Annotated in this window: 34 protein-coding genes and 2 pseudogenes (1 of these 36 cut by a window edge); 18 read left to right on the forward strand and 18 right to left on the reverse strand. The window is 43.0% G+C overall.

The features are described from left to right. The 12 genes from KQP79_RS16685 to KQP79_RS16740 all read right to left on the reverse strand — a co-directional run. On the reverse strand, window positions 1–1,524 hold the 5' portion of the coding sequence (locus KQP79_RS16685; protein ID WP_138343122.1) for a DUF4132 domain-containing protein. The gene continues 3,537 nt to the left of window position 1, outside the view; 1,524 of the gene's 5,061 nt are visible here — the first part of the coding sequence; its start codon is at window positions 1,522–1,524; the stop codon falls past the left edge of the window. A gap of 38 nt (window positions 1,525–1,562) precedes the next feature. Further along, a complete protein-coding gene (locus tag KQP79_RS16690) occupies window positions 1,563–1,982 on the reverse strand; it encodes a hypothetical protein (RefSeq protein WP_004301032.1) in 420 nt (139 codons plus the stop codon). A gap of 7 nt (window positions 1,983–1,989) precedes the next feature. Next, a complete protein-coding gene (locus KQP79_RS16695) occupies window positions 1,990–3,744 on the reverse strand; it encodes a rhomboid family intramembrane serine protease (protein ID WP_117514598.1) in 1,755 nt (584 codons plus the stop codon). Between the two features lie 153 nt (window positions 3,745–3,897). Then, window positions 3,898–5,604 carry an acyl-CoA dehydrogenase family protein gene (locus KQP79_RS16700; RefSeq protein ID WP_004301030.1) on the reverse strand — a complete coding sequence of 569 codons (1,707 nt, stop codon included), beginning with the start codon at window positions 5,602–5,604 and terminating at the stop codon, window positions 3,898–3,900. Between the two features lie 6 nt (window positions 5,605–5,610). Continuing rightward, window positions 5,611–6,630 (reverse strand): electron transfer flavoprotein subunit alpha/FixB family protein, encoded by a 1,020-nt coding sequence (locus KQP79_RS16705; protein WP_004301029.1) that lies wholly within the window; start codon window positions 6,628–6,630, stop codon window positions 5,611–5,613. Window positions 6,631–6,632: 2 nt separating this feature from the next. Beyond that, on the reverse strand, window positions 6,633–7,505 hold the full coding sequence (locus KQP79_RS16710; protein WP_004321625.1) for an electron transfer flavoprotein subunit beta/FixA family protein: 873 nt from the start codon (window positions 7,503–7,505) through the stop codon (window positions 6,633–6,635). Window positions 7,506–7,767: 262 nt separating this feature from the next. Next, entirely contained in the window at window positions 7,768–8,298 is a 531-nt protein-coding gene (locus KQP79_RS16715) for a GNAT family N-acetyltransferase (protein WP_004301027.1), read from the reverse strand. An 8-nt stretch (window positions 8,299–8,306) separates the two neighbouring features. Then, entirely contained in the window at window positions 8,307–10,181 is a 1,875-nt protein-coding gene (locus KQP79_RS16720; RefSeq protein WP_008999740.1) for an alpha-L-fucosidase, read from the reverse strand. A 39-nt stretch (window positions 10,182–10,220) separates the two neighbouring features. Continuing rightward, on the reverse strand, window positions 10,221–10,901 hold the full coding sequence (locus KQP79_RS16725; RefSeq protein ID WP_004307137.1) for a hypothetical protein: 681 nt from the start codon (window positions 10,899–10,901) through the stop codon (window positions 10,221–10,223). Between the two features lie 136 nt (window positions 10,902–11,037). Beyond that, window positions 11,038–13,884 carry a TonB-dependent receptor gene (locus KQP79_RS16730; RefSeq protein WP_008999741.1) on the reverse strand — a complete coding sequence of 949 codons (2,847 nt, stop codon included), beginning with the start codon at window positions 13,882–13,884 and terminating at the stop codon, window positions 11,038–11,040. 11 nt (window positions 13,885–13,895) lie between these two features. Next, window positions 13,896–15,209, reverse strand: a complete 1,314-nt coding sequence (locus tag KQP79_RS16735; RefSeq protein WP_004311757.1) for a DUF4925 domain-containing protein — start codon at window positions 15,207–15,209, stop codon at window positions 13,896–13,898. A 30-nt stretch (window positions 15,210–15,239) separates the two neighbouring features. Continuing rightward, window positions 15,240–16,442, reverse strand: coding sequence for a DUF4925 domain-containing protein (locus KQP79_RS16740; protein ID WP_004311756.1), 1,203 nt, complete (start codon window positions 16,440–16,442; stop codon window positions 15,240–15,242). A gap of 1,054 nt (window positions 16,443–17,496) precedes the next feature. On the opposite strand from KQP79_RS16740, the pseudogene KQP79_RS16745 reads away from it, so the two are divergent. From KQP79_RS16745 to KQP79_RS16760, 4 genes and pseudogenes are all read left to right on the forward strand, one after another. Continuing rightward, window positions 17,497–17,826 (forward strand): annotated as a pseudogene (locus tag KQP79_RS16745) (VTC domain-containing protein); the annotation flags it as partial. Between the two features lie 168 nt (window positions 17,827–17,994). Further along, on the forward strand, window positions 17,995–19,989 hold the full coding sequence (locus tag KQP79_RS16750; RefSeq protein ID WP_008999743.1) for a carbohydrate-binding domain-containing protein: 1,995 nt from the start codon (window positions 17,995–17,997) through the stop codon (window positions 19,987–19,989). A gap of 98 nt (window positions 19,990–20,087) precedes the next feature. Beyond that, window positions 20,088–21,302, forward strand: coding sequence for a sensor histidine kinase (locus tag KQP79_RS16755; RefSeq protein ID WP_138343123.1), 1,215 nt, complete (start codon window positions 20,088–20,090; stop codon window positions 21,300–21,302). Next, window positions 21,299–22,027: a LytR/AlgR family response regulator transcription factor gene (locus KQP79_RS16760; RefSeq protein ID WP_004311752.1), complete on the forward strand. Its 729-nt coding sequence runs from the start codon at window positions 21,299–21,301 to the stop codon at window positions 22,025–22,027. The genes KQP79_RS16755 and KQP79_RS16760 overlap by 4 nt, the downstream gene beginning before the upstream one ends. Window positions 22,028–22,031: 4 nt before the next feature. Here KQP79_RS16760 and KQP79_RS16765 read toward each other — a convergent pair whose 3' ends face one another. The 3 genes from KQP79_RS16765 to KQP79_RS16775 form a co-directional block, all read right to left on the reverse strand. After that, window positions 22,032–23,216 (reverse strand): aminopeptidase C, encoded by a 1,185-nt coding sequence (locus KQP79_RS16765; RefSeq protein ID WP_004311751.1) that lies wholly within the window; start codon window positions 23,214–23,216, stop codon window positions 22,032–22,034. Between the two features lie 134 nt (window positions 23,217–23,350). After that, window positions 23,351–24,556 (reverse strand): hypothetical protein, encoded by a 1,206-nt coding sequence (locus KQP79_RS16770; protein ID WP_004307127.1) that lies wholly within the window; start codon window positions 24,554–24,556, stop codon window positions 23,351–23,353. Continuing rightward, window positions 24,553–25,878: a DUF4270 family protein gene (locus tag KQP79_RS16775; protein ID WP_004327062.1), complete on the reverse strand. Its 1,326-nt coding sequence runs from the start codon at window positions 25,876–25,878 to the stop codon at window positions 24,553–24,555. The genes KQP79_RS16770 and KQP79_RS16775 overlap by 4 nt, the downstream gene beginning before the upstream one ends. Before the next feature lie 192 nt (window positions 25,879–26,070). Between KQP79_RS16775 and KQP79_RS16780 the strand changes: the two genes are divergently transcribed. Beyond that, window positions 26,071–27,129: a Kelch repeat-containing protein gene (locus tag KQP79_RS16780; protein WP_004301004.1), complete on the forward strand. Its 1,059-nt coding sequence runs from the start codon at window positions 26,071–26,073 to the stop codon at window positions 27,127–27,129. Then, window positions 27,110–27,439 (forward strand): DUF4907 domain-containing protein, encoded by a 330-nt coding sequence (locus KQP79_RS16785; protein WP_004321609.1) that lies wholly within the window; start codon window positions 27,110–27,112, stop codon window positions 27,437–27,439. Before KQP79_RS16780 ends, KQP79_RS16785 begins: the two co-directional genes overlap by 20 nt. A 105-nt stretch (window positions 27,440–27,544) precedes the next feature. Here the strand turns inward: KQP79_RS16785 and KQP79_RS16790 are convergent, their stop codons facing one another. Next, entirely contained in the window at window positions 27,545–28,072 is a 528-nt protein-coding gene (locus tag KQP79_RS16790; protein ID WP_004307123.1) for a hypothetical protein, read from the reverse strand. Window positions 28,073–28,256: 184 nt separating this feature from the next. Between KQP79_RS16790 and KQP79_RS16795 the strand changes: the two genes are divergently transcribed. Together KQP79_RS16795 and KQP79_RS16800 are read left to right on the forward strand one after the other, a co-directional pair. After that, window positions 28,257–30,479: a cation:proton antiporter gene (locus tag KQP79_RS16795; protein WP_004311747.1), complete on the forward strand. Its 2,223-nt coding sequence runs from the start codon at window positions 28,257–28,259 to the stop codon at window positions 30,477–30,479. After that, window positions 30,460–31,305 (forward strand): patatin family protein, encoded by an 846-nt coding sequence (locus KQP79_RS16800; RefSeq protein ID WP_008774817.1) that lies wholly within the window; start codon window positions 30,460–30,462, stop codon window positions 31,303–31,305. Before KQP79_RS16795 ends, KQP79_RS16800 begins: the two co-directional genes overlap by 20 nt. Here the strand turns inward: KQP79_RS16800 and KQP79_RS16805 are convergent. Then, window positions 31,297–32,319 carry a helix-turn-helix transcriptional regulator gene (locus KQP79_RS16805; protein ID WP_022199806.1) on the reverse strand — a complete coding sequence of 341 codons (1,023 nt, stop codon included), beginning with the start codon at window positions 32,317–32,319 and terminating at the stop codon, window positions 31,297–31,299. The two genes, KQP79_RS16800 and KQP79_RS16805, sit on opposite strands and share 9 nt — an antisense overlap. 222 nt (window positions 32,320–32,541) lie before the next feature. Between KQP79_RS16805 and KQP79_RS16810 the strand changes: the two genes are divergently transcribed. Beyond that, on the forward strand, window positions 32,542–34,422 hold the full coding sequence (locus KQP79_RS16810; RefSeq protein WP_234120779.1) for a DUF4980 domain-containing protein: 1,881 nt from the start codon (window positions 32,542–32,544) through the stop codon (window positions 34,420–34,422). 189 nt (window positions 34,423–34,611) lie between these two features. Here KQP79_RS16810 and KQP79_RS16815 read toward each other — a convergent pair whose 3' ends face one another. Next, window positions 34,612–35,484: an aldose 1-epimerase family protein gene (locus tag KQP79_RS16815; protein WP_004311743.1), complete on the reverse strand. Its 873-nt coding sequence runs from the start codon at window positions 35,482–35,484 to the stop codon at window positions 34,612–34,614. A 305-nt stretch (window positions 35,485–35,789) separates the two neighbouring features. Between KQP79_RS16815 and KQP79_RS16820 the strand changes: the two genes are divergently transcribed. The 9 genes and pseudogenes from KQP79_RS16820 to KQP79_RS16860 form a co-directional block, all read left to right on the forward strand. Continuing rightward, a complete protein-coding gene (locus KQP79_RS16820; protein ID WP_004311742.1) occupies window positions 35,790–38,873 on the forward strand; it encodes a SusC/RagA family TonB-linked outer membrane protein in 3,084 nt (1,027 codons plus the stop codon). A gap of 24 nt (window positions 38,874–38,897) precedes the next feature. After that, window positions 38,898–40,655: a RagB/SusD family nutrient uptake outer membrane protein gene (locus tag KQP79_RS16825; RefSeq protein ID WP_004311741.1), complete on the forward strand. Its 1,758-nt coding sequence runs from the start codon at window positions 38,898–38,900 to the stop codon at window positions 40,653–40,655. 22 nt (window positions 40,656–40,677) lie between these two features. Beyond that, window positions 40,678–41,808 carry a glycosyl hydrolase family 28-related protein gene (locus KQP79_RS16830; RefSeq protein ID WP_032849301.1) on the forward strand — a complete coding sequence of 377 codons (1,131 nt, stop codon included), beginning with the start codon at window positions 40,678–40,680 and terminating at the stop codon, window positions 41,806–41,808. 37 nt (window positions 41,809–41,845) lie between these two features. Further along, on the forward strand, window positions 41,846–43,795 hold the full coding sequence (locus tag KQP79_RS16835) for a DUF4960 domain-containing protein (RefSeq protein WP_004311739.1): 1,950 nt from the start codon (window positions 41,846–41,848) through the stop codon (window positions 43,793–43,795). A 125-nt stretch (window positions 43,796–43,920) separates the two neighbouring features. Continuing rightward, window positions 43,921–45,747 (forward strand): DUF4980 domain-containing protein, encoded by a 1,827-nt coding sequence (locus tag KQP79_RS16840; protein WP_004311738.1) that lies wholly within the window; start codon window positions 43,921–43,923, stop codon window positions 45,745–45,747. Window positions 45,748–46,131: 384 nt separating this feature from the next. After that, a complete protein-coding gene (locus tag KQP79_RS16845; RefSeq protein ID WP_004311737.1) occupies window positions 46,132–47,301 on the forward strand; it encodes an MFS transporter in 1,170 nt (389 codons plus the stop codon). A 35-nt stretch (window positions 47,302–47,336) separates the two neighbouring features. Continuing rightward, the gene (locus tag KQP79_RS16850; protein WP_004311736.1) at window positions 47,337–48,224 is read left to right on the forward strand and encodes a carbohydrate kinase family protein; all 888 of its coding nucleotides are present in this window, start codon (window positions 47,337–47,339) and stop codon (window positions 48,222–48,224) included. A 391-nt stretch (window positions 48,225–48,615) separates the two neighbouring features. Next, window positions 48,616–54,198 (forward strand): carboxypeptidase-like regulatory domain-containing protein, encoded by a 5,583-nt coding sequence (locus tag KQP79_RS16855; protein ID WP_234120777.1) that lies wholly within the window; start codon window positions 48,616–48,618, stop codon window positions 54,196–54,198. A gap of 4 nt (window positions 54,199–54,202) precedes the next feature. Further along, window positions 54,203–56,623 (forward strand): annotated as a pseudogene (locus KQP79_RS16860) (substrate-binding domain-containing protein); the annotation flags it as partial. Between the last annotated feature and the right edge of the window lie 87 nt (window positions 56,624–56,710).

Consider the following 56,710-nt stretch of genomic DNA (forward strand, 5'->3'; position numbering starts at 1 on the left):
CAGTGATTGCAGTACATATTCTTCCTGTAGCAGACTGGTCGGTGGAGCTAATACAACACCGATATAGCCTGCCCGCATATAAGTATCCAGAGAGGGCAGATAGCTGCAAAGATCGTCTTTCAATGCAGAATTATTAGTCATCCAGGTGATATATGCCATTTTGAGAACGATTTCCGAACGGGTGAGTTCTGTGCTTTCCCAAGGGAATACATAAGGAGAATAAATCTCTTTGGCAGAGATGGACTGATAGATTTGCTTCAGATATTCATAATGGCGGACCGCCTCTTCTTTGCTATCAAAATAGTCGTGGAGTGACGGGGCGTCTTTGTGCCCTCCGTACCGGCTAAGATAGAGACCGGACAGATACAACGGTAAGATAGCCGCCACCACCGACGGTTCCTTATACCATCTTTCAAAGGCATTTTTACTGATGCGGTGGTTCATGCCGGAGTATTGCGTACGGCGTAAGAAATAAAGTAATGTCTGTACCTGGTATTTAGCACCTTTCTTGATAATTTCCGGTACGAGCGTCTGAATCTCTTCCGTATTATAGAATCCGATGCTCCATAAAGCCAGATAGAGTTCGACTGTATCTTTGCTTTGAAGAGCACTGTGTGCTTGTTTCCGGTCGTTCAGAAAACGATGGATCAGTTCTACATATTTATTGGTGATACGTTCGCTGCTGTCTTGTTCTCCGATACCCGTACTGACTGCAATACCGCGTTTCACGGAAGCAAATCGTTGCAGGCCGTTGTCGCAGATGACCGAGAAAAGATGGAGATAACTTTCGGGACAACCTTCGTCCATCGTTTCCACGATAGCTTGGCGGAGACCCTCCTGTAACTTGGCTGCCAGAAGTAACTTCCCTTCCAGTTCCAGCAAGGGGCGGTATCCACTTACTGCGATAGCCTGGAGATGTCCCTGGTTGAGGCGGTTGGCGTTATTCTCACTGGTCAGCACATTGTTGAGGTATTCAATGACAGTCTGGTTGCCTTCTGCTATTTGGGCGGCCATCCAGTTTTGGCAGTTCATCGAATCCTTGTATGCTTCTATTTCTTCCGGAGTGTTTCCTCCGTTCAGTATGGCTTGAACCGTAAATCCGGTGGCGCGCAGTTTCAGAAACTGGGTCAGTGCATCTATAACGTGGCCGATATGCAGAAGAGGATTTGCCGACCGTTGTGACCGGCGCGAGTATCCGTGAGTGTACGGGCACCGTGCTTTGAGCTTCAGATAGGTGTGGAACAGGTGGGCGTACTCGTCTCCCAATAGATAGCGGAGTAGCTTGTTCAATTTACCATCGAAAAGATTGGCAACGCTTTTAATCTTCTCTTCTTGGATAATATAGATGATGCAAGGCTCTAATTTATCGCTGTATGCACCATACCGGGTATCCATGTTGAAGTATTGCATAAATACATCCAACAGTGCCATTGTCTCTTTGTCTAAACTGGTTCTCTTTTTCGTTAACCTTTCCAGGTACGGAGCAATCCGTTTATTTAATGCGTCATTGTAAATCAGTCTCATGATTCTTTTCGTTTTAAATGTGTTTTATAGGATAATGATTACCATAATCTTCCCGACAGCATAGCGAGCCGGATGAAGGTTAAGGTAGATTCTTCTTTAAGTTGGATGGGAGAGGATAGGTCTCCGGTTTCCGTATCATCCATGAAGATACGGAAAATTCCGTCCTCATAGGATTGCAAAGCATTGGTGATGGCTTCGACTTCTGCGGCAGGTTTGCCATTATAGTTTACTGCAAACCCTACTTTGCCGGAAGCTGTTTTATTTTCCACTTCTTCCTGTGTGAGGTATTTCAGCACTTCGCTCTGTTGCAAGCGTTCATTGTATTCGCAGACTTGCCAACTGACGATGGCTTCGATCAACCCCTGTACATTGACAGGCGGAACAGGAAAATCGATAGGAATCTTTTCGATACTGCACTTTCGCTTTCCTAACTGTTTGATTTGGATATATACTCTCATATTCTCTTTATTGGGTGATCTGGATACTTGATGTAATGGCATTCAGATCGGTTTCAGCTTCTTCGTCATAGACAAGCATGACAATAGCAAAAGATCGTTTCTTGCTCTCTTGAAAGTAATGCAACGCTATTTGTTTTACATCCTCTCCCGGTTCATCAGGAGCCCCGATGTGCAGGGGATTCGTGATCTTTGTCATGGGGAGTCCGTTGATGTTGACATTGCTTAGTTGGTAATCTTCTGACGGTTCCCCTTGTGCATTTCTTGGGAGAGTGAGTGATAACTCTTTCATGTGTTCAAACTCCTTCTGCGTGTCGTAGGTGAGGGCGGTAATCGTTAATTGATTCCCTCCGTTGACCAGCATGAGTAATGGAGGTTCCGCACCGTCAATAATTCCTTTTGCTCCTGCTATTTTTATCCAGTTGGTAGGATACTGGCAACTGAATTTGGTGGCTGCATCATAATAAGATAGCCACGTATCGTCATTGCCGACAGGCGTATATGCCGGAACTTTCCTGCTGGAAAGATTGTCCGTAGCATTCACAGCGGAATGATTACTGTTCTCGTTTTCCTCTTCCAGTTCACCATTCAGATAGGCTTCCACAATGCCGCTTTCCCATTCATTGCGTATCTCCGGGTAAAGAGGAGGAACGTTTTTGCACAGGATCATGAAGCTGAACAGGAATATACAGAATATACCAAGCTCCCCGATGATGGAGACAGTCCGCTGTGCATCGGGTTTCTCGAACTTGTAGCCGACCACGTATATAATTCCCAGAACAAACCCGCTTAACAACCCGCCAATATGGGCGGCATTATCAATGCCGGCTTTCATCCCGTAAACCAGATTATACCCCACAAAAATGAGGATGCTGGTTAACAATGCCTTTCGTTGTTCTTTGGCGATGCGATGAAAGAGGAGGAATGCAAGGAATATACCGTAAAGTCCGAAGATAGATCCGGAAGCTCCGGCGCTGATTGTCTCACCGTGCATATACAGGCTGAATGCAGCCGAACATAATCCGGTTAGCAGGTATGAAACGAACATACGGCGTCCTCCTATCAGTTCTTCCAACAGAAGTCCTACATACATGAAAGCATACATGTTCATCAGGAGATGGAAAGCTCCGATATGTATGAAGTTGCAAGTCACTGTGCGCCACCAGTCACCGGTCAGAGTCAGCGGTCCGAAGTCGGCTCCCCATTTCAGTAGTGACAGAGTGGAAGGAGACATAATACCCACTCCGGAAGCAATCATTACAATGAATACAAGAATATTGATGTCTATCAGGATGGGAGTTGCTATAAATCCTTTGCGGGGAATGAAGAAAGACAGGAAAGAGTTCCTCTTCTTTTCTTCCTCTATGTAGGCTTTTTCTTCTTCTGTGAGCGGGCGGTTGAACTCTTCTTCGAAATCTTTGGCCCTTTGGGCTAGTTCTTCCGGAGTGAGTGAGGCTTTTATTTCTTCCATTGTTTCCCGTAACTTCTGGATATTTTTTCTGTTCTTTCCATAATCAACAAATTGTACGGAAGAAGACTGACTGCGAACGGATACTTCCCCGTCACTTCCCTTTTCTATGGTAAAGGTTATTGCCTCTCCATGGGAGCGTATACTGAACGGGACTTCAAACCGGATTCCTTCCGGAGTTACTTCCTCGATATTCCACTCAAGTTTTTGAGAGGCTTCGAGAGCCAATATAAGGATTTCCGTGTTTGATAAACCTGGCAAATACAGTTTGTCATTATATGAAGGTTTGAGTGCCATATTTCTATCTCTATCTACATTCATCAATTAAAAAATTACTTATCTCACTGACAAATGTATAGAATAATAATGGAAAATAATAGAATATGACAAATAAAAAAAGCATCCATTTCGTAAGAAAGGATGCTTTTATCAGATTTAGTCGATTATTTGTTACTTTTTGTAGAAAGCCAAATCTTCTTTGTCGAAGTTTTCGATGAAATTTGTATGCTTTTCTACTTCCGCTTCTGCATAGTTCAAATATACGTGTGCAGATTTGGAGAACAGTTCAGAAGACTTGCTGGCATCTTGAATCAGTAAGTGACACATGATAATATCAGCAGCCATTTCCACCAGTTTGCGAGCGGTGAAGTCAAGCAATTCCTGATCCTGTACTTCTTTCACAGCGTTGGTACTTGCTTCAAATTTGTCAGCCATCTTCTTCAGGCGAGACATCAGCGGTTCCATTTCCGGTGAACAAGGAATGGCCTCAAACTCGCGGATAGTAGCGATGTAAGAACCATTAGTCACGTAACGGATAGCGGCTACAGTCTGCAACTGGGTAGTTCCTTCGTAGATGCTGGTGATACGTGCGTCGCGATAGATGCGTTGGCAAGCATATTCCATCATGAATCCTGAACCACCGTGAATCTGGATACAGTCATAAGCGTTCTGGTTAGCATATTCAGAGTTCATACCCTTAGCCAGCGGAGTAAAGCTGTCTGCTAGTTTGGCGTATTTTTTCTGTTCCTGACGTTCTTCCGGAGTCAGTTTACGTTCGCGGGAAATATCATCCAATGCTTTGTAAATGTCTACGTAGCGAGCTGTTTGATACAGCAAAGCACGTCCGGCATCCAACTTACCTTTCATGATAGCCAGCATATCGTATACTGCCGGGAATTCGATGATTGCTTTACCGAATTGCTTACGGTCTTTAGCATAAGCCAATCCCTCATTGTAAGCAGCTTGGCTCAATCCTACAGACTGCGCAGCAATACCCAGACGGGCACCGTTCATTAAAGCCATAACGTATTTAATCAAACCGAGTTTGCGGTCACCGCAAAGTTCAGCTTTTGCATTCTTGTACACCAGTTCGCAAGTAGGAGAACCGTGGATACCGAGTTTGTTTTCGATACGACGTACGTTCACACCACCCTCATTCTTGTCATAGATGAACATAGAAAGACCACGACCGTCTCTTGTACCTTCTTCCGAACGAGCCAATACCAAGTGAAGATTAGCATCACCGTTTGTAATAAAACGTTTTACACCGTTCAGCAACCAGCAACCGTCTTTTTCGCTATAAGTTGCTTTCAGCATAACTGCCTGTAAGTCGGAACCTGCATCCGGTTCGGTCAAGTCCATAGACATCGTTTCACCTTGGCATACGCGAGGAATGAAACGGCTGTGTTGGTCAGCGTTACCGAATTCATACAGTGTTTCAATACAGTCCTGCAAAGACCAGATATTTCCGAAACCGGCGTCGGCAGCAGCCACGATTTCTGCACACATGGTGTACGGAGTGATCGGGAAGTTCAAACCGCCGAATCTGCGTGGCATGGTCATACCGTTCAGGCCGGCTTTCACCATAGCGTCTAGGTTCTGTTTGGTTCCGGAAGCATATTCTACGCGACCGTTAGCACAGTGAGGACCTTCTTCGTCTACACCTTCTGCGTTAGCAGCAATGATTTCTCCTGTGATTTCTCCTGTAATCTCCAATACTTTGTCGTAAGAGTCTACAGCATCTTCGAAGTCCAGCGGAGCGTAGTCGAATTCATCTTTATCTCTGTAATTGCGTTCTTTGAGTTCGCAAATACGTTTCATCATCGGATTGTTCAAGTGAAACTTGAGTTCCGGTATGTCTGTATAATAATTAGCCATCTTTCCTTACTTGCTATTTTGTTTATAATACTTAATCATCTTCGGCACAACTTCTTCGATACTTCCGTTGATTACGTAATCGGCAATCGTATTGATCGGAGCATCCGGATCGTTGTTAATGGAGATGATGATACCACTTTCCTGCATACCGGCGATATGCTGAATCTGTCCGGAGATACCGCAAGCGATGTAGAGTTTTGGACGAACCGTAACACCAGTCTGACCGATCTGACGATCATGGTCTGCGAAACCAGCGTCAACAGCAGCACGGCTGGCACCTACTTCTGCGTGAAGTTCTTTAGCGAGGTCGAACAATAGGTTGAAGTTTTCTTTCGAACCTACACCGTAACCACCGGCTATGATGATCGGAGAACCTTTCAGGTTGTTCTTTGCCTTTTCTACATGGCGTTCGATGACTTTCACTACATAGTCCGTGTCGGCTACATACTTTTTCACGTCGTGACGGATTACTTCTCCCTGATAAGTCGGAGAGAGGATTTCTTTCTTCATCACACCTTCGCGAACGGTTGCCATCTGCGGGCGGTGTTCCGGGTTCACAATCGTAGCAACGATGTTACCACCGAATGCCGGACGGATTTGATATAACAGGTTCTTATAAGTCTTACCTTCTTTTTTGTCTTCGTGGTCACCGATTTCAAGTGAAGTACAGTCGGCAGTCAATCCGCTGGTCAGAGCAGAAGAAACGCGCGGACCGAGGTCACGACCGATAACGGTAGCACCCATCAAACAGATTTGCGGTTGCTCTTCTTTGAAGAGGTTCACCAGGATAGCTGTGTGAGGAAGTGATGTATAAGGGTAAAGGCCTTCACCGTCGAAAACGTGAAGTTTATCTACTCCGTAAGGAAGGATTTGTTTTTCAATATCTTTGAGGCCGCTTCCGGCAACTACAGCTTCGAGCTGACAGTTCAACTGGTTGGCTAACGAACGACCTTTGGTCAGAAGTTCGAGGCTAACGTCTGCAACGTTACCTTCTTCTATTTCGCAATATACAAATAAGTTATTCATGATTATCCGATGGTGTGGTTAGCTAATAGTTCAACAATCAGGTCTTCCACGTCACGGTCGCTGCCGCTGATGGTTTTGCTCTCTTTAGCCTGGAACACGATGTTCTGGATGGCTTTCACTTTTGTCGGCGAACCGGACAGACCGCATTGTGCAAGGTCACCGTTTACGTCGGCTACACTCCATTCTACCAGATTCAAATAATCACGCTTGTCATACAAATCGGTATAATCAAGGTTACCTTGTTGTTTTTCGGTAACTGTTTTGGCGTGTTTGTATTTCTGAACCAGTTTCGCATTGCGCGGACGGCAAGGAGCGGCAGAACCGTTTACGGTAATCACGATAGGCAGCGGACCCTCTACAGTTTCTACACCACCGTCGATATGACGTTTCACCTTGATTTTACCATCGCCCACTTCCAGAATTTCTTCTGCGTATGTGATTTGCGTCAATCCTAGCTTCTCTGCTACCTGCGGACCTACTTGCGCCGTGTCACCGTCGATAGCCTGACGACCACCAATGATAACGTCGCAATCACCGATTTTGCGGATGGCAGTAGCCAATGCGTAAGACGTAGCCAGTGTATCTGCACCAGCGAAAGCACGGTCGGTCAGCAAGTAACCGTTATCTGCGCCACGGAAAAGTCCTTCACGAATAATGTCGGCTGCCCGTCCCGGTCCCATGGTCAGGATGGTTACGGTAGAGCCTGGATGAGCATCTTTCAGTCGAAGAGCTTGCTCGAGAGCATTCAGGTCTTCGGGGTTGAAGATAGCGGGAAGTGCCGCGCGGTTAATCGTCCCGTCGGCTTTCATGGCATCTTTCCCAACATTACGTGTGTCAGGAACTTGTTTTGCCAATACAACAATTTTCAAACTCATGCTATAAATTTTAGTATTAGTATTTCTACAAGTTAGCAGCCAGTAGTCAAGTAGTAATATCTTGCTATCCAAACTATCCGGTTAACTATCAGCGTGCAAATTTACTCAAACGCTTGGTTCTGACAAGAAATCCGAGTAAAAAATGCACAGGTTTAAGATTTTTGAGCAAAAGAGGAGGGTTTTTATAGATTTAATTCAGGGTTGACAAAGCGTTTATGGGCAGTCTGCCGGATTGTCCGGCAGACTGTTGATGAATTCCGGATTATTTGATAAGTTCGTAATAATGTGCATTCGTGAAATTATCATTCTTGAAAATAGCCTTTTGCATAATTCCTACTTTCGTGAATCCCACTTTCTCTAATACCCGCATGGATGGGGAGTTATGCTCAAATACGACTGCGAATACACGTACCTTATCAGTGTGTTCGAAATAATAGTTGATGGCTTCTTTCAGGGCGTCAGTAACGATTCCCTGGTTCCAGAAAGGTTCTCCAATCCAGTAGCCTACTTCTGTACTAAAACGTTCTACATCCGTAGCGGGTACAAAACCGATACTTCCAACTGCTTCTCCGTTTACCTCAATGCAGAAATCTTGAATGTTTTCTTTCGCTTGTACCATAGAGAGAAAAACGTTAGCATCTTCCTGACTATAAGGATAGGGGAGACCGTCACGACAGTTATCCCAAATATTCTTGTTATTGAGATATTGGGCTAATGATGCTACATCTTCGGTTTGCCAGGTACGGAGAGTATAGTTTTTCTTCTGCACAATAATTCCTGTTTTTTGTACCATATCATCTATTATTGTATCCCAATTTCAGCTAACCCCATCGGTTCACCGTCATGTATCATCCGTGTTGCTTTCAACTGAATGTAGCGAGCCTTGACCGGAGTAAAGTAAACCGATTGCAAAATCGGATTGCTCTTTATATTGGAAAATTCATCTTTGGCTACTACCTGGTTGACCGCATTACTGTCCGTACCTACAGATATTTCGTAGGCTGCGATCAACCCTTTATTATATTCACTTTGGTCGGGGAGATAGTGGAATGAGGTAATCGTGCGTTCTTCTCCCAAGTCAATCAATAGTGTATTTCCATTGATGAAACAGGTGGTCTGGTCGTTTTTATCCATGCCTTTCTGTGCTTCCTCTACATCTACTCCAACAAGAGTGAACGGGTAACTTTTCAGTTCTGCAGCTTTCGCTGTGTATGTATCCGAAGTCTCTCCTGCATAATATGCTTCAATGTTATTAATACAGAGACAAGCCCGTGAATCCGTGAAGCGGACACGAATCTTATCCGTAGTGATTGTTTCGAAACGAAGGAGCCGTTTATATCCGATAGTGGTAGTCTCCTCATTGAGCTTTACTGGGAGCCATTCGCCTGCCTGGTTATATTCTACAACGAATGATTTGACACGTTGTCCGAGAGGAATATATTCCTGCAACATCATACGGTTGATCTTTTCTGCCTGAGGTAAATCGAATTCGATAGTGGCTGAAGTGACATCATCATTGGTAGCCCAATAAGTATCATAATCACCGTCGGTCACAGCTTTGGCGGAGAATGTTCTTCCACGTTCGTCCGATGCTTTGGGAGAGAGTCCCGCCAGCAGATTGTGTGCCAGTTGTTTTTGTACATTCTGGTGGAAGTTTACGGCATTGGCAGAGTCAGTAGGGTGAATCAATCCGTCACGGTCTACCGGGAAGTTTAATAATAGCGTTGCGTTATGTCCTACGCTGCGGTAATATAAATCAGTCAGTTCGTCTACTGTTTTCACACGGTCGTCTTCTTCCGGATGATAAAACCATCCCGGACGGATGGAAACATCACACTCGGCAGCTACCCATAGGTTACCATCGGCATGACCATATTGCAGTTCACGATACTTGGGATAGCCCGGATAAACTTCTCCTGCACGAAGAAAAGACCAGTTAGTAGCTCCGGCAAATCCGTGTTCGTTGCCTACCCAACGACAGCCCGGACCTCCATCCGAGAAGATAACAGCTTGTGGCTGTAACTCATCAATCATCTTGTAAGCTCGCGGATAGTTATAATAAGTCTTGCGGTCGATTGTACGGCTGTCTTTTGCTCCGCCATACCAGCCGTCTCCACCGTTGGCACCATCAAACCAGATTTCAAATACGTCACCGTAGTTGCTCAGCAGTTCGTTGAGTTGTTTATAGAAGTATTCTACATATTCGGGAGAACCATAATTGGCCTGATGCCTGTCCCAGGGCGAGAGATAGACTGCGAATTTAATGCCATACTTTTTGCAGGCATCCGACAGTTCGCGGACAATGTCTCCTTTTCCGTCTTTGTACGGAGTGTTGCGGATACAGTACTCTGTCAGTTGCGTAGGCCACAGACAGAATCCATCGTGATGTTTCGCTGTCAGGATCACTCCTTTCATGCCGGATTTGACAAATGTCTGTACCCATTGCTCACAGTCCAGACGGGTAGGGTTGAATGTTTTAGGATCGGAGTCTCCATATCCCCATTCACGGTCGTTGAATGTGTTAAGTCCGAAGTGTACAAATGCATACGTTTCCATTTTTTGCCATTCCACCTGTTTGGCTTCGGGAATGGGTAAGATAGCTTCCGGTGCTTTTACCGAATTACAGGCACTTAGTAGAAAAAGACCTGTTGCGAAGATAAGAAAGTGTTTTTTCATGGGGGTGTTTATTAGTTAATAATTGAATGTAAGAATCATCTACAATGTAATTCCAACTACAAAATAAAGTTGCTCTTCATAAGGGTTGGCTATTAGCTTTCCGAAGATGGGTAAAGAGAAGTTGGATGTTATTTTAATATCTTTTGTTGCAGATAATCCGATATTGACTACATTGAATTTGTCGGAGTACATACTTTCCCAAGGAGTGAAACCAGCTTCGATATTCATATTTACATCCTTCACGCTGAACGGGTAACTCAACTCGCAGTAACTGGACCAGGCACGTTTCCCGTTTTCCCGGTAATCGTTTCCGGCAAAGGTCGTGTACCAGCTTACTGACAATGGGAACTTTTCGCTAAGCATATAGCCGGCTCCTACCTCGAAAGTGTGCCCGGTAGAGTGCGAACTGTAATTGAAGTATTTAAAAGGTTCCTCTTCTGTCTGGGTAAAATAGTTATTGGCGTAAAGAGTCAGGTTTTTGTATTCGTACTCTAGTGATAAATCTATTTCATTGTTCTTTTCGCGAAATTCGGTAGAACCCCATGCGTAAACGGTCAGTCCTTTCCAGTTGAGGCCGAGTGAAGGCTGTACACTTGCATTGCCGCTATCCATACCGCGCCAGATATAACTGCTTACAAAATCAGCAGTTACAAAAACTTCTTGTGCCTGTGCAAAGGCCGTACAAAACAGGATGGCAATAAGTAGGATTTGTTTTTTCATTTTATCGGTTATTTCTTCTCGTTTTCGGGGGGTAAAGATACGCAATATATAGATAAATGATGACAAATGAGGAGAAAAAAGAAAACGGCTGCATTGAGCAGCCGTTTCTTAAGTAATTGTGAATCTTGAAAGTTAGTTAGAAAGTGACGTCCATTTTCAGTACGAAAGTACGTGGAGCGGCAACTGCCATTGGGCGGTTGCTGTATTCTTTATTCAACAGGTTATTCACCATAAACTGGAAAGCTACTTCTTTTGTGGCTTTTACTCCGAAGCGCACGTCAACAGTGGCATAGTCCGTATTATGTTTTTTCCAGTAAGTAGCCAGTGTCTCTCCTTTTGAATAACCGAAAAGGATGCCACGTACATAATCCATCAGGTCTTTCTGCTGTTTCTCGCGTTCGTCCAACATCAGATAGTCAACTGCCAGAACTTTGCTCTTCCATGCTACATTGGCACCGACATTGATACGTTTCCACTGGAAATCTACCGTAGCTTTAAAACTGTGCTTCGGGCGATATTTAAGGTACTTACCTGTGTTCGATTTCTCTTTCATCTGAAGAGGATCGGTATAAAGCCCCTCTACTGCATTACGTTCCTGATAGTCAGCATCGCGTGGCTCCGTGTATACATATCCCAAGTTATAGAACAATTTCGTGTTCTTATTGAAATTATACACGCCGTTCGTTGAGATTTCTACTCCGTAAATCTGGGCTTTCGATACATTGTGGAACTGGGCTCCGATACCGAACCCTTTGCCATCTGTCAGCATCTGGAATGCATCGCCTATGCTATTAATCATCGTGTAATTGGCATTGTTGAACAGCCCGAACTGGAATTCAACCATGTCTTTATATTGTGTATAGAATCCTGCAACATCCACAAAACCCTGGAAATTACCAACTTTATATCCTTGCTTAATTCCTAATTCCGCATTAAATCCTTTCTCCGGTTTGATGTCCAGATTAGGATAAACGCCAACTCCACCAATATCCTTGCGCAGGTATTTTTCATTGATAGACGGATTACGGTAACCCTGTCCGAAGCTGGCACGGATAAAACTGTAATCAGCCAACTGATAATTTAACCCTGCACGGAAGACAGGACGGAACGGAACTTTGGTTCCGAAGATTTTAGTTTCGGCTTCACGGTGATGATTATTCACCCGATAATATTCGGCACGTACACCGGCAGATACACTCAAACGATCCCAGAAGCGCTGATCGTATTGGAAGAAAGCAGCTATATTATCACTTTTGTATACCTCATCCATTACAGCGGAGTCATAGCGGATATGTTCCAGGGTTACTCCGGTAGTGATTTGTGCACCGCCTTCCCATTTCTTATTGAACTGGTAGTCGAGGTAGTAATCGAAGTTCTTATCAGTCTGTGTTTTTGGAGTGTTTCGTGACGGATTGATAACATTTGATAACCACGGAATCAGATCACTCGGTAACTGTCCGTTCGTAAGTCCCCCTAAGTCACTCGGCACTCCGTTGTCCATTACCCAAGAGATCAGATCGCAATAATCGGCAGTCGTCGCATTCGGGAAAATATTGCCTAATGAGGTGAACACTCCGTTCATGGCATCTTCCAGGTTGCCGTTGACAAGTCCGGAACCTATACCTACCAATGCAGGATAAAGTGAACTGTAATCGCCACCGGCTATATTCTGTATCGTTTTGGCATCAGTTCCCATATTTCCCAGAATATCAGTGATGGAAGTTCCTTGGGTAGGGCGTACGATATTGTCGGCGCTGTAATAGAAACGTCCTTTAATCTTATGTGACGTACCGTTTTCCGGATTCACATAGTTGATGAACGGATCGATATGGAAATTATTCTCTTCACGTCCCATGTTGGTGAAAGGAGACGGTTTGTACACTTCCGTTGGTGAACGCCAGATGAAGAAGTCGCCGTATTGATTGGAAAGGAAATCGACATTGAAACCATAGTTCAACAGTTTCATTCCCATATCGGGCTGATGATAAGTGAGGCTCCCTCCCATACGGAAACGTTTGTTGTATCCCTGTTGGCGGTATCCTTCATCAGTGAAAAGATTGATTCCTCCGCTGACATCGAAATTACCGATACGGCGGGAATGGGAGAGGTCGAATCCTTCGTAAATAGGATTCCGTATACCGCTAAGAAGACTTCCGCGCAGGATCGGTTTAACAGAATATTTATCATCTTTCCAGAAACTCTTGTCGCTCCATTGGTATTCGTCGTTTTCCGCATCACCATATACACCGATATAGGCGCTGAATCGTGTTTTCGGTGTCAGTCCCGGACGTGCGGTACGGATATTGATAATACCATTCAAAGCTGATGAGCCATATAGTACGGAAGATGCTCCTTTAATCACTTCCACCTGTTCTACGTTCTCTAAAGGAACAGTGTTCCAGTTGATTTCTCCTGTTTTCGGATTCAGTGTGCTCATTCCGTCCACAAGAATTTGGCTGCGTGCACCTACTCCGTAAGTCCATCCGCTACCTCCGCGCATAGAAGGTTGTTTGTCTACAATGTCTACACCGGGAAGTGTGCGGAGAGTGGAAGAAATATCCGTGGGTGCCTGACGGGCAATATCTCCGGATTTAACAACGTCCATGGAGACAGTGACATCACTCAACTTCTGTTCAAAGCGTCCGGCACTGACTACGACTTCTTCCAGCAGCTTGGTGCTTTCTTTCATGTAAACGTCTTTGGTGACTACTTCACGCTTGTTGATAACGATGGGCATCAAGACATCATCATAGCCAACATAGCTGAATACAAGGTCAACTCCACCTTCGGGAAGTTTGATTTCATATTCTCCGTTAATGTTAGATACTACTCCCTGATTACCATGAAGTTTGTAGGTGACGGTGGCTCCGACCAATGGCTCATTGGTCTTGGCATCATATATATGTCCTTTCAGGGTTTGGGCAAAGATGCTTCCGAAACCGGTAAGGCATAACAGGATTGTTAGGATATATAATTTCTTCATTGTTTTTTGTTTTATTTATTTGGAACAATTTCCAAACCAAATTCTATTTTTTCAGGTGATAGAAAAGCGTCTGATATACCGTTCAAAAATATAGAGATGATTCCTCCCAGTGATTGCATATCTTCTGGAAGCAGACTGACTATTAGCGGACTAAGATCTGGTAGTAATTTGGCTATGGGAGTAAAACCTTCTTTGTCTAAGTAAATAAAAGTATGTCCATCTTTTGAAATAACTTGCATCGGGATTCCGGTAGTTAACCAATTGAAAATAGCTTTGAAAGAAGTGTCATTGACATTGAGCAGGAATCCAAGTGTTTCATTTTTTAGACTTTGATTGAGCGTGGTTAGCAATTCTTTCACTTTCATAGCATCCATTTGGGATATAGCTTCAATGATAGCATTGGTTATATTGACATCCATATATTGATTGCCGCTGGATATTGAGGCAATAATATTAGCTAAGTTTAATTTTAATATTAACTTACCGTCTTTTTGGAACCAATTAGCAAATCCTTTTGGAGATGGAATATAATTACGGTTAACAATGTTAGGAGTAATCATATCCTGTGTTAATGGATTTTCTAGAAATCCAAAAATGATATCCATGTCTACTCCTGTCAATGGTTCATTTGAATAAGAAGCCGTTACATTCCCGTCCGCTCCTAAAGTAATTTCTTGTAGAACTTGTGGCAAAATATAACTTAATATGTTTTGAATGGCACTACCCCATGTTTGAGTTGTGGCTCCACTTTCTGAAGCTTCTATGTCTGCATAAAAATAGCATGATGCATTTAGTACTTGTCCGTCAACATCTTGCCATGTATATTCTTCTCCCCACATGTCTCCAACTACAATCGTTTTGATGCCATTAATAACTGTGGGTAGTTTATAAGTATTTGCCCATAATTCTGCATTGCCCATTTTGATATTGGATATATTTAATGTTAACTGTCCTTTTATTACGCGTCCTTCGTATCTAAAAGAGCTTAAAGTCTCATTTCCCATACTATTTCCTGAAAAAGAATATCCTTGCCCATCTCCAGAAAGGGGGATAGACATAATTTTTACTTCTTTTTCTCCTGGTAAAATATCATATAAGTTAATAATAGCGGTTTCTCCTGTTACAGTGCTAAAGTCTACTGATTTTCCGATCATTGTTTCACCATTATAGGTAAGAATTAGATTCGGATTGGGGTTTGATAGTTTATTTGAATAATTGGCTGTTACATCTATAGGCTCTGGTCCGTAGTGATCATTATCACAAGAAGTTAAAAATGCAGACGCTACGGCAAGGCAGCTTATTAATAGGATAGATATTTTTTTCATTGTTTTTTTATATTAGATAATTAAAATGAATTATTTCTTAGCTGTGAGGTCAATACCGATTTCCATTTTATCGAAAAGGGCTGCAACTTCAATTAAATTTGTTTCCAGCAAACTACCGATGATGCTGATGAACGGCATGAGAGTTTCTTTGTTGAAATAGATATAAGTATGTTCTTTTGTTGAGTTGATGCCCATTGGTATTCCGTCTTTCATCCATGTGAGCAGAGTTGCAAAAGTATCATCATCCAATTGAAGAATATAGGTGATTATTTCATTGTTTAAAATCATATTGATGGCACTTAACGTTAATTTTAAACGTGCCGGGTCAGATTTTAGAAGTGCTTCACTGATTCCTGCGATAAGCTGATAGTCAATTTGCTTTCCGTTGTTTTGTGCTATGAGAGACACAATGGCAGGGATATTTAGTTGTACGACAAATGCTTTGTTGCCTGTTTGATTCCAGTAGGCCAATCCTTTGGGAGATGACTCATAAGTGCGTTTGTTGATCAGACTTTTGAATTCAGCGTCAGTTTTGCCCGAATTGGCAACTTCCATAATTTCATTCATGTCTACAGGGCTCGTAGTATAGCTGGCAGTGACAATTCCATTTTTCTCAAATGTAATATCCTTCAATACATAAGGAAAAATCACATCTAATATATTAGTTGCCATTTGCTGTATTTGTAAAATCACCGGCTGGAGAGATTCTCCTCCTGCTTTTGTAGTAATATTCACGTAGCTGGCTCCGCTATTACGGATGATACTTTCTCCATCTGTTGTGTGGGAGTATGCAGGAAATGTATATGTGTTTGCAATGGAGTTGGCATAAGCCATTGTTACGTTCAGTGATAGTTGCATGTTTTTCGGAGTTATTATTCCTTCATATTTCACCGTAGCTCCTCCCATTGTGATATTGGTCCCGCTGAAAGTATAATATCCTTTCTTTTCATTCTCATAAAGTTGGATGCGACTGATAGGAGTTTCCTTTTCTCCCGGGATTATATTATTCAGCGTCAGTGTTCCCGTTTCGCTATCTTCTGTCTTGAAGCTGACAGTTTTTCCAATTAATTTCTCTCCGCTGTAGGTTAGGTCTAGCGTATATGGTTTAATATACGAGCCATATTCCTGACTAATTTCTCCTGGCCAAAATAGCTTGTCATTGTAAGTTTCTTCGCATGATGTAAAGAAAAATACTGCGCAAGCGACATAAGATAGTTTTCGTAAGTTTCTCATTTTGCTTTTTGTTTTTATTGCGTATTTAATAAAACTTTGCAAAGTTCGACTAACAATTCTTTATTGTCAAGGTCTGTTTTTTTATTTTAATGTTCTATTTTTAATCGTATGCGGTAAAAGTACCTAAAATGAAAAAATAAATGTGTTCTATTTTTAATATCGATTGTTCTTCTTTTAAGAATGGCTGTAAAAAGAGAATGAAGAGGTCTCTAAAAAAGCAAATGGTTTTCCTCCTATTTTTCACAGGTGAGAAACCGTTCATTTTTTTTCTTCTCTATTTCTGACTCTTGCGGAAAGTTTAGAATGTAATATTCATCTTTACAACTTTCAATAAATACTTCCGTAAAAAAGTGAAGAGGAATCCGCTGGAATATTACAAGAAATAAATCTATGTTTGCTTAAAATAGGGTTATACATAAAAATAGGATGTTTTATACATTTTCTTTGCTTTAATTAGAACCTATATGAGGATAGCAAATAAATAGGAGCTTAAATGTCTTTTTGGATTCTCCCAAAAGACAGTGATTTGATAGTAAATCCTTGCTGTTTGTATTTGTTTGCTACCAGATTCGAAATAAATCAATATTTTTTTTCTGATGTTATAGCTATTTGTTATATTGAAAATTAACGAAGTTAGAAGTGACATAGCTTGGAAACGACTCTTATTTCAATCAACGCCTCCTTCCTCACCGATGAACGGTAGCTTGGTCGGTGAGCAAGGAGGCGTTCCTCACCGACCAAGGATACCTTGCATTTAAAGAACGGACGTTTTCATACAATGAAAAACGGTCTGTTTACCCTTTATTTATGCATAATAAGGGGCGTGATATGCATATTCTTGCACTAGATTATGCATTTTATTTTCTATTTGATTCGATTCATAGCCACTGTTGAATAATAGAATCTTAAGAATAGAACAGAACAGTTTATTGCTGTAATACAGTCGATTCACCGATAAGAATCCCCCGTTCATTGATTTTTTTTCCTTTTTCTGCTTCTCTGTCATACATTTGTTACAGTATTGTAACACTTGCTACTCTAATCCCTTATGAATATGAACGAGGCATGTAATGTAACCACCGCACTTTCCGCTTTCTCCTCCATTTCTTTGGAAGAGATGAGTACCATCCGTTTGATGAACCGTACGGACACGAAGTATATCGTTTCGCTCTCTGCCCTGATGGACGTATTACAACGGGCGAGTAATTGTTATCGTGTGCAAGAGGTGCAGGGGGAGCGAAATATAGCTTATCACACTACCTATCTCGACACTCCCGATTACGCCATGTATCTGGCTCATCAAAACGGAAGAGTGATCCGTGAGAAGATCCGTGTAAGGACATATGTCTCTTCCGGTCTGACTTTTCTGGAAGTGAAGAAAAAGATATTCTCCGGTTTCGATGCTTCTCTGGAAGGTGAATTTCGTACAAGGGACGGATTGCAGACGGTGGAATGCTGGTCGGGTTCGGCAGGTGTTTCCTATAAGATGTTTCGTTGGCTGAAAGCGTCTGCAGGATATTCATTTAAGTTTTAATAGATAAAACAAGAAATTATGAAAAGGATTGTGTTGTTTTGGATACCGCTTTTATTGCTGTTGTTGGTGAACTGTACGACGGAATCATTCGATTTCGGCGATCAGGAAGGAATATTGGTCGGAGGTTCGGGAGGTGGAGGAAGCAGTCAGCCCAACCCGACGATTCCCGAGGGATCGGAAGATTTATTGGGATTTACAATCGCTTTTGATGAAAGTGATAAAACGGCGTATGGAAGCATGTCGGAAACGGTTACTTCCGATGATGATTTTATAGAGAACTCCCAATTCGCCTCTGTGGTGACGATTATCTATAATGGAACGACTGCTGCGGTAAGCAATGGTGTTTCAGGAGTGGAAGTGTCTTCCAATGGGGCGCATGTCGTGGTTAATTCTACAGTCAGCGGAGTAGAATATGTGTTGAGCGGGACTACTACGAATGGCTCGTTCAAGGTATATAGCGAAAAGAAATTCAAATTATCACTGGCAGGGGTGTCTATACTCAATCCGGTAGGTGCTGCCATTAATATCCAGTCTTCCAAACGTGTGTTTGTGGTATGCGCGGATGAAACAACGAATGTGTTGACAGATGGGTCTTCTTATACGGCAACTACTGATGGAGAGGATATGAAAGCCTGTCTGTTCAGTGAGGGGCAACTCATTTTCAGTGGAGGCGGTTCACTCACAGTTACCGGAAATTATAAACATGCCATCACAAGCGATGATTATGTGCGTTTCCGTAGCGGGTGTAATATTACGGTAGCTTCGGCCAAAAAAGACGGAATCCATACTAATGAATCTGTGATTATCGGCGGCGGAATACTGAATATATCTTCTGACGGCGATGCTATTCAGTGTGAAGAGGGAGGAATTACGATGACCGGAGGATTTGCCAAACTCTCTACAACGGACAATAAAGCGCATGGGTTGAAATCTTGTCTGGATGTGGTAATCAGTGGCGGTGCTATTCAGGCACAAGTGGCGGGAGCAGCCTCCAAAGGAATATCCTGTGATGGTAACCTGACCATCTCCGGAGGAAAGCTGACTGCATTCACTTCTCAAACCGCACTTTATGAAGACAATGATTTGAGTTCGTGTGCAGGAATTAAATGTGACGGAAATATCCTGATTACAGGAGGGGAGATCGCCATACAGAGTACAGGTGGAGCCGGTAAAGGTATCAACTGTGACGGTTCGATTACCATCAATGACGGCACGGTGAAAGTGATAACTACCGGTACGCAGTGTGTGTATGGCAAGCTCGACTCGTCGGCAAAAGGAATCAAAGCGAACGGTGCGTTGACAATCAATGGAGGAACGGTGCTTGTGAAGGCTACCGGTGGGGAAGGTAGTGAGGGTATCGAGAGTAAAAGTGTGTTGACTGTCAATGAGGGTACAGTTGCCGCGCTTTGTTACGATGACTGTATGAATGCAAGTAACAGCATTGTTCTTAATGGTGGCAATATTTATTGTTATAGTTCCGGAAATGACGGCATTGACTCTAATGGTACGTTGACCATTACGGGGGGAGTGATCGTATCGTCGGGTACTACTTCTCCCGAAGACGGATTCGATTGCGATCAGAATACCTTTAAGATTACCGGGGGGATTGTTCTGGGTATTGGAGGAGGAACAAGTACACCTACATCAAGTGTATGTACGCAACGCACTGTGATCTATGGCGGTTCGGGAAGTAACGGAGAAATACTGAATATCCAGTCGGCCGACGGAACCAGCGTACTGACCTATCAGATTCCCCGTGCTTATTCTCAAATGACGGTATTATTCAGTAGTCCGAATCTGACCTCGGGCGGTAGTTATACTATCTCAAAAGGAGGAACGGTTTCCGGTGGTTCCGAGTTCTTCGGGTTATATTCGGGAGCCACTTATTCCGGTGGCACACAGACGGCAACATTTACTGCCAGTTCGATGGTGACACAAGTCGGCAGCACTTCCGGCGGTGGCCAGCCCGGTGGTGGAGGCGGTGGACATGGACCTGGTGGATGGGGATGGTAAACAGCAGTTTACCGTCGAAATCCGTTCTTTGGTCGATTCTATTTGTGATAAAACAGGTTCGGTTTTATCTTTGTTTCGATAATCAGAAGCAATGAGGCATGAAAAGACTGCGTAAACAACACGTGCTGGAGCAGAGTATTTACGGAGCTATCTGGATCGTAATATTTCTTCTTCCGCTGATAGGCGGATACTTTGCCATGAGTGGAGGACTTGAACGGGAGGAAACCCGTATGGTGATCCGCGAATCATGGTTGAGTATCCTTCCTTTTTTCGTGCTTTTCCTGTTGAATAATTATGGGCTGGTTCCCTATTTTCTTTTTAAGAAAAGGTACTGGCAATATACTGTTTCGTTGATTTTTGTAATAGGAATGATTTGTTGGCTTTCTCCGTTTCCTTCTGCCAATCATTTCCCCAAAGATTTCAAGCGAGGAGAGTTGCCTCACCGTATGAAGGAGAACCGGAGGGACCAGATTATTAAGACGAGAGAAAAGGCGAGGGAGGAAGGGGATGTGCATTGGCATGAATCCAATCCCGAACAACGTCCTAGGGGAATGGGAGATCCAAATGGTCCCGGAAGATTTCCAAAACCGACTCCTTTTCCTTATCCTCCTTTTGTGCTCCGCTATCTTATTCATTTCATCATTGCCTTTTTGATGGTAGGGTTCAATATCGCCATCAAACTTTTCTTTAAATCTTTCCGTGATGAAGAAATGCTGAAGGAACTGGAACATCAACGTTTGCAGTCGGAACTGCAGTATTTGAAATATCAGATTAATCCTCATTTCTTCATGAATACGCTCAATAATATTCATGCGTTGGTGGATATTGATACGGGGAAAGCGAAAAGTACGATTGTGGAACTCTCTAAACTGATGCGTTATGTGCTTTATGAAGCGAGTAATAAAACGATTTTGCTTTCACGTGAGGTTCAGTTTCTTAAAAATTACATTGCCCTGATGAGTTTGCGCTATACCAACAAAGTATCTATTCAGATGGATTTTCCGGCCGAAGTGCCCGAAGTGCAGATTCCTCCTTTGCTTTTTGTCTCTTTTGTGGAAAATGCTTTTAAGCATGGAGTCAGTTATCGGAGCGAGTCTTTTATTCATGTCTTGATACAGTTGGATGAGGGCAACCGGCTTTCATTCCGTTGTTCCAACAGCAATAATGGTTCGGCTGACGAACAGCATCATGGCATCGGACTCGAGAATATCCGTAAGCGGTTGAGGCTTTTATTTGGCAATGATTATACGCTTTCCATTACCGAAGAGGAACATAAATTTGATGTCTTACTTATTATACCTTTATTAGAATGAAATGTATAGCAATAGATGATGAGCCGTTAGCATTGACGCAGTTGTCGGATTATATATCCCAGATACCTTTTTTGTCTTTGGTAAAGTCATGCCAGGATGCGTTCGAGGCAATGAAGATATTGTCCGAAGAGGAGGTTGATTTGATCTTTGTGGATATTAATATGCCCGATTTGAACGGATTGGATTTCATACGTTCTTTGGTGAACCGTCCGTTGGTGATTTTCACTACTGCTTATTCTGAATATGCGGTAGAGGGTTTCAAACTGGATGCCGTAGATTATCTGCTGAAACCGTTTGAGTTCCAGGATTTATTGAAAGCGGCGGATAAAGCCCGCAGGCAATTTGAATATCGTTTGTTGGAACAACAGGGTGAAATAGGAAATGCTTCGCAGATAAAAGGAGATTCATTATTCGTGAAGAGCGATTACAGAGTGGTTCGCATCGATGTGAAGAATATCCGCTATATTGAGGGGATGAGTGAGTATGTGCGTATCTTTGTGGAAGGAGAGGACAAGCCTGTAATAACGCTTGCCAGCCTCCAGAAAATGGAAGAACGGCTTCCCACGCATTTCATGCGGGTCCACCGTTCTTATATTGTCAATCTTCGCAAGATTACCGAAGTTTCCCGTCTTCGCATTATCTTTGATAAGAATACTTATATTCCTGTCGGTGATAATTATAAGGAGAAATTTACGGAATACATTGGGAAATTAAGCCTTTCTTAAATAATTATTTAATTCCCAGTTTTTTGGCAATTTCTTTAGGAAGTGCATCTTTATACACCAGGATATTCATTGTCTTGTAGGCAACGAATGCTTTGGAAGCATACCAGATACCATCATATTTGCCTGATTTACCCCAAGAGTTTTTCACCATGAAGTATTCTTTTCCGTTCTGGTCTTTAGCGATGCCGTAGATTACCATTCCGTGGTCGTCTGTTGTTTCCCAGTTGTCAAAAGCAACTTGACGCATTTCCTGGGTAATATCCTTTTCAGGGAAAGGTTTGGTGAATAGTTCTCTGCGTTTGTCGGCGGCAGTCAATCCTGTCCAACGGGCCATGTCTGAACCGGACAGTTCAGATTCTTTGGCTGCATCTGGCATTACGGCGATACCGTCACGTGAGAATCCTTGTTCGCTGACATCGCTACCCCATGCAAAGGTATAGCCTTTCTTTACAGCATTGTCCATAACAGCCATCAGTTCTTCGATAGGCAGGTTGTAAGACAGACCATTACGCCAGTTATCCTGAATTTCGATGGCGAATTGAGAATAGAACGGATGGTGTGTATAAGAAGTCAGTGATACATAGTCGTTATAGTTCAATCCCAGTGATTCGGCAAAAGTCTTCGGAGTATATTCTTTGCCTTTGTAGGTGAACTTCTCCGGACATGCTCCTAGGTAAGTGTCATAAATGGCACTTAGTCCGTTTTTCCATACCGGAGTCAGTTTGCTTAATTTACCTTTTGCAATCGCATTGATATAACCGGAAGCAACAGCATCCAGCTCATTATGTACCGGCAGCGTATCACCATACATAATACCCGGCATCACTTCTTGCGGAACGATACCATAATTCTTGATGCAATACATTACATCATAAAAACTTCCACCCGGAGAGAAAGAACTGTCACCGTGATAACGTACATAGTTTACTCCGCGATCCTGCATCGTTTTGTGTACAACAAACATTTCAGACAGGTCGTATTCACCTTTACCTAAACGAAGTAGTTCTGATTCAACAAATCCGAGAGTTGAGAAACTCCAGCAAGTACTCGAACGATTTTGGTTCTTGATAGAAGTTATCGGATTTTCTTTCACTGTCGTGAAAACAAAACCTTCTTCAGGTTTTGCATCTTGTGCCATAACACTTAGGCTGAACAGGCCTAAAGCAGCAATAAGGATTGTCTTTTTCATTCCTATGAAATTAATATTAAATTGTTTTGGCTACAAATATAGGAAAGTTTCACCACAGAGTAACACAGAGTTTCACAAAGTTTTCTCTTTTTTCAAATGGACAGCTATCTTAATGACTTCCGTTTAATGACATTTTATTGTATCTTGGCGCGGTAAGTTCGCTCGGAGAAAGTAATATTCAGGAACAGGGAAAGGCTGTTTTCTTTTTGCATGCCGTTAGGAATTTTCATCTGGCCTTTATATTTCAATCCGATAGAAAGGACGTTGTTATTGCGCAATCCGAAGTTAAGTCCGGTACTGACGTAATATTCGGTTGCCTTTTTCTTTTGAATGACGATATAGGAATTATTAATACCTGTTCCCAATAGGATGCTGACCGGATTACGATAGACATTGCCCAATGTATATCTTCCACCGACTGATAACCGGTGTTGATTCTCAAAACTGACATTGGATTGGGAAGATTGCATCCGGCTCCAGTCCACATATTTGTAGTCGATGGTTGCCATCCAACGTAGAGTGTTGTAGGAAGCTCCGAGCCCAAAGAATTGAGGAAGACATTGGCGATAGCGTTTCAGGCTTTTTTCAATATCATCTCCTCCCGAACTGCTACTAACGTATAAGTTATTATCCTGCTTAAAATCCTGCGAGTAACCATATACGGCACCGGCAACGAAAGAACGTTCGCGGTCTATAGCCCATTTATACTGTACACCGAAATCCGCATAAAAAGTATGTTTGTAGGAGCTGGTTTCTTCTGTGGCAGTACCTTGCGTCTCCGTTTGTGTGATGGTCCCCGTCACATAAGAAAGATTGGTGCCGACAGAAAATCTTTTTCCGAAAAGGTAAGCCGTGCTGATACCCATCTTGGAAAGTCCTCCTTCACCCTGAAAGAGAGAAGAGATAGTACCTCCATTGGTGCCTGCCACTTCTTCATCCAGCGTGATGGCATATCCCACACTGCTGACGGGAGCCATGAAAATTGCTCCATACCAGCGTGGCATAATCCGGCAGCCGATACTTAGGTTATTCAGATTTCCGGTGACGGAACGGTTACTTGCTCCTCGTTGTGAATAAATCTGGTATGCTCCCATGATACCGGCATCGATCTGGAAGCGTTGTTCGGTCAACTCTGTGAGTGAAGCCGGATTGGCATTGTTAAGGAAATTATTTCCTCGCAATGCAATGCCTGTGCCGCCCAGTCCGGCATATTGCCCGCCTTCCCCGGTAGAAAGTTCTCCCAGTCCGAACATGGAAGTAGGGGAGTTCGTTGTATTTTGTGCAATAACTATAGAGACAGGAGTATAGAATGCCAGAAGGCAAAACAAAATCTTTTTCATTGTTGATAAGTTTTGTAAAGTATGATAAGTTTGGTATTCTTTTTATTGGCGGTATGTTCTCCGTCGCCGAAAATAACGCCTTGAAGTGTGGTATAGAACAAGTTGTCCGGAAGAAATAATTGTAGTTTCTGACGATCATATCCGGTAGTTCCCAGGTTTGTTTGCAGGAAAGAGGTGATGTCAAAAGAGTAATAAGTCTCCTCATAAGACATCTCGTCGACTACTAGATTTCCGCTTTGTACGGAACTCCCGGTGAGGTCGGTGATTACACTTTGCGTCACATTTTCATTGTTGGCGGTGTAGAGAGCCAGGCTTTTGGGCAACGGGTACATGCCGTCATAAGTTCCTTTTACCGGATATAACTGTAACGTTGCGCTCTCGATAGTCACAAGCTCTCCTTTTTCGCAGAGATTATTTAAATGTGGGAAGTCGATGGTGACATACATACCTGTCATTCCCTGCAGGTAGACCTGATGCTCGCTTTTTCCGGAAGAGTATTCATTGCCGTCCCCACTTTGCAGGTTGGCTATCGGGATGTTTGAGCGGTCTTGTTCTATTTTGTTGTAAGTCAGTGTGCTGCTTGTATTGAAAACCAGTGTTTTTTCGTTCAGTGTTTCCGTAATCTGGTGATAGTAGACCGTGATGCACATACTGGAGTCGTTGACTTGAAATCCGCTGATACAAGCGTCATTTGCATCGGGTATAAAAGCAATTCCCTTGAAATAATCATGGAAGAAATCCTGAGATTGTACCCATCGGCCATCATTCAGCATCAAGTTGAACCATTCTTCTCCCCATGCATCCGGCAATCGTATTTCCAGTTCTTCGCTCGGTGAGCCCGGAGTAGGACGAAAGTCGAAAGATGCCAGTGGAGTTTCGTTGTAATAGGCAGTAGTAGTGTTGTATAGGTACCCTCTATCGTCCAGTTCTATATTCTTTGTCAGTTCATGCAGATGAATGCGTTGGGTTTTTAGTGTATCTCCCAGGTAATTGCCCGAAGAATACAGGCGTATGGTGATCGAGTCGAACTCATATTGGATGTTTTCATCAAAAGAATAGGAAGGTACTTCATACTCTGCGTAAAAAGAGGCGGTAATTTTCCCCCATAAGTTGTCGTCACGGTATCCTATCTGGCAAACCGTATCTCCCGAAGTGGCTATGGAGTCGCTTAATACTGTACTAAGTAATACCGTACAAGTGTCCATCTGTTCGTTGAGAAATGAACTTTGTACCCATTTCGCTCCTATGGACGATGAATCGTCTACACAAGCGAAAAAAGAAAGAGATATAAAGAATGAAAAAAGTAGTATGATTGACTTCATGTAGTAAAAATGAAATTGGTTTTGTAGCGGCAAAAGAAGAGGTTTTAAATAGTCCTCCAAAAAACTATCGACTAAATCTCTGTATTTGTCGACCTGAATTTTGTTGGTAGATAGAATGTCTGTATTTGTCGATAGTTTTTTTATGCGTGCCCGTTGCCGCCTACATTTGCGGTTGTAATCAACGACATATTTATGAATACGAAAATGAATAAATTACTTTGCATGATGGTGGTGCTGCTTTCATTGGCGGCATGTACGGATGATACTGAATATACGGCAGGTGTGTGGTATCGCCGTTCTGATTTTGATGGTGTGGCGCGTACGGACGCAGCTGGTTTTACGATTGGTAACGTAGGGTACCTCTGCACCGGATACCGGGGGAGTACCAAAGACCGTTTGAAAGATTGTTGGGCGTATGACATTGAGGCTAATTCGTGGACACAGTGTACATCAATGCCCGATGCAGCTCCAGCCCGGAATGCAGCTACAGGTTTTGCAGTAGGTACCAAAGGATATATTGCTACTGGTTACGATGCGACAAAAAAGGATTATCTGAATGATTGCTGGCAGTATGATCCTGCCACGAATTCCTGGAAGGAGATGGCTTCTATTCCGGATGGAACTGATGGGACTAATATCTATGGTAAACGGTATTATGCGCTTTCTTTCGGCATTGGTCAGTATGGGTATCTGGGTACAGGTTACAACGATAATTATCAAAAGGATTTCTGGAAGTTCGACCCGTCGGTGGGAGATAAAGGAGAATGGACAGCCATGAGTGGATTTGGCGGACAGAAGAGAATGGGCGGTATGGCCTTCGTCATAGATGATATAGCTTATATCTGCGGCGGTGAAAATAACGGTTCGGATGTGACGGATTTCTGGTGTTTTAATCCGGCAACGGGTACTTGGAAAGAATTGCGTGAACTTTACGATAAGAGTGATGATGATTATGACGACGATTACACTTCTATCGTCCGTTCTTATGCTTGTGCTTTCGTGATCGACGGTAAAGGATACATTGCTGCGGGGCAGACTGCTGGTGGTAGTTATCGTTCCAATTATTGGATTTACGACCCTCTGACAGACCTCTGGGATGGGGAAGATTTGACAGATTTCGAAGGAAGTACACGCTCGAAAGCCGTATGCTTTTCTACTGGAAAACGGGGAATTATAGCTACGGGAGGAGCTTCTACTTATTATTACGATGATACTTGGGAGTTGAAGCCTTATGAATATGAAGAGAAATAAAAAAATAATAGGTATTAGTTGCTTTGTCTTGCTGCTTTTAGTGGGAATCATATATGGGTATATGCATTCGATAAACATATATCGGCTGGAAGTAACCCAGATTGAAGGTAGTGGATACGGTTATAAGATTTATGAGAGAGAGCGTTTGATAATCGTTCAGCCTTTTATCCCGGTTGTATCCGGGAAAAGGCCTTTTCAATCGGTGCAAGATGCCCAATGTATCGGAAATTTAGTGCTGGAACGAATTAAAGCCGGAAATGAATTTGCCATATCAAAGGCTGACCTGGATAACTTGGGAGTAGTGTATTAATGCCACCATGTTGGCACAGTCATGCCACCTCATTGGCACGATAGTGTCAACATGGTGGCACTGTTGTGCCAATACGATGGCACAAACTAAAGCATTAAGTACAGATTATTTCTTCTCTTCTTCTTTGGGTGCAACTACATAATCTTCTTTGATAAACTCATCATACACCCGCTTGGGATGATCGAATGGTGCGGTTCCATTCTTCTGCTCATTGAAGTTTTCCCGGCGGAATTGTTTCAGTTTCAAATTATCTTCTGCATACTCCCTCAATTTCTTATGCTCATTTCCATAAAGCGAACTTTCAGTTACGTCAGAATTGAGCAGGTTTTCTTTAGGAGTGATAGTAGGTAGGAGCACTTGTTCCAACAGACCACGATAGGCACCGTTATATTCGCACCATACGATATCGTTGGCTACAAATATACGATAGGAGTACTTAGACCAGGCAGTTTTGATTTCAATAGATGTAGCATAAATTTCAATGGTAGCTTCTGAACCATACGCTTGGTCACGGATCACAACGGTCGTCCGACCGCTAAGTTCTTCCTTCACGGAAGTTTGCCACTTATCAGAGTGTAAGATCTCTTCGATAATTTCCGGCAAATTTTCTTTAATCTCAAACTGTATTCTCATGGTGCTTGCCTGCGGGCAGGACTTTTTAATTTTTTTCCTCCTTAAACAATTAAGTTAGCCTAAAGTTACATAGATTAAAGCAAAAAAACAAGATTTTGTTTGAGAATTTATTCTTTTTGCCAAACTATCTGCCTTTTTCGTTTGTTTTTATAATAAATATGCACAAATCGTAAAAATAGAGTTTATGCGGAATAGGGCCCGGAAGAATTATGTCATTTATGTATTGATGTTGCTCCTGTTTGGAGGGTTGATTTATGTCGCTATTGAAGAGGGTGACCGGTTTTCGCACTATGCGATAAATGCGCATAACGTGGCACAGGGAGACCCTTTCAGCCTATTTCTTCAGTTTATACAGGACAATATTCATCATCCGCTCTCTACCTTATTGATTCAGATTATAGCTGTATTGGTGATGGTGCGTCTTTTTGGCTATTTATTTAGCCTGATCGGGCAACCGGGAGTGATTGGTGAGATTGTTGCCGGTATCGTGTTGGGACCTTCCGTGCTCGGCTTTTTCTTTCCGGATGCTTTTCATTTTCTTTTTCCGGCTCACTCGCTTACCAATCTTGAATTATTGAGTCAGGTGGGACTGATACTTTTCATGTTTGTCATCGGTATGGAGCTGGATTTCAGTGTGCTGAAAAATAAGATCAATGAAACGCTGGTGATTAGTCATGCCGGAATTTTGGTTCCTTTCTTTCTGGGTATTTTGTCTTCTTACTGGGTGTATGAAGAATATGCCGCCGACCAGACTCCATTCCTTCCATTTGCTCTGTTTATAGGTATTTCTATGAGTATCACCGCCTTTCCGGTATTGGCGCGTATCATTCAGGAACGGAATATGACTAAGACTCCTTTAGGCACGCTGACTATTGCTTCCGCGGCCAATGACGATGTGACGGCCTGGTGTCTGTTGGCAGTAGTTATCGCTATCTCCAAAGCGGGAAGTTTTGCCAGTGCACTATATTCAGTTGGACTGGCAGTTGTGTATATTGCAGTCATGTTTTTGGTCGTTCGTCCGTTTTTGAAGAAGGTAGGAGAGGTATATGCCAATCGGGAAGTTATTAATAAAACATTTGTAGCATTTATTCTGCTCATTCTTATTATTTCCTCCTGTCTGACGGAGATTATCGGTATTCATGCCCTGTTCGGAGCTTTTATGGCAGGGGTGGTGATGCCGTCCAATTTGGGTTTCCGGAAGGTGATGATGGAAAAAGTGGAAGATATATCTTTAGTCTTCTTTTTACCTTTATTCTTTGCTTTCACCGGGTTACGTACGGAAATCGGTTTGATAAACAGTCCGGAGTTGTGGATGGTATGTCTGCTGTTGGTGACGGTTGCTGTTGCCGGCAAACTGGGTGGGTGTGCCATCGCTGCCCGTCTGGTGGGTGAATCGTGGAAGGATAGTTTGACGATAGGGACATTGATGAATACACGGGGATTGATGGAGCTTGTCGCTTTGAATATCGGTTATGAAATGGGAGTTCTTCCCCCGTCTATATTCGTAATTTTGGTCATTATGGCGTTAGTTACGACCTTTATGACTACTCCTTTGCTTCATTTGGTGGAACATATTTTCGTACGTCGCGAAGAAAAGTTATCTTTGAAGCATAAATTGATATTTTGTTTCGGACGTCCGGAATCCGGGCGTGTATTGCTTTCCATTTATAGTTTGTTATTTGGGAAGCAGTTGAGGAAAAATCATTTGATTGCGGCACACTATACGGTAGGCACGGATTTGAATCCGTTGAATGCCGAGCATTATGCCAGCGAGAGTTTTGCTTTGCTCAATCAACAGGCAGTGAAATTGAATATTCAGGTGGATAACCATTATCGGGTGACGGACAAACTTGTACAGGAAATCATTCATTTTGTCCGTAAAGAACATCCTGATATGCTGCTTTTGGGAGCCGGGAGCCATTACCGTACGGATATGCCGGGGACTCCGGGGGCTATTTTGTGGTTAACGCTTTTCCGGGATAAGATTGATGATATTATGGAGCAGGTGAAGTGTCCGGTAGCTGTATTTGTCAATCGTCAGTATCGGGAAGGCGCAATGGTTAGTTTCGTACTTGGTGGAATGATTGATGCATTTCTTTTTTCGTATCTGGAGAAGATGTTGCAGAACGGGCATTCGATACGTCTTTTCCTCTTTGATACGGACGATGAGGAGTTTCGCGGATGTATTGATGATTTGCAGGCACGTTATCCGGGACAAATGATTATAGTATGGTTTGAAGGAGTTGAAGATTTAGTGACTAAAGAGAAAGACGGACTATTGATAATGAGTCATCTTTCTTATACGAAATTATCCGAGGATGAGGCTGTGATACGAGAATTGTCATCTCTGCTGGTGATCCGCCGGAATAAGAATGCGGGAGATAAAAATGAAGGACTTGAAAATTGACGAATCTACGGGATTAGTGTTGGAAGGCGGGGGAATGCGTGGAGTATTTACCTGCGGTGTACTTGATTACTTTATGGATCATGATATCCGGTTTCCCTATACGATAGGAGTGTCTGCCGGTGCGTGCAACGGATTGTCGTATGCATCGCGGCAACGGGGACGTGCCAAATACAGCAATATTGACCTGTTGGAGAAGTACAACTATATCGGTCTGAAACATTTGCTCAAAAAGCGTAATATTTTGGATTTCGATCTATTGTTCAAAGAATTTCCCGAACACATTCTTCCTTATGATTATGAAACATATTTTGCTTCACCGGAACGTTTCGTGATGGTGACTACTAATTGCATTACGGGAGAAGCCAATTATTTCGAAGAGAAAAAAGACAGTAGCAGGGTGATCGATATTGTTCGTGCATCCAGCAGTCTCCCTTTTGTGTGTCCTATCACTTATGTAGACGAGGTTCCTATGCTCGATGGAGGAATTGTAGATTCCATCCCTCTGCAAAGAGCTATTGCGGATGGCTGTAAGAGAAATGTCGTGGTACTTACCCGTAACCGGGGATATCGGAAAGATTCGAAAGACATTCGTATCCCTTCGTTTGTATACCGGAAATATCCGAAGTTGCGTGAAGCGTTAAGTTGCCGGTGCGCTGTTTATAATGAACAGCTGGAAATGGTGGAACGTATGGAAGATGAAGGGAAGATTGTCGTTATCCGTCCTTTGAAACCTGTAGCTGTAGACCGTATAGAAAAAGATGTGCAAAAGCTGACAGAGTTTTATCAGGAAGGGTACGAATGTGCGAAAGCTTTATTTTCACTTTGACTTAGTATATTGCTTGGCAGCCTTTTCCAATTTCCGACTCATTAATTCTACCAATGTTTTAGGATAAAGAATTTCTATTCCGTCGACATATCCGAAGAATACCCGTTCTAACTCGTGGTTGATTACGACTTCAATTTCCAGTATGACGCTTCCGTCAGGTAGCCTTTCCACCAGTTGTTGACTGCGATGTATAGGCTTGGTTATGATGTAAGGTGCTTCGGCTGCCGCTACTTTGAAGCCAACTTTCTCCGCTACGCTTCCGGAGTTTTTGGTGACACCTACCAGGTCGTCGAAGAACGTATTCGGATCGAAGAATGTATTTTTGATATAGTGTTCTTGTGGCAGAACTTCCAATGATTGTATTCTGTCCAAAGCTAAATTCTGCAATATTCGTCCGTTTCCTCTGACCCCATAAACGAACCATCGGTTGCGATATTCTTTTAATAGATAAGGATAGAAAATAAAGCTGTTTGCCGAACGTGCTTTGAACGAACGATATTTGAGTTGTATCGGGTGCTCGTTGACAATCGCATGATAGATGGTGTCCAGATAATCCAGTCCTTTCAACGATTCATTCTTTTCAAAGTCAATGACAGGAGTGGTTTTCATCCGGGCAGAAGCAACATGGTCTTCCAGGCGATTGATAATCTCGCTCATTTCCGTGAAATAGGAGAAACCTTTAAATTGTCGCAGCACTTCCACTGCTTCCGACATCATTTTCAGGTCTTGTTCGTTCAGTGGGGTTTGTGTGATACTGTATTCCGGATCTTCATATTTATAGTATTTATTCTCGTACACCACAATCGGAGCATTATAGCCTAACTTCTCGCTACGCATCATCTGTATGTCCATTTGTGCCGTCCGTTTGCTTATCCCTTTATCAATGCCTTCATATTCATAAAGAGCATCTGAACAGGCGTCTACCAAGTCTTCCAATGTCCAGCGTCGATACGGATTACGCAGACAGTTGTCAATCGTTTTATAACGGATTAGAGCATTTCTATTTGCTGGCATAAGTAGAAGAATAAAGATTTGCTTCAAAAGTAGAAAAATAAATTCAGGAAAACAAAAAGGCAATCCGTCTTTATTCATGCAATGAACGAAAGAATATGAAGTGATGTATCAAAATTGATACCCTTTGAAACAAAGTTTATAGACGAAGGTGAATATACCCCCTATCTTTGCCTTCATCTATTTTGATTAAAAGCTTGTGTAAATCAGGAATACTTTGTTGCCATGAAAACAACCCCTTGGATAAAACTATGTAAAGGTGCGGCACTTGCATTAGCAGTTTCTTACGGACTGACTTATTGCCATACAACTAAAAGCAAGTTGACTTTGGAACAGAAAGGTGATAGCCTGGCTGTCATTCACATCACCTATCCGGCTAATTATATATTGCTTCCTATAGAAGAGGAAGCAATGGAAAGTCAGGTTCTTCTGGATACAGGAGAGGCTACAGATACCGATATGGATATTCGTCTGGCACAGACAAAAGTGGACTATTTTGTTCCGCTTGCCTTACCTGCCGGAGCAAAGACTGCTACCGTACGTGTGCGTAATAAATCAAAGGATGCACTTTGCTGGAAAGAAATCAAACTATCTGATACATTTGATACAGCCAATACAGATAAGTTTCGTCCAGTTTATCACCATACTCCTCTGTATGGTTGGATGAATGATGCCAACGGGTTGGTCTATAAAGATGGAGAATATCATTTGTACTTTCAATACAACCCTTACGGTTCCAAATGGGGAAATATGCATTGGGGACATTCCGTCAGCAGAGATCTTGTGCATTGGGAACACTTGCCTCCGGCTATTGCCCGTGATACATTGGGACATATCTTTTCCGGCAGTTCTGTTGTTGATAAGGAGAATGTGGCTGGCTATGGAGCGGGGAGTATTCTGGCTTTTTATACTTCTGCTAGTGACAAAAACGGGCAGATCCAATGTCTTGCTTTTAGCAAAGATAACGGACGGACATTTACTAAATACGAGAAGAATCCCATCCTTTGTCCTTCTGACGGTTTGAAAGATTTCCGCGATCCGAAAGTTTTCCGGTATGAACCGGAAGATAAGTGGGTTATGATTGTTTCTGCCGATAAGGAAATGCGTTTTTATGACTCTAAGAATCTGAAAGACTGGAATTATATGAGCAGTTTCGGAGAAGGGTACGGAGTGCAACCTTGTCAGTTTGAATGTCCGGATATGGTGGAACTTCCGATAGATGGAGACATAAATCGTAAGAAATGGGCGTTGATAGTAAACGTGAATCCGGGATGCTATTTCGGAGGGAGTGCAACCCAGTACTTTACAGGAAACTTTGACGGAACGAAATTTATTTGTGACAATCAGCCAAATGTCACGAAATGGCTGGATTGGGGAAAGGATCATTATGCTACGGTCTGTTTTTCGAACACAAGTGATCGGACGGTTGCCATACCTTGGATGAGTAACTGGCAATATTGCAATATTGTTCCGACAAAGCAATTCCGTAGTGCCAATGCTTTACCGCGTGAGTTGGGACTTTATACACAAGACGGTGAGCTTTATCTTTCGGCGGCTCCGGTGGCAGAGACGAAAACTTTGCGGAAAGAAAACAAGGAGATTCCTTCTTTCACCGTATCCAATGATTATCATATTGATTCTTTACTGACTGATAATAACGGAGCTTATGAATTAGCATTGGAGATTACTACCGGCAAAGCGGAGATTATGGGCTTCAGTCTTTTTAATGATAAAGGTGAAAAGGTAGATATCTATTTCAATCTTCCTGAAAAAAGACTGGTAATGGACCGGACGAAAAGTGGTATCGTAGATTTCGGAAAGAATAGCGTCCCTCATGAAATAGAAGCTCATGACCGTAGAAAGACGACTTCGATCAATTATATCGATGATTTCGCATTAGCTACCTGGGCGCCGATAAAAAAAGAAAATAAATACGCTTTGGATATCTTTATTGATAAGTGTTCTGTAGAAATATTCCTGAATGGAGGAAAAATAGCAATGACGAATCTGGTTTTTCCATCGGAACCATACAACCGTATGTGTTTTTATAGTAAAGGAGGAACGTTCAATGTTGATTCATTCAATGCGTATCGATTAGGTTTATAATATAAGGTAGAGGTTTACACAATAGATATTTTCATAGATTCAGTAAGAGCAATGGGTATTAGTTGCTTAAAGGTTCATAGGTTAGATTTATAAGTTAGGTTTTGTAGATTAGAATTAGGTGTTGGTAGCTGTCAGATGTGAAATCCGGCAGCTACTTTTTATTTGCCGGGTCTTGTTGGCTATTGTCGATTATTCTTCGATTTCAATTGTATATCCCCCTTGGAATATCTCATCCGGTTGCAGGTGCTGTATCCAGTCTTTATCTTTATATTCCCCTGTATAATGTGCGCGGTCGCAACGTCCATACCAAGGCTCGATGCAAACAAAAGGAGCATTCTTTGCAGGTGGCGACCAAAGGCCGACTACCGGAGCATTGAAGTGTAAACTTAAATAAGCCCGTTTCTCCTTATTAAATAAGGTGACTTTGCGAACCTGGCCGTTTTCCAAGATCAAAGCATCTTTATCAAAAGTATGAGTATCCAATGGTAACAATCCGTCTGCCAACTCTAAGGAATACTCAACAGAAGGATCAGCGCATCCCTTTTCAGAAATAAGAATATACTTCAAGCCATCTTTCCTGTCGAATCCGAAGAACCCTCTTTCTAAACTGTTCTCATCAAACTCCGGCCAGTAGAAAGCAGGATGTGCCCCAATCTGAAAATACATTTCTTTGTCGCCGGTATTCTTTACTTTCCATATCACCTCAATTTGCTTTCCTTGAATGCGATAACCTATTTCCAGACAGAATGGAAACGGATATTTTTGCAAAGTCTCTTCATTGCTGATAAGGCGGTAATGTACTTCATTTTCTTTTTCGGAAACAAGCGTAAATTCCATGTCGCGTGCAAATCCATGTTGGGTAAGTGTATAAGGAATCCCTTCATTGCGATATTCATTTTCCCATATGCTTCCGACAATAGGGAATAGGACAGGAGAGTGACGTTTCCAAAAAGCAGGATCCGCTTGCCACAGATATTCTTTTCCATTGGCGAAGATGCTGCAAAGTTCCGCTCCATGCGGAGATACTTGAATGGTAAGTTGTTCGTTGGAGATTGTTTTCATATCGTTCAATTTTCAGTTGGTTACAATCGGTAACTGACTTTTTTTATTAATCGTTTTAATTATAACTACTTTTTAAAAGCTTATATCACTACGCAAAGGTAATATTTTCCCACTGACAAGAGAATATCTTCTCCATAATTCTTGTGATGAGAAAAATAATGTATAAAACCCTATAAAATAGCGTTCTATGCAACAAATGTTACAGCCTTTGAAACATTTTTTTCAGTCGATTGACGTAAATCAACCGTAATTTGCATTATCGATAAAGATAAAATTCGTACTTTTAATTTAATAACATCAAACTAATGCTTAGTATTATGAAGAACAAAAAACTTCTTTGCAGCGTTTGTTTCCTGTTTACTTTCATGTCAGTCCTTTGGGGACAAAACATAACGGTGAAGGGAAACGTTACTTCAAAGACTGATGGGCAACCGATTATTGGTGCTTCCGTAGTGCAAAATGATTCTAAATCAACTGGAACTATTACCGATTTAGACGGAAACTTTACTCTTAGTGTACCGGCAAATGCATCATTGGCTATTTCTTATATAGGATATAAGGAAGTGATTATTGCCGCTAAACCTTCCTTGAAGATAGTGATGGAAGAAGATGCTAAGATGATTGATGAGGTGGTTGTGACAGGTTATATGGCTGAAAAGAAAGCCAGTCTGACAGGTTCGGTAGCCGTAGTGAAGATGAAAGAGGTAGCGGATATACCTACCGGTAATGTGATGTCAGGTTTGCAGGGGCGTGTAGCCGGTATGAACGTGACAACTGATGGTAAACCCGGCGGTGGAAACACGGATACTAAATTACGTGGTATTACTACCATTAACAATTCTTCCCCTCTTTATGTGATAGATGGTGTTCAGACACATGACAATGTAGCTTCTATCATCTCTTCCAATGATGTCGAATCCATTCAGGTGTTGAAAGATGCAGCATCTGCTGCGATTTATGGTGCTCAGGCTGCCAACGGGGTCATTATCATTACCACAAAACGTGCTAAGGAAGGTGATGTAAAGGTAAGTTTTGATATGTCGCTCACTGCCCAGACTTTTGCCGGTGGTATTGATATGCTTGACGCTTACCAATGGGGTGATGTTTATTGGCAAGCCTATAAAAATACTTTTGGAACCTATCCAAACAGTGTTGTCTATGGAAATGGAGAGAAAGCCCAACTGCAAGAATATTATTTCGACCAGAATGGAGTGAAGATAAAGTCGGGCAATACTGATTGGGCAAAGGAGATATTTGGTACAGCTTTGATGCAGAATTATAATCTTTCCCTCTCTAAAGGATTTAAGGATGGTAATGTGGCTCTTACCTTAAACTATATGAATCAAGATGGCCTTTGCCGTAATACAGACTACGAACGCTTTAATTCGCGTTTAGCTTCTAATTTCCGCTTTGTGGATGGTAAAGTACGTGTGGGAGAAAGCATCTCGGTGAACCATTGGTTGGAACATCTTAATCCTGCCGGTATAGAAGAATTGGTTATTGCGCAGCATCCGGCCATTCCTGTGTACGATGAAAACGGAGGGTATGCCGGTGGTTATGTGGATATATTGGGAGATAAACCGAATCCCATTCGCTTGACGGACAACGAAGCCAATAATCGTCACAAAAGCTGGCGTATCTTTGGTAATGTTTATTTGGAAGTAGAGCCTATTAAAAATCTGGTATTGAAGAGCCAATTTGGCTTGAATTATACTACCGGTTTCAACTCAACCTTTGTCCCAAAATGGAGCGAAGCCGATCGGAAGGTAGATGTAAATGAACTGACCGTACGACAGGATAATAGTGTACAATGGGTATGGTCGAACACGGCTAATTATAGCATAGATTTCGGGAAGAATAATATCAGTGCTGTGATAGGAACCGAAGCTAAGAAAGAAAATGGTGAGCATTTGCAGGGGTATGGTCGCGGATTGGTGATAGAAGACCTTGACTATCGCTATCTGGACACCGTGACCGAAGGAAAAAGCGTGGGTAACAATGCTTCTACTTATGCTATGGTTTCTTACTTTGGTAAGGTAAACTATGCGTTCGATGATAAGTACCTCATATCAGGAACGGTGCGTCGTGATGCTTCTTCACGTTTTGGTAAAGGGAACAATTCAGCCATCTTTCCTTCTGTATCAGCTGGTTGGAGAATGTCACGCGAAAAATTTATGGAACGTACGCAAAACTGGCTTTCAGACCTTAAATTACGTGCATCATGGGGAATTAATGGTAATGACCAGATTGACAACAATGCTACTTACAACCTTTATTACACTAACATGTCCAATGGTTCATACAACTTCAATGGTGATGGTGCAACAGTCGTACCCGGTGTACAGAAAGATCGTTCGGGTAACAACGACTTGAAGTGGGAAGAGACCAAGCAGTTGAACTTTGGTATTGATGCCGCTTTCTTTGATAACCGTTTGGGCTTGACTCTGGACTATTTTCAAAAGAAGACCACTGGTATGCTAATTCAAAAACCTTATATAGGTGTGATTGGCGAAGGTGGATATAAATGGTATAATGCTGCCAGTATGGATAACAGCGGGGTGGAAGCAACCTTTACTTGGCGGGATGAAATAAAGGATTTCAAGTATGACATTTCGTTCAACATCTCTTATTATAAGAATGAAATTACCGAACTTCCGGATGTTATCAAATATACCTGGGGAGGTGGTAACGGTGTGGACAAAACCATTGTGGGACAACCTTATGGCTCATGGATGTCATATAAAGCCGATGGTGTATTCAAAACAAAGCAAGAGGTATATGAATATCTAAGCAAATATGATGTACAGATTGGAGCTCCCGGTGTGGGACGTATTCGCTACAAAGACCTTAACGGTGACAACGTCATCAATACTGCCGATATGGATTGGCAAGGTAGCGATCAACCTAAATTTATCGGTGGTTTAAATATCGGTGCATCTTACAAAGGGTTTGATCTTTCCGCATTCTTCAATGGTATGATTCGCGATGCATGGAATAACTCTAAGTTTTATACCGACCTATTCCAAGGCTGGACAGGTAATCACTCTGTACGTCTGATGGATGCAATGCATGCTTGGAATGATTATGAGCAAACCGGAGTTTATAATTGTGACATCCCTGCACTGACTGTGGTGGACAATAATGTAGAAACACGCAGTTCTACTTTCTTTATCGAAGATGGTTCTTACGTGAAGCTGAAGACTTTAACGCTGGGCTACACTTTCCCGGATAAGTGGATTAAAAAAGCACGTCTTTCCAATTTGCGTGTGTATCTGCAAGCACAGAACGTTTTCACCCTGACTAATTATACGGGTGCCGACCCTGAAGGACTGGGCTATCCATATCCTCAGCCTCGCACTTATACATTCGGTCTATCACTTGGTTTTTAATTTTTATCCTAAATACAGAACATTATGAAATTGAAATATATCTTTGCAGCAGGTGTTATGGCACTATTGGCAAGTTGCAATGAGAGCCGTTTTCTTGATATTAAACCACAGGGTACACTCAATGACGATTTGTTGGCATCGGCTGACGGTGTGGAACTCCTGGTAACTTCGGCTTACGCCGGATTGAAAGGTCCCAATCGTGAGATGCATTGGGTACCAATGACGAATTGGACGTATGGCGAAGTACGTTCGGACAATGCTTATAAAGGCGGTGGCGGTGTAAATGACGGTGACTTTTGCACGCTGCTTGAAACCTTTAAAATAGATGCTACATGGAGTAATGCCGACGAAAAATGGTTTCAACTCTATTGCTGTTTACAACGCTGTAACAGCGCATTGAGGGTAATGAACACGCTTGACGAGAACTCTTTGTCAATACTTAAAAGTCGTAAGGCTGAAATGAAGGTGATTCGTGCACACTTCTTCTTCGAACTGGTTCGCCTTTTCAAGCAAGTGCCTTATTTTGATGAAAATGTGGAAAATGATGACTATAAGTACATCCCCAACAACCAGTATACCCGTGAAGAACTTTTGGGTAAAATAGCACAGGAATTTCTCGATGCTGCCGACGATTTGCCTGATACTCAATCTCAAGTAGGTCGTATCACAAAGAACATAGCCTATGCCTATGCCGCTAAAGCCATACTCTATCAGGCCTATCAACAAGATGACAATAACCAAGTGGTTGCTATTGATAAGCAGTTGCTGGCTGAAGTGGTGACTCTTTGCGACAAAGTGGGTGCACAAGGAAAGACGTATGATCTTTTGAATGATTTTCAGAAACTCGATCAATTGGAATATGAGAATGGAGTAGAGTCTGTGTTTGCCGTACAATATTCGATGGATGATGAAACCGATGGTGCCGGGAATATAAACTGGAGTAATTTGCTCAACGCCCCTAAAGGTCCTTATGGTGGTGACGGATTTTTCTTGCCCAGCCAAAACTTAATCAATGCCTATAAGACAGATACCTATGGATTGCCTTTGTTTGATACCTTCAACACCGATGACTATGGAATATACGAAGGAAGTGAACTCACTAATGTTGACGCAACTGTAGATCCTCGTTTGGATTTCGTAACCGGTCGTCCGGGTATTACTTGGAAAACATATACTGCCGAGCCTTGTAAAGCAAATTGGGTGCGTAACAGTGGCGAATATGGTTTCAACTGTACCAAACGCTTCTATATTTCTCCGGAGAGTGACGAGATGTTCCAAGGTTGGCCTTGGGGGGCTTCCCATCTCAATTGGCAGATTATCCGTTATGCCGACGTGTTGTTGTGGAAGGCTGAAGCGCTGATAGAAATAGGTGAAGCTGCCGGACTGGAAGAAGCCCGCAAAATCATTAACCGTATTCGTCTGCGTGCCAAGAATAGCCCTTATGTAAAAGACTTTGAGGATTCAGAACAGAATGCGGCTAATTATCTGATCGGTGAATACCCTTCTGAAGGCTGGAATCAAGAATTAGCCCGCAAAGCACTACGTTGGGAACGTCGCATGGAGTTTGCTATGGAAGGAGATCGTTTCTTCGATCTGGTACGTTGGGGTGTTGCTGCGGAAACTATGAACAGTTACATTGGTGTGGAGCAAAACAAACGCGTTTATTATCGTGGTGCTCGCTTCGTCCGTGGCAGAGATGAATATTTGCCTATCCCCAATGCGCAATATAATTTCTCTGAAGGTAATTATGTGCAGAACCCTGGATATGGTAAGTTTAACTAATATGAATTCCTTAAATATAGATATGATGAAACTAAAGAGATATTTAATTAGCACTTTCTGTCTGTGCTTGTTCACAGCTTGCGACGGTGATGATAACCTGTTATGTTATGGCACTCATACTGAAATCGAAGGTGATGTTACCACATTCGGAGCTATTGGTGATGGAAAGACAGATTGTTCGAAAGCCATTAATAGTGCAATTGCCTCCTTACCTTCCGAAGGGGGAGTGGTGGTTATTCCCGAAGGTGATTTTGTACTTGATGCTCCCATTGTGATTAATAAGCACAATGTGACGATTAAGGGATTAAATCCCGGTATGCGCAGCAATATTGACGTGAATGGAATCAACGATCTGCTGGGACCTGGTGGTGGAAGCAAACTAGTGGCCCGCAATGCCGAAGCAGCTATAAAAGTAGAAACAGACGTGAAGGGGTTAAAGATTATGAATCTGATGGTGTCGGGGGGGACGGAAGCCAAGAACATCGGCATACATTTTACAGGCACGAGCGATAATGGAATACTTTCTAATATTATTGGCATAAATCTGCATACCGGCATCAAGATAGAACAGGCAAAGAATATGCAGATAGTCAACTGTTGGGTATGTGAACTTCCTAATAGTATCGAACTGATTGGTGGTGAGAATATGATTATAAAGAATTGCCAATTAGGTGCACAGCCCACTGGCATAACCTGTAAAGCGCAGGGAGTGAACAAACTGTCATTCCTTAATAATCAGGTCTACCCTGATGGACGTGAAAATTTAGTGCTTGATGATTGCAATAATAGTGTTATTGAAGGTAATAATTTCAAAAGCTACTATAATGGTATTCTTGTGTTGAGTGGCGATAACAATCGGGTAAATAAGAACATCTTTTGGCTTACAGGAGCAGTTCAGAATCAAATGCTCGACCATGGCGATGATTTTGGTATAATCAATGTAAAAGGTAACAACAATACGTTTGTGTCCAACAGTTTATCATGTGAATGGGCTTATGCTGATGCTGTAGCTGTAAATGCCACTCAAGGAACAGGCAACGTGTTCAAGAACTGCTTTATAGATAATTTGGAGAGCTATCGGGTATTCTTGGTGAACGCAGAAACTGAAGTCTCTAATTGTGTATCATCTGATAAGGTGAGCATAATAGAATAATTTCCTCATCCTATACCATTATTAATATAGTAACACCATGAAAATAAATAAATTCTTGATAAGCGGATTGTTCCTGATGTTGGGCACATCTTGCAGTAATGACGATACTTATGCGCTTTGCGATGAATGTAAAGGTCAGAAGATAATAGATATAACGCAATTCGGGCTTCCGACTGACGGATCTACCGATTGTGCAGATCTTATAAATGCTATTATAGCCGATCTCCCACCCGAGGGAGGAACGATACTTATTCCCGAAGGGACTTTTCGCCTGGATAGCCCCATTCAGCTTACACGCAATTTCGTAACACTGAAAGGTGTGAATGATGAAACGGTTGTTCCTGTTGCTGACGCTAAAGGCAGTCGTTTGATACTTGGAAATGCTGAATATGCATTACATGTCGCTCCTGTTGCCGATATAGGCGGACATAAAAATCGTATTAGCGGGGTGGAGGTAAGCGGACTTACCCTTGTGGGGAAAGCCGACCACCAAGGAACCGGAATCTATGTAGAGCATGACAATGACCGCCTGCATTTCTTCAATATTAAGATGGAAAATATGTATCAGGGCGTTAAACTCCAAGGATGTGATGCCATTACATTAGCCCGGATAGATGCAACCGATGTTGTGAATGGCATTGAAATGAATGGTGGCATACAAAATATGGTGACCAATTCTGCTTTCGGTTCATCGCAAGGCGGTGTGGCTGCACGTATTTCGGGAGAAAGTAATCTGATTTTCTCTCACAACAAACTAACGGCGAATGACGATTGGTGTGCCAACTTTACTGGCTGTAGCCGAGTGAATATTTCGGATAATGAATTTACCGGAAACAAAATGACTTTCTTTGAATTAAGCGGGCAAAACAACTTGTTAAGTGATAACTTGTTCACGGTAAATCAGAGCGATAATCAACTCAATGGCAAAGAAGCCGACTATGGGGTAATTCATGTGAAAGGTGAATACAATCATTTCACGTCAAACACCATAAATGTATCTTGGAGTGAAGGTATAGAAAATCCCACTACAGTGAATGCTGCGGAAGGAGAAAATAATCGTTTTGCAGATTGTACGATAGAAGATAAAAACAGTAATCAAGTATTTTATATCAGCGAATTATCCGAAGTGATAGATTGCGGAGTAACGGAAGAAAATATTAAGGTGAAACCGTCCGGGCTTGATTTGACAAATGCAGCTTATGTGATAACGTATAATAGTCCCGAAGAGATAGAAGATGATGATGAAAAAGCCTCTTATGCATGGTTCAAGAAACAGTTTGTGAATGGTAAAGTTGTCACTCCTGCCATGTTGACTAGTGAAGATCTTTCTGTTTACGATGTTATTTGGGTGCATATAGACCGTGTAGGCATTGGAGCCGGATGGGATAAGTTACCTTTGTCTACTGATGCGATCGCTGCCTTGACTACGTATTATAAGAATGGAGGGAATCTGTTCTTGAGTAATCATGCGACTCAGTTGGTTGTGCCATTGGGGCGTACCGAACGGGCTCCAGGGATATTTGCAGATGGTGAAGGAGGAGATGGCGCGGACGTTTGGACGATTAATGCCAACATCGGAATGGAGTATGATCATCGGAGTCATCCAGTGTTTGCCGGTATGGTTACTTCCGACCAATTCTCTCATGAAACGTTCCCGCTGATCGGTCCCGGACGACGTGAAGACCATAATTGTATGTGGGACTTGAATTCTTATGGTTTCCCCGGTCTTTATCCCAATGCAGGGAATATAGTAAAGGCATTTGAAGAAGAAAACAATGCTACCGTTTTAGCAACGTGGGGACACGTGACGGATTATTGTTGTGCCGGAATGGTGGAATTTGCTTCGACAGCGGAATATCAAGGTACATGTATAGCCCTTGGGCTCGCTGCTTATGAATGGAATCAGAATAGTAATCTTAACGTTTATCAAGATAATATTGTGCTCATGACGAAAAATATATTGCATTATCTAAGCGCTAAGAAATAGATAGGTAACATTTTTTCTATCTTCTGAAACAAAAGTGATAGGTGTAACTATCCGTTACGCCTATCTTTGCATGGTAACAAATAGAAGACAATGAATATTAATAATTAACTCTAATACCATCTGACATGAATGTATTATTCTCGTTTAAACAAGTACAGACCTTTTTGACAATTCTGGTTATGATGATTTTCTCATTTTCGGATGCTTCAGCCGATACTTCTTCTTTATTAATAAAAGATTTGGGTGAAGGACATTGCCTGGTACATATAAATACAAATCAACGTTATTTGCTTTTACCCGTAGAGGAGGTGATGCCTGATGTACGTGTCAGCATGATCGTTAATAATAAAGAGGTGAACGTTGCGGATGTTCGCCTGGCAGTGAACAGAGTGGACTATTTTGTTCCACTGGATCTTTCGGACTATGCAGGTAAAAACATATTATTGAAATTTAAATTAGGTTCGAATGATCCGATACGGGGTAAACTTTCCGCTGTTTGCTGCAAAGAAATGAAATTGTCCGACACGTTCGATACGGGCAATCGTGAAAAGTTCCGTCCTACTTATCACTTCTCACCTCTTTATGGATGGATGAACGATCCCAATGGGATGGTATATAAAGATGGTGAATATCACCTTTTCTACCAGCACAACCCTTATGGCTCCAAATGGGGCAATATGCATTGGGGACATGCAATCAGTAAAGACCTGATAAATTGGGAACATCGTCCCGATGCTATTACCCCTGATGCGCTTGGTACAATTTTCAGCGGTTCGGCCGTAGTAGATACTGATAATACTGCCGGATTCGGTGCGGGTGCTATTGTTGCAATTTATACGCAGAATAGTGATCGACAAGTACAAAGTATTGCGTATAGCACAGATAATGGACGTTCTTTTACAAAATATGAAAATAATCCGGTATTGACGTCTGATGCCCGTGATTTTCGCGATCCGAAAGTATTCTGGCATAAAGAGACTCAACGTTGGATTATGTTGTTGGCAGTAGGACAGGAAATGCAAATTTTCTCTTCTTCCAATCTGAAAGACTGGGCCTTTGAAAGTAGTTTCGGTGAAGGACAAGGTGCACATGGCGGTGTTTGGGAATGTCCTGATTTATTTGAACTTCCAGTAGACGGCACGAACGAAAAGAAATGGGTATTGCTTTGTAATTTGAATCCCGGAGGTCCTTTCGGAGGAAGTGCCACCCAATACTTTGTCGGAACGTTCAACGGAAAAGAATTTGTAAACGAATCACCCTCTAAAACCAAATGGATGGACTGGGGGAAAGACCATTATGCTACCGTGACTTGGAGCGATGCTCCCGACAACCGTCGCATCGCTATCGCATGGATGAGCAATTGGCAATATGCAAACGATGTTCCTACCTCTCAATACCGTAGTCCGAACTCTGTTCCTCGCGATTTGAGCCTATTCACCGTAGATGGCGAAACTTATCTTCAGTCGGCTCCCTCTCCCGAACTGCTGAAACTGCGTGACATCTCCAAGAAACGCTCGTTCAAAGTGAACGGAACACGTACCATCAAAGACATGATTGCCGGCAATGAGGGTGCATACGAAATAGAACTGACTATCGAAAATCAACATGCGGATGTAATCGGCTTCCGTCTCTACAATGACAAAGGCGAAGAAGTGGATATGCAATATGACATGAAAGAAAAGAAATTCTCGATGGACCGCCGCAAGAGCGGGGAGGTTGGTTTCAATGAGAACTTCCCAATGTTGACCTGGACGACCATTGAAAGTGGAAAAGACGAATTGAAACTCCGTCTCTTTGTCGATAAATCCAGTGTGGAAGCCTTTGGTGATGGCGGACGTTTTGTGATGACTAATCAGGTATTCCCGTCGGAACCTTACACTCATATCGACTTTTACAGTAAAGGAGGAGCGTATAAAGTAGATTCGTTTGTGATCTACAAGTTGAAGAAATAAGCTCATTCTTCTTACTCTATGCGCTCTTTTCTCGTTTCTTTAGAGTAGAATACTTCTTTCCCTATAGACTAATACGTCTTTCCTTATGGAAGAGTACGTCTGTCCTAGTGGAGGAGTTCTACTAAAGTGTGGAGACACTTTCTTCAAAGCCACAGTTCTGTTAGTTCGTCACGGCCGTGACGAGATCCTCCCACGGCCGTGGTGAGAACTCTTCACAGCCGTGGGAAGAAGCTACCACGGCCGTGGTAACCCAACAAGACCGTAGCTTTAAAGTAACAAGGAACGGGAGATACATCAACTATATAAAGGACTGATGCATACATTGCCATAGGGTTATGTGCTCCGCCCTATGGAAACAGAATTCATCATATAAAAGATAAAATAATGGAAAACAGTAAAAACTCTTCCCTCTCCAAACTAATCCCGGTGATGCTTTGCTTCTTCGCCATGGGATTCGTTGACCTGGTAGGCATTGCCTCCAATTACGTAAAGGCAGATCTTGGTCTGTCGGACTCACAGGCGAATATCTTTCCATCACTGGTATTCTTCTGGTTCCTGATTTTCTCCGTACCCACCGGCATGCTGATGAGCCGCATTGGTCAGCAGAAAACCGTATTGCTTAGTTTGATTGTGACTTTCGCTTCTCTGTTGCTACCCGTTTTCGGCGACAGCTATATGCTGATGCTGATTTCCTTCTCCCTCCTGGGCATTGGAAATGCGTTGATGCAGACTTCTCTGAATCCGTTACTTTCCAATATCGTGCGTGGCGACCGCCTGGCGAGTAGCCTGACTTTCGGTCAGTTTGTGAAAGCCATAGCTTCTTTTCTGGCACCTTACATCGCCATGTGGGGAGCGACACAGGCCATTCCGACTTTCGATCTAGGCTGGCGCATCCTGTTCCCTATTTATATGATTGTGGCCGTCATCGCTATTCTTCTACTCAATGTCACACAAATTGAAGAGGAAAAAGAAGAGGGCAAACCGTCTACTTTCGGACAATGTATCGCCCTGCTTGGCAAACCGTTTATTCTGCTTTGTTTCATTGGCATCATGTGTCATGTCGGCATTGACGTAGGTACGAATACTACCGCCCCGAAGATTTTGATGGAGCGCATCGGCATGGGATTGGATGATGCTGCTTTTGCAACCAGTCTTTATTTTATTTTCCGTACGGCAGGTTGCTTTCTGGGTTCTTTCATCTTGCGTAAGATGTCTCCGAAATCTTTCTTCGGCATTAGTGTGGTGATGATGTTGATTGCCATGATCGGTTTGTTTATCTTCCATGAAAAGGCAATTATCTATGCTTGCATCGCTTTGATTGGTTTCGGCAACTCCAATGTATTTTCCGTCATCTTCTCGCAGGCATTGCTTTATCTGCCGGGTAAGAAAAACGAAGTTTCCGGCTTGATGATTATGGGACTTTTCGGCGGGACGGTGTTTCCGTTGGCAATGGGAGTGGCTTCGGATACTTCCATGGGACAGAATGGTGCTATCGCCGTAATGACGGTGGGCGTGCTTTATCTTTTGTATTATACGTTCCGTATCAGAAAATAATTTTATAACTTTGGAAACAATAAAACCTGTATATCATGAATAATATAATTGTAGGAATGGGCGAAGCACTTTGGGATGTGTTGCCCGAAGGAAAGAAAATCGGTGGTGCTCCGGCAAACTTTGCCTATCATGTATCACAGTTTGGTTTTGACAGTCGTGTAGTGAGTGCCGTAGGCAGGGATGAACTGGGAGAAGAAATTCTGAAAGTATTCAACGAGAAGAAGTTGAAGATGCAGATTGAACAGGTAGACTATCCTACCGGTACGGTGCAGGTGACGCTCGATGACGAGGGCGTGCCTTGTTACGAAATCAAAGAGGGCGTGGCGTGGGATAACATTCCCTTTACGGATGAACTGAAACGTTTGGCCTTGAGCACACGTGCTGTTTGCTTCGGTTCGCTGGCTCAACGTAATGACGTGAGCCGTGCCACTATCAATCGCTTTCTGGATACGATGCCTGATATAGACGGACAGCTCAAGATATTTGATATCAATCTCCGCCAGGATTTCTACTCAAAAGAGGTATTGCGTGAATCGTTCCGCCGCTGCAACGTCCTGAAGATAAACGACGAAGAACTGGTGACTATCAGCCGTATGTTTGGTTATCCCGGTATCGATTTGCAGGATAAATGCTGGATTCTGTTGGCAAAATACAACCTGAAGATGCTGATTCTCACTTGTGGAATCAATGGCAGCTATGTGTTCACTCCGGGCGTTGTCTCTTTCCAGGAGACGCCCAAAGTACCGGTTGCCGACACAGTGGGTGCAGGCGATTCTTTTACGGCTGCTTTCTGTGCTTCCATTCTCAATGGAAAACCGGTGCCCGAAGCGCATAAACTGGCTGTCGAGGTTTCTGCTTATGTCTGCACACAGAGCGGTGCGATGCCCGAACTTCCGCAGGTTTTGAAAGATAGACTGATGTAATTCTTTTATTGATAGTAAGCATAGAGGTATATTTCATTTCGTGGGGGTGTACCTCTTGTTTTTTGTACGTACGAAAGATACAGGCATAAAAAAAGGAGCAACGCCTTGCTCCAATCTTTGTTAACCTTAAATCTAATACTATGAAAAACACATTGCAAAGATACGGACTTCTGTCAACTTTGCAAATAATCCAAATAAAAAGAGATGTTTTATAACATCAATTAAGTGTTTGTATCACGCTTTATACGTTTGTTAATGGTTTCCTGGGTAAGTATGGGGACTATTTTTACTTTTTTTCAGAGGATAAGATTGCGAATAATCGGGTGATTTATAGCATACTCACAGTTTTATTTTCTATTTTTGTTCTCAATCTATCTATTTATCGAATGCCATGAACACAATGCTATGCCAGCTAAAGAGCCTGTTGTTATTGGGAGTCCTGCTTTTTGCCAATGGAGCATTCGGACAACCGATGCTCTGGGACGATGCCTCTTCCGAAACGATCGTTTTCGAACTGACCAACAAAGAGGCCTTGAAACTTCTCAAAGGCAAACTCCGACAGAAACAGTGGAAAAAAATACAGCAGACTCCTTTTGCCCGTTTCACGGAAACTTGGAACAACCCTCCGGTCAAAGGGCATTTTCTGCTGGCTGATGTAGAGCGGAACGAAGTTCATTACCGTTATGCTCCGGTGATTCCTTTTCATGTTTTCCTTTTCAAGGAGTATGGTGTACTTACCTTGCAGGTGGTTGATGCCGGGGAAACAATCAGGAAAGATGCCAAAGTGCGGGTAGGCAGCAAGGTTGTTTATTACGATGAAGACAGTCAGACATATACTGACGATAACTGGTCCCAGAAAGAACAGCACATTTTGACGGTTGAAGTGGATAAGTTTCGTGCGGTATTCGATTTGAGGAAACACCTTGTACCACCCTGGTATAAAAATGATTATGACCGGCAAGATGCACCGGAGTTTTATAGTTACCTGATTACTGACAAGAATAAATACAGACCGGGCGAAACTGTCCGTTTCAAGTCTTATGCTCTCTCCGAACATAAACGTCCTCTGAAACAGGAACTTTCATTGTGGATGCGTGTCGGTTCTTCCTGGCGTGACTATAAGAAGATAATGTCCGTCGTCCCTTACCATCCGGGAGGCTTCGCCGGAGAATTCCTGTTGGCGGATTCATTGAACCTGAAGCTCGATCAGAGATATACCGTACAGCTTCGTGATAAGCGGGGACGCATCGTAGCCTCCACCAATTTCAAATATGAAGACTACGAACTGAACGGAAACAAGTTGTTGGTGAAGCTGGCTTCGAATGTGCAATATGCATCGCAGAGTAACCGCATGGATATCAGTGCAACGGATGCCAACGGACTTCCTTTGCGGGAGGTGAATGTAGAAGTGACTGTCGGCAGACAGCAGGTACTGAAGTCGTATGCGCAGATACTTTCTTTGCCCGATACCCTGATGTCCGTGCAGGCGGAACTGGATGCTTCCGGGAAAGCTTCGGTAGATATTCCTGCTCGGATATTCGGAGCTTCCGATTGCTTCTATACGGTGAATGTAGTTTTGCTTACGGCAGACAATAACCGTTTGGAGCAGCAGAGCAAAGCGACTTTCTACTATTCGTGCTATGATATGCAGTGCACTACGCAGGCGGATACTATTTGCTTTTCATTCTTCGACCTGGGAGTGGAGCGTCCTGTGGCGGCCGAACTGACCTATGGTGAAAAGAAAGAAGTGAAGAAAGTGCGTTTGCCCTATCGCGAACCGTTCAATCAGGCGGTGACGGACTATCGTTTCAAAATACCGGAAACAGGATATGAAACGACGATTGCTTCCGCCGCACTTGACTCCAAACTGGAACTGAATGGCGGCATAGAAAAAGATTCGTTCTGTGTCTCCCTTTCCAATCCTTTGCAGCTGGAACTTTCCTGGTATGTGTATCAAGGCAACCGCCTGTTGCAGAAAGGTTCGGGAAAAGAGATGGAACACAAATCCGGAGAGATTGATCCCTCTTCCGTCTATTACGTAGAAGTATTTTATTTCATGGGGGATAAGGAATGTATGTTGAAACGCTCGTACACTTCACCTTCCGAACGGCTGGTGATTGAATCTGATTTGCCGGAACGAGTGTATCCCGGTCAGAAAGTGAAAACAAAATTGAACGTGACCAATATACAAGGGCGTCCGGTATCCAACGTCGATCTGACAGCTTTTGCGGTCAACACGCAGCTGGATTATCACGTACCCGATTTACCCTATTACGGGAGTGCACCCCGTCCGCGCGAGCAACGTGCTTCCTACTCAATGAAGCAAAAAGGGTATCTACATACCGGCACATTGGATTATCAGCATTGGAACCAGTTGCTTCATTTGGATAAGTTGCCTTATTATCAGTTTGCTTATCCTTCGGGAAATCTGTTCCGTCAGACGGTTGATACACCGGATGGAACCACCCAGTTTGCTCCTTATGTGATGCTGAACGGGCGGGCGGTGAATATCTATGTGATTGAGCAGAACGATGTTCCCTGCTATTTTTCGTGGACGGAACAGCCTAAGCAGTATTCTTTTCCTGTATTGCATCCGTCGGGAAAGCAGAAGATAATGTTGCGAATGCACGACAGGGCTTTCATCATTGATTCTCTGGCTTTCGACCGGGGCAAGAAAACGATTTTAAGTTTCGATATGAATCAGTTGCCGCAAGGAGTGGAAGTAGTCTGGTTGCGGCAGAGGAAAGGGAAATATGATGAGTATAAGTTTACTTCGGAAGAGAAGAAGCGTTATGAACGGTATCTTTGCCGTCTTCCAGTGATGGATGGGGCGGTATATACTTCGCTCAAACATAATGGAAAGCTGTTTCCGGTTTCACTCATGGAGCTGTCGCGCTACAAGAAAAAGATATTGGCAGGTCCTGTGGAGGCGGGACCTTGGAAATATATGAATGGTGTGTTGTATCGGCACGAGGGAGGTTTCTCTTATGAATTCGAGGGCAATGTGGTTTATAAATATAAGGATGAGGAACTGTGCCCGGCTTATCTGAATTTTTCGTCTGTGGCAAAGATTCCGACTTTGAATGATTACCATTTATCACCGGAAAGATTCCGTAGTCTGGTGGCCGAACTTCGCAAGGGAAAGAGTTGGCATCCCACCCGGATTTATTTCTCCCTGCCGGATAAGACGTTGAATTTCCGGCTTCCGGAAGAAAAAGATTCTACCGGAGTGGCTAACTTGCTCTTTAAAGACTGCACTACCGGAGAACTGGTTTATCCGGATACCTTGGTGCAAATGAATAGAATATATTCCAAGTTTCCTGCCGGAACGTATGATGCGATTTTGCTTTATAACAATGGAAAGTATCTGAAACAGGATGCTCTGACGATACAATCATATACCTATCTGGATGTAGATATGGAATCTCTGCCTCTACACGAACGCGATTCGTTGTCAGCAGGGTGGCTCTTGCTGGGAAGAGGAATTGGCAGGATCGGTACAAACTTTCCTGGTCACAGGGAAATGAGGATCAGGCAGTATGTACGCAATTACGGCGGTAAAGTCTCCGGTTATGTAACGGATGCTACCGGAGAGCCTTTAATCGGGTGCAGCGTGGTGGTGAAAGGAACGACGGAGGGAACGATCACCGACATGGACGGATATTTCGAAATGGATTGTGACAGGGGAGGGGATCAGCTTTTGTTTAGTTATGTCGGCTTTAAACAGCAGGAGATGAGAGCAACTCCCGGAGCCAATCTGTTGGTTACTTTGGAAGAAGATAGTCAGGCGCTGGAGGAAGTGGTCGTTGTAGGATACGGCATGCGTTCAAGATCTTCGTTGACGGGGGCTGTTGCCGGATTAATGGTAAGTTCTTCTTCTGCTGCTGCAACCGCACCTTTGGAGAAACTGGAAGAGCAAGATCAGAAAGCGAAAGAAGAAGCGGATAACGAACAGTTGTATAATGAACTGATGCAATTGAATGGCTTACGTAGGAATTTTTCGGATGTGGCTTTCTGGCAGCCTCGTTTGTTTACGGATAAAACCGGAACGGTACAGTTTGAAACAACTTTCCCCGATAATGTGACGAAATGGGAAACTGTCGTTTATGGCATGAACCGTCGTTTGCAGACGGGTACTTTCCGACGTTTCGTCCGCTCTTACAAACCGTTGATGGCGGAGTTGAAAACTCCCTGTTTCCTGGTGGAGGGGGATCAGAGTACGGTGGTCGGGACTATCCGCAATTATCTGGATGGGCAGCACATAGCCGGAAAGACACAGTTCTGCGTCGGAACGGATACGTTGAAACGGCAGGAAGTGAGTTTCATGGAGGGATTTCATGAAACAGTGCCGATGCAGGCAGTTCATGCCGATAGCGTGACCATCAGCTATCTTTTCACTCGCGACGATGGCTATCAGGATGGAGAGGAATATACGATTCCGATACTGCCACAGGGAACTGAATTGGCACAGGGCACATTGGGTATTCTGTCCGATGCAAAGACGGTCAAAGTGCAATCCGGCGAGGATGAAGAAGTGATGGTGAGTATCACTGACAATCAGTTGGACATCTATAAAGAATCAGTGAATTACTTGACAGGATACAAATATTTGTGCAATGAGCAGCTGGCATCCAAGTTAATCGGTTTGTTGGCTTACCAACAGTATATGCAGAGTAAGGGTGAAAAGGTGAAAGTAGATAAAGCAATTCGATCTATCATCCATCGACTGACGAATCATCAGAACAAACATCAGTTATGGTCGTGGTGGGGGAACTCTGAAAATACTTCTTTCTGGATGTCTGCGCATATTCTGCGGGCTTTGAAGATGGCGCAAGATGCAGGTTATCCTGTGGAGTTGAATCTGAATGGTTTGAAAGTGGAGTATGCTCATACGCGTCCTTATCGAGGAATGAAACTGGAAGATATAGAAATACTTCATGCTCTGCATGAGTGGAAAGTAGAGGCGGATTATTCTTCGGCAGTCAGATTATTGGAACCTTTCGTCCGGCAATTGGAACAGAAAGAAGACTCGTTGGCAAATAGAAACAAGTATTATCGTCCTCTTTCATACTTGAAAGAGAAGCTGCTTCTCTGGGAAATCAAGCAACAGGTGGATTCGGTGAATGTGGGTGATAGCGTACGTCCTTATCTGAAAAAGGATATGCTGGAAGGTGTTTACTGTGACGACGGACGGCGTACTTATTATTGGGAGGGAAATCAGATGATAAATACATTGATAGCCTACCGGATTATTAAAAATGACCCTTCCCTGTGTAAGTTGAAAGAAAATATGCAATTGTATATTTTGCGGACTAAGGAGCGCGGATGGAATACGTATCAGGCTTCTTCGGCTGTGGCAACTGTTCTGACCGATTTGCTGGCAGGTTCCGGAGGGATGTCAGGAACGTCGGTGTCTGTGAGCGGTAAGGATCATCAACGAATTATGGAATTTCCTTATCATGCCCGGCTGACAGCAGGCGACAGTCTGCTTATTTCAAAAACGGGAAAAGAGCCTTTATTGTATAGTGTCTATTCAATGAAGCGTGTGATGAATGCTCGTCAGAGTGATGCTTTCAAGGTGGAGGTGACTTTGGAAAAAGACTCTTTGGTGGCGGGTGTACCTGTTACATTGACAGTTACCTTGCAGGTGAAACAGGAGGGTGCGCAATATGTGATGCTCGAAGTTCCTGTTCCGGCAGGTTGTAGTTATGCCTCAAAACCTGTTAATTTCTCCCGTTCTGAAGTATATCGTGAGTATTTTAAAGAGAAAACTGTTATCTTTAGCGAAAAATTACCGGTAGGTACTTATCAGTTTACGGTTCCTTTGCTTCCACGCTTTACTGGAAAATATACGCTGAACCCTGTGAAAGTGGAACTGATGTATTTCCCGGTGGTGAATGCAAATAATGCGGGGAGAGAAATTTGGATTACAGAAAGAAATACAAAAGATATACGAAAGAAAGGGAATGATTGAAGCGATGAAATATACGAAGTGGATAACAGTCTTGTTTTGTCTTTTGGGCTTGGCGGCCTGTCGGCAGGATGCGCCTCGTTTCCGTATTGGGGTGGCCCAATGTAGCGATGACTCTTGGAGGCACAAGATGAATGATGAGATTCTTCGCGAAGCGATGTTTTATGATGGAGTGTCGGTTGAAATCCGCTCGGCGGCGGATGATAACCGTAAGCAGGCGGAAGATGTTCATTATTTTATAGATAAAGGAGTTGATTTACTGATAATTTCCGCCAATGAAGCGGCTCCCATGACTCCAATTGTGGAGGAGGCCTATCAGAAAGGAATACCTGTCATTCTTGTAGACCGGAAGATACTTTCTGATAAATATACTGCCTATATCGGTGCCGATAATTATGAAATAGGTCGTGCGGTAGGAAATTATATCGCATCAAGTCTGAAAGGGAAAGGGAATGTAGTGGAGCTTACCGGACTGAGTGGTTCCACCCCTGCCATGGAACGCCATCAGGGATTTATGGCTGCTATCAGCAATTATCCGGATATCAAACTGATTGATAAAGCGGATGCTGCCTGGGAACGTGAACCGGCAGAAGTGGAAATGGATAGTATGCTTCGCCGTCATCCGAAGATTGATGCGGTATATGCACATAACGACCGTATCGCTCCGGGAGCCTATCAAGCTGCGAAGAAAGCCGGACGTGAAAAGGAAATGATTTTTGTTGGCATTGATGCCCTGCCCGGCAAAGGAAACGGGCTTGAATTGGTGCTTGACAATGTGCTCGATGCAACTTTTATTTATCCGACTAATGGGGACAAAGTGATGCAACTGGCCATGAATATTCTTGAGAAGAAGTCTTATCCTCGCGAAACGGTCATGAATACTGCCGTTGTAGACCGCACGAACGCGCACGTTATGCAACTTCAGACTACCCATATCTCGGAACTGGATCAGAAGATTGAAACATTGAACGGACGTATCGGTGGGTATCTGTCGCGTGTAGCTACGCAGCAGGTCGTGATGTATGGCGGCTTGGTTATTCTTTTATTAGTAGCGGGATTGTTGTTGGTAGTCTATAAATCCCTCCGTTCCAAGAATCGCCTGAATAAAGAGTTGTCCGAACAGAAGAAACAAGTAGAGCAACAGCGCGATAAACTCGAAGAGCAACGGGATATTCTTGAAGAACAGCGTGACAAACTCGAAGAACAGCGGGATCAGCTTATCCAGCTTTCTCATCAACTGGAAGAAGCGACTCATGCCAAGCTGGTTTTCTTCACAAATATATCTCACGATTTTCGTACTCCACTGACATTAGTTGCCGACCCGGTAGAGCATTTACTGGCTGATTCGTCTTTGAGTGAAGATCAGCGCCGAATGTTATTGTTAGTTCAGCGAAACGTGAATATCCTCTTGCGTCTTGTCAATCAGATTCTGGATTTTCGTAAATACGAGAATGGAAAAATGGAATATACTCCTATTTCGTTAGACATTCTTTCTTCTTTTGAGGGATGGAACGAGTCTTTCATGGCAGCAGCCCGGAAGAAACATATTCATTTCTCATTCGATTATATGCCGGATACGGATTACCGCACATTGGCAGATGTAGAAAAGTTGGAACGCATCTATTTCAACCTCCTTTCCAACGCTTTCAAATTTACTCCGGAGAATGGAAAAGTAACTGTACGCTTATCTTCCCTGACTAAAGACGATCATTGTTGGATTCGCTTTACTGTTGCCAATACCGGCTCAATGATTTCTGCGGCGCATATCCGGAATATTTTCGACCGTTTCTATAAGATAGATATGCACCATGCCGGTTCGGGTATTGGACTGGCATTGGTAAAGGCTTTTGTGGAATTGCATAAAGGTACCATCACAGTGGAAAGTGATGAAAAGCAAGGAACTATCTTTACCGTTGATTTGCCTGTACAGACTTGCGAGACTGTTGTTTCTGAAAACTCTCCGGCATTCTCTGTCCCTGCTACTTCTGTAACCTCCACCGATGCTGCAACCTCTGCCGTTGCTGGGGCTCCCGTAACTCCTGCAACTTCTGGTTATTCCGGTTCTTCGAGCTTGAATGATGCTTTAACTTACGAAGAAGAGGAATTGGAAAAAAGTTACGACTCTTCCAAACCTTGCGTTCTGATTATTGATGATAACGCTGATATTCGCTTATATGTGCATGGATTGCTTCACACTGATTATACTGTTATAGAAGCTGCATACGGCTCGGAAGGTATTCGTAAAGCTATGAAATATGTCCCGGACTTGATTATCTCCGATGTAATGATGCCCGGAATGGATGGAATTGAATGTTGTCGTCGCTTGAAAAGCGAATTACAAACCTGTCATATTCCTGTTATCCTATTGACAGCTTGTTCTTTGGATGAACAACGAATTCAAGGGTATGATGGTGGTGCAGATTCTTATAAGTAGATGTTCATAATTGGTTTATATCATAAGGTTTTGATACCTTTGCCTCATAAAATTCAAATATGCACTTATGGGCAAAATCAA

Origin of the sequence: Bacteroides sp. DH3716P, assembly GCF_025914115.1 — a bacterium.
Taxonomy (GTDB): Bacteria; Bacteroidota; Bacteroidia; order Bacteroidales; family Bacteroidaceae; genus Bacteroides; species Bacteroides ovatus.

Coding starts and splice junctions, on each gene's coding strand:
- KQP79_RS16690 (WP_004301032.1), bottom strand. CDS start 1,982: ATGAGAGTATATATCCAAATCAAACAGTTAGGAAAGCGAAAGTGCAGT.
- KQP79_RS16695 (WP_117514598.1), bottom strand. CDS start 3,744: ATGGCACTCAAACCTTCATATAATGACAAACTGTATTTGCCAGGTTTA.
- KQP79_RS16700 (WP_004301030.1), bottom strand. CDS start 5,604: ATGGCTAATTATTATACAGACATACCGGAACTCAAGTTTCACTTGAAC.
- KQP79_RS16705 (WP_004301029.1), bottom strand. CDS start 6,630: ATGAATAACTTATTTGTATATTGCGAAATAGAAGAAGGTAACGTTGCA.
- KQP79_RS16710 (WP_004321625.1), bottom strand. CDS start 7,505: ATGAGTTTGAAAATTGTTGTATTGGCAAAACAAGTTCCTGACACACGT.
- KQP79_RS16715 (WP_004301027.1), bottom strand. CDS start 8,298: ATGGTACAAAAAACAGGAATTATTGTGCAGAAGAAAAACTATACTCTC.
- KQP79_RS16720 (WP_008999740.1), bottom strand. CDS start 10,181: ATGAAAAAACACTTTCTTATCTTCGCAACAGGTCTTTTTCTACTAAGT.
- KQP79_RS16725 (WP_004307137.1), bottom strand. CDS start 10,901: ATGAAAAAACAAATCCTACTTATTGCCATCCTGTTTTGTACGGCCTTT.
- KQP79_RS16730 (WP_008999741.1), bottom strand. CDS start 13,884: ATGAAGAAATTATATATCCTAACAATCCTGTTATGCCTTACCGGTTTC.
- KQP79_RS16735 (WP_004311757.1), bottom strand. CDS start 15,209: ATGAAAAAAATATCTATCCTATTAATAAGCTGCCTTGCCGTAGCGTCT.
- KQP79_RS16740 (WP_004311756.1), bottom strand. CDS start 16,442: ATGAGAAACTTACGAAAACTATCTTATGTCGCTTGCGCAGTATTTTTC.
- KQP79_RS16750 (WP_008999743.1), top strand. CDS start 17,995: ATGAAAAGGATTGTGTTGTTTTGGATACCGCTTTTATTGCTGTTGTTG.
- KQP79_RS16755 (WP_138343123.1), top strand. CDS start 20,088: ATGAAAAGACTGCGTAAACAACACGTGCTGGAGCAGAGTATTTACGGA.
- KQP79_RS16760 (WP_004311752.1), top strand. CDS start 21,299: ATGAAATGTATAGCAATAGATGATGAGCCGTTAGCATTGACGCAGTTG.
- KQP79_RS16765 (WP_004311751.1), bottom strand. CDS start 23,216: ATGAAAAAGACAATCCTTATTGCTGCTTTAGGCCTGTTCAGCCTAAGT.
- KQP79_RS16770 (WP_004307127.1), bottom strand. CDS start 24,556: ATGAAAAAGATTTTGTTTTGCCTTCTGGCATTCTATACTCCTGTCTCT.
- KQP79_RS16775 (WP_004327062.1), bottom strand. CDS start 25,878: ATGAAGTCAATCATACTACTTTTTTCATTCTTTATATCTCTTTCTTTT.
- KQP79_RS16780 (WP_004301004.1), top strand. CDS start 26,071: ATGAATACGAAAATGAATAAATTACTTTGCATGATGGTGGTGCTGCTT.
- KQP79_RS16785 (WP_004321609.1), top strand. CDS start 27,110: ATGAATATGAAGAGAAATAAAAAAATAATAGGTATTAGTTGCTTTGTC.
- KQP79_RS16790 (WP_004307123.1), bottom strand. CDS start 28,072: ATGAGAATACAGTTTGAGATTAAAGAAAATTTGCCGGAAATTATCGAA.
- KQP79_RS16795 (WP_004311747.1), top strand. CDS start 28,257: ATGCGGAATAGGGCCCGGAAGAATTATGTCATTTATGTATTGATGTTG.
- KQP79_RS16800 (WP_008774817.1), top strand. CDS start 30,460: ATGAAGGACTTGAAAATTGACGAATCTACGGGATTAGTGTTGGAAGGC.
- KQP79_RS16805 (WP_022199806.1), bottom strand. CDS start 32,319: ATGCCAGCAAATAGAAATGCTCTAATCCGTTATAAAACGATTGACAAC.
- KQP79_RS16810 (WP_234120779.1), top strand. CDS start 32,542: ATGAAAACAACCCCTTGGATAAAACTATGTAAAGGTGCGGCACTTGCA.
- KQP79_RS16815 (WP_004311743.1), bottom strand. CDS start 35,484: ATGAAAACAATCTCCAACGAACAACTTACCATTCAAGTATCTCCGCAT.
- KQP79_RS16820 (WP_004311742.1), top strand. CDS start 35,790: ATGCTTAGTATTATGAAGAACAAAAAACTTCTTTGCAGCGTTTGTTTC.
- KQP79_RS16825 (WP_004311741.1), top strand. CDS start 38,898: ATGAAATTGAAATATATCTTTGCAGCAGGTGTTATGGCACTATTGGCA.
- KQP79_RS16830 (WP_032849301.1), top strand. CDS start 40,678: ATGATGAAACTAAAGAGATATTTAATTAGCACTTTCTGTCTGTGCTTG.
- KQP79_RS16835 (WP_004311739.1), top strand. CDS start 41,846: ATGAAAATAAATAAATTCTTGATAAGCGGATTGTTCCTGATGTTGGGC.
- KQP79_RS16840 (WP_004311738.1), top strand. CDS start 43,921: ATGAATGTATTATTCTCGTTTAAACAAGTACAGACCTTTTTGACAATT.
- KQP79_RS16845 (WP_004311737.1), top strand. CDS start 46,132: ATGGAAAACAGTAAAAACTCTTCCCTCTCCAAACTAATCCCGGTGATG.
- KQP79_RS16850 (WP_004311736.1), top strand. CDS start 47,337: ATGAATAATATAATTGTAGGAATGGGCGAAGCACTTTGGGATGTGTTG.
- KQP79_RS16855 (WP_234120777.1), top strand. CDS start 48,616: ATGAACACAATGCTATGCCAGCTAAAGAGCCTGTTGTTATTGGGAGTC.